53 protein-coding genes and 3 tRNA genes (1 of these 56 running past the window's edge) are annotated in these 57,671 nt (G+C 45.5%); 20 read left to right on the top strand and 36 right to left on the bottom strand.

What is annotated here, in order from left to right:
- The 11 genes from fliH to fliR form a co-directional block, all read left to right on the top strand.
- Positions 1–197, top strand: partial view of a flagellar assembly protein FliH gene (gene fliH / locus PSI17_RS03500; RefSeq protein ID WP_273550632.1) — the 3' end only. The gene continues 508 nt to the left of window position 1, outside the view; only the last 197 of its 705 coding nucleotides appear in the window; its start codon lies off the left edge, out of view; its stop codon occupies positions 195–197.
- The gene (gene fliI, locus PSI17_RS03495) at positions 197–1,561 is read left to right on the top strand and encodes a flagellar protein export ATPase FliI (RefSeq protein ID WP_273550631.1); all 1,365 of its coding nucleotides are present in this window, start codon (positions 197–199) and stop codon (positions 1,559–1,561) included. Before fliH ends, fliI begins: the two co-directional genes overlap by 1 nt.
- Before the next feature lie 192 nt (positions 1,562–1,753).
- Positions 1,754–2,200, top strand: a complete 447-nt coding sequence (fliJ, locus tag PSI17_RS03490) for a flagellar export protein FliJ (RefSeq protein WP_273550630.1) — start codon at positions 1,754–1,756, stop codon at positions 2,198–2,200.
- Positions 2,197–3,648 carry a flagellar hook-length control protein FliK gene (locus tag PSI17_RS03485; protein ID WP_273550629.1) on the top strand — a complete coding sequence of 484 codons (1,452 nt, stop codon included), beginning with the start codon at positions 2,197–2,199 and terminating at the stop codon, positions 3,646–3,648. The genes fliJ and PSI17_RS03485 overlap by 4 nt, the downstream gene beginning before the upstream one ends.
- A gap of 183 nt (positions 3,649–3,831) precedes the next feature.
- Positions 3,832–4,308, top strand: a complete 477-nt coding sequence (gene fliL, locus PSI17_RS03480; RefSeq protein WP_273550628.1) for a flagellar basal body-associated protein FliL — start codon at positions 3,832–3,834, stop codon at positions 4,306–4,308.
- 5 nt (positions 4,309–4,313) lie between these two features.
- Positions 4,314–5,321 carry a flagellar motor switch protein FliM gene (fliM, locus tag PSI17_RS03475; protein ID WP_273550627.1) on the top strand — a complete coding sequence of 336 codons (1,008 nt, stop codon included), beginning with the start codon at positions 4,314–4,316 and terminating at the stop codon, positions 5,319–5,321.
- The gene (gene fliN / locus PSI17_RS03470) at positions 5,314–5,721 is read left to right on the top strand and encodes a flagellar motor switch protein FliN (protein ID WP_273550626.1); all 408 of its coding nucleotides are present in this window, start codon (positions 5,314–5,316) and stop codon (positions 5,719–5,721) included. The genes fliM and fliN overlap by 8 nt, the downstream gene beginning before the upstream one ends.
- A gap of 2 nt (positions 5,722–5,723) precedes the next feature.
- A complete protein-coding gene (gene fliO / locus PSI17_RS03465; RefSeq protein WP_273550625.1) occupies positions 5,724–6,209 on the top strand; it encodes a flagellar biosynthetic protein FliO in 486 nt (161 codons plus the stop codon).
- A 46-nt stretch (positions 6,210–6,255) separates the two neighbouring features.
- Positions 6,256–6,993: a flagellar type III secretion system pore protein FliP gene (gene fliP, locus PSI17_RS03460; RefSeq protein ID WP_273550650.1), complete on the top strand. Its 738-nt coding sequence runs from the start codon at positions 6,256–6,258 to the stop codon at positions 6,991–6,993.
- A 64-nt stretch (positions 6,994–7,057) separates the two neighbouring features.
- Entirely contained in the window at positions 7,058–7,327 is a 270-nt protein-coding gene (gene fliQ / locus PSI17_RS03455; RefSeq protein ID WP_273550624.1) for a flagellar biosynthesis protein FliQ, read from the top strand.
- Positions 7,328–7,329: 2 nt separating this feature from the next.
- Positions 7,330–8,112, top strand: coding sequence for a flagellar biosynthetic protein FliR (fliR, locus tag PSI17_RS03450; protein ID WP_273550623.1), 783 nt, complete (start codon positions 7,330–7,332; stop codon positions 8,110–8,112).
- Here the strand turns inward: fliR and PSI17_RS03445 are convergent.
- On the bottom strand, positions 8,109–8,867 hold the full coding sequence (locus PSI17_RS03445; RefSeq protein WP_273550622.1) for an SDR family NAD(P)-dependent oxidoreductase: 759 nt from the start codon (positions 8,865–8,867) through the stop codon (positions 8,109–8,111). The genes fliR and PSI17_RS03445 overlap by 4 nt on opposite strands.
- A 341-nt stretch (positions 8,868–9,208) precedes the next feature.
- On the opposite strand from PSI17_RS03445, the gene PSI17_RS03440 reads away from it, so the two are divergent.
- Positions 9,209–10,006 (top strand): hypothetical protein, encoded by a 798-nt coding sequence (locus PSI17_RS03440; RefSeq protein ID WP_273550621.1) that lies wholly within the window; start codon positions 9,209–9,211, stop codon positions 10,004–10,006.
- Between the two features lie 414 nt (positions 10,007–10,420).
- On the opposite strand, the gene PSI17_RS03435 is transcribed toward PSI17_RS03440, so the two are convergent.
- The 12 genes from PSI17_RS03435 to flgB all read right to left on the bottom strand — a co-directional run bounded on the left by PSI17_RS03435 (position 10,421) and on the right by flgB (position 21,915).
- Complete coding sequence (locus PSI17_RS03435; RefSeq protein ID WP_273550620.1) at positions 10,421–11,293, bottom strand: hypothetical protein; 873 nt, start codon at positions 11,291–11,293, stop codon at positions 10,421–10,423.
- A 517-nt stretch (positions 11,294–11,810) separates the two neighbouring features.
- Positions 11,811–12,764, bottom strand: coding sequence for a flagellar hook-associated protein FlgL (gene flgL / locus PSI17_RS03430; RefSeq protein WP_273550619.1), 954 nt, complete (start codon positions 12,762–12,764; stop codon positions 11,811–11,813).
- Positions 12,765–12,798: 34 nt separating this feature from the next.
- Complete coding sequence (flgK, locus tag PSI17_RS03425) at positions 12,799–14,436, bottom strand: flagellar hook-associated protein FlgK (RefSeq protein WP_273550618.1); 1,638 nt, start codon at positions 14,434–14,436, stop codon at positions 12,799–12,801.
- Positions 14,437–14,525: 89 nt separating this feature from the next.
- Entirely contained in the window at positions 14,526–15,524 is a 999-nt protein-coding gene (gene flgJ, locus PSI17_RS03420; protein WP_273550649.1) for a flagellar assembly peptidoglycan hydrolase FlgJ, read from the bottom strand.
- Complete coding sequence (locus PSI17_RS03415; protein ID WP_273550617.1) at positions 15,521–16,639, bottom strand: flagellar basal body P-ring protein FlgI; 1,119 nt, start codon at positions 16,637–16,639, stop codon at positions 15,521–15,523. The genes flgJ and PSI17_RS03415 overlap by 4 nt, the downstream gene beginning before the upstream one ends.
- Before the next feature lie 15 nt (positions 16,640–16,654).
- Entirely contained in the window at positions 16,655–17,434 is a 780-nt protein-coding gene (locus PSI17_RS03410) for a flagellar basal body L-ring protein FlgH (protein WP_273550616.1), read from the bottom strand.
- Positions 17,435–17,527: 93 nt separating this feature from the next.
- On the bottom strand, positions 17,528–18,307 hold the full coding sequence (gene flgG, locus PSI17_RS03405) for a flagellar basal-body rod protein FlgG (protein ID WP_273550615.1): 780 nt from the start codon (positions 18,305–18,307) through the stop codon (positions 17,528–17,530).
- A gap of 17 nt (positions 18,308–18,324) precedes the next feature.
- Positions 18,325–19,080 (bottom strand): flagellar basal body rod protein FlgF, encoded by a 756-nt coding sequence (locus PSI17_RS03400; RefSeq protein WP_273550614.1) that lies wholly within the window; start codon positions 19,078–19,080, stop codon positions 18,325–18,327.
- Positions 19,081–19,101: 21 nt separating this feature from the next.
- A complete protein-coding gene (gene flgE, locus PSI17_RS03395; RefSeq protein WP_273550613.1) occupies positions 19,102–20,325 on the bottom strand; it encodes a flagellar hook protein FlgE in 1,224 nt (407 codons plus the stop codon).
- Between the two features lie 15 nt (positions 20,326–20,340).
- Positions 20,341–21,075 carry a flagellar hook assembly protein FlgD gene (locus PSI17_RS03390; protein ID WP_273550612.1) on the bottom strand — a complete coding sequence of 245 codons (735 nt, stop codon included), beginning with the start codon at positions 21,073–21,075 and terminating at the stop codon, positions 20,341–20,343.
- Between the two features lie 13 nt (positions 21,076–21,088).
- Positions 21,089–21,493, bottom strand: a complete 405-nt coding sequence (flgC, locus tag PSI17_RS03385; protein WP_273550611.1) for a flagellar basal body rod protein FlgC — start codon at positions 21,491–21,493, stop codon at positions 21,089–21,091.
- 5 nt (positions 21,494–21,498) lie between these two features.
- A complete protein-coding gene (gene flgB / locus PSI17_RS03380) occupies positions 21,499–21,915 on the bottom strand; it encodes a flagellar basal body rod protein FlgB (RefSeq protein WP_273550610.1) in 417 nt (138 codons plus the stop codon).
- A gap of 246 nt (positions 21,916–22,161) precedes the next feature.
- Between flgB and flgA the strand changes: the two genes are divergently transcribed.
- The 3 genes from flgA (at position 22,162) to PSI17_RS03365 (ending at position 23,727) form a co-directional block, all read left to right on the top strand.
- Positions 22,162–22,839, top strand: coding sequence for a flagellar basal body P-ring formation chaperone FlgA (gene flgA / locus PSI17_RS03375; protein WP_273550609.1), 678 nt, complete (start codon positions 22,162–22,164; stop codon positions 22,837–22,839).
- Positions 22,840–22,960: 121 nt separating this feature from the next.
- On the top strand, positions 22,961–23,260 hold the full coding sequence (gene flgM / locus PSI17_RS03370; protein WP_273550608.1) for a flagellar biosynthesis anti-sigma factor FlgM: 300 nt from the start codon (positions 22,961–22,963) through the stop codon (positions 23,258–23,260).
- Positions 23,261–23,286: 26 nt separating this feature from the next.
- Positions 23,287–23,727 (top strand): flagella synthesis protein FlgN, encoded by a 441-nt coding sequence (locus tag PSI17_RS03365; RefSeq protein ID WP_273550607.1) that lies wholly within the window; start codon positions 23,287–23,289, stop codon positions 23,725–23,727.
- A 293-nt stretch (positions 23,728–24,020) separates the two neighbouring features.
- Here the strand turns inward: PSI17_RS03365 and PSI17_RS03360 are convergent, their stop codons facing one another.
- The 7 genes from PSI17_RS03360 to PSI17_RS03330 form a co-directional block, all read right to left on the bottom strand.
- On the bottom strand, positions 24,021–25,040 hold the full coding sequence (locus tag PSI17_RS03360) for a fimbrial protein (protein WP_273550606.1): 1,020 nt from the start codon (positions 25,038–25,040) through the stop codon (positions 24,021–24,023).
- A 52-nt stretch (positions 25,041–25,092) separates the two neighbouring features.
- Complete coding sequence (locus PSI17_RS03355; RefSeq protein ID WP_273550605.1) at positions 25,093–27,627, bottom strand: fimbria/pilus outer membrane usher protein; 2,535 nt, start codon at positions 27,625–27,627, stop codon at positions 25,093–25,095.
- A 30-nt stretch (positions 27,628–27,657) separates the two neighbouring features.
- Complete coding sequence (locus tag PSI17_RS03350; RefSeq protein ID WP_273550604.1) at positions 27,658–28,362, bottom strand: fimbrial biogenesis chaperone; 705 nt, start codon at positions 28,360–28,362, stop codon at positions 27,658–27,660.
- A gap of 104 nt (positions 28,363–28,466) precedes the next feature.
- Positions 28,467–29,021 carry a fimbrial protein gene (locus tag PSI17_RS03345; RefSeq protein WP_273550603.1) on the bottom strand — a complete coding sequence of 185 codons (555 nt, stop codon included), beginning with the start codon at positions 29,019–29,021 and terminating at the stop codon, positions 28,467–28,469.
- Positions 29,022–30,121: 1,100 nt separating this feature from the next.
- The gene (gene flhA, locus PSI17_RS03340) at positions 30,122–32,239 is read right to left on the bottom strand and encodes a flagellar biosynthesis protein FlhA (protein ID WP_443255994.1); all 2,118 of its coding nucleotides are present in this window, start codon (positions 32,237–32,239) and stop codon (positions 30,122–30,124) included.
- Entirely contained in the window at positions 32,232–33,383 is a 1,152-nt protein-coding gene (flhB, locus tag PSI17_RS03335) for a flagellar biosynthesis protein FlhB (protein WP_273550602.1), read from the bottom strand. Before flhB ends, flhA begins: the two co-directional genes overlap by 8 nt.
- A gap of 196 nt (positions 33,384–33,579) precedes the next feature.
- Entirely contained in the window at positions 33,580–34,956 is a 1,377-nt protein-coding gene (locus PSI17_RS03330; RefSeq protein ID WP_273550601.1) for an alanine/glycine:cation symporter family protein, read from the bottom strand.
- 391 nt (positions 34,957–35,347) lie between these two features.
- On the opposite strand from PSI17_RS03330, the gene PSI17_RS03325 reads away from it, so the two are divergent.
- Positions 35,348–35,911 (top strand): recombinase family protein, encoded by a 564-nt coding sequence (locus PSI17_RS03325; RefSeq protein ID WP_273550600.1) that lies wholly within the window; start codon positions 35,348–35,350, stop codon positions 35,909–35,911.
- Here the strand turns inward: PSI17_RS03325 and PSI17_RS03320 are convergent.
- The 16 genes from PSI17_RS03320 to cspE form a co-directional block, all read right to left on the bottom strand.
- Positions 35,904–36,704, bottom strand: a complete 801-nt coding sequence (locus tag PSI17_RS03320; protein WP_273550599.1) for an alpha/beta fold hydrolase — start codon at positions 36,702–36,704, stop codon at positions 35,904–35,906. The genes PSI17_RS03325 and PSI17_RS03320 overlap by 8 nt on opposite strands.
- A gap of 210 nt (positions 36,705–36,914) precedes the next feature.
- Entirely contained in the window at positions 36,915–37,571 is a 657-nt protein-coding gene (cheZ, locus tag PSI17_RS03315) for a protein phosphatase CheZ (protein ID WP_273550598.1), read from the bottom strand.
- Positions 37,572–37,580: 9 nt separating this feature from the next.
- Entirely contained in the window at positions 37,581–37,970 is a 390-nt protein-coding gene (gene cheY, locus PSI17_RS03310; RefSeq protein ID WP_273550597.1) for a chemotaxis response regulator CheY, read from the bottom strand.
- Between the two features lie 106 nt (positions 37,971–38,076).
- Positions 38,077–39,129 carry a protein-glutamate methylesterase/protein-glutamine glutaminase gene (locus PSI17_RS03305; protein WP_273550596.1) on the bottom strand — a complete coding sequence of 351 codons (1,053 nt, stop codon included), beginning with the start codon at positions 39,127–39,129 and terminating at the stop codon, positions 38,077–38,079.
- On the bottom strand, positions 39,122–40,009 hold the full coding sequence (gene cheR, locus PSI17_RS03300) for a protein-glutamate O-methyltransferase CheR (protein ID WP_273550595.1): 888 nt from the start codon (positions 40,007–40,009) through the stop codon (positions 39,122–39,124). Before cheR ends, PSI17_RS03305 begins: the two co-directional genes overlap by 8 nt.
- Positions 40,010–40,015: 6 nt before the next feature.
- Entirely contained in the window at positions 40,016–41,647 is a 1,632-nt protein-coding gene (locus PSI17_RS03295; protein ID WP_273550594.1) for a methyl-accepting chemotaxis protein, read from the bottom strand.
- A gap of 56 nt (positions 41,648–41,703) precedes the next feature.
- Complete coding sequence (locus tag PSI17_RS03290; protein ID WP_273550593.1) at positions 41,704–43,407, bottom strand: methyl-accepting chemotaxis protein; 1,704 nt, start codon at positions 43,405–43,407, stop codon at positions 41,704–41,706.
- A gap of 162 nt (positions 43,408–43,569) precedes the next feature.
- The gene (gene cheW / locus PSI17_RS03285) at positions 43,570–44,067 is read right to left on the bottom strand and encodes a chemotaxis protein CheW (RefSeq protein ID WP_273550592.1); all 498 of its coding nucleotides are present in this window, start codon (positions 44,065–44,067) and stop codon (positions 43,570–43,572) included.
- Between the two features lie 73 nt (positions 44,068–44,140).
- Positions 44,141–46,303, bottom strand: coding sequence for a chemotaxis protein CheA (gene cheA, locus PSI17_RS03280; RefSeq protein WP_443255995.1), 2,163 nt, complete (start codon positions 46,301–46,303; stop codon positions 44,141–44,143).
- A gap of 66 nt (positions 46,304–46,369) precedes the next feature.
- Positions 46,370–47,395, bottom strand: coding sequence for a flagellar motor protein MotB (motB, locus tag PSI17_RS03275; protein WP_273550590.1), 1,026 nt, complete (start codon positions 47,393–47,395; stop codon positions 46,370–46,372).
- Between the two features lie 2 nt (positions 47,396–47,397).
- Positions 47,398–48,279, bottom strand: a complete 882-nt coding sequence (gene motA, locus PSI17_RS03270; protein ID WP_273550589.1) for a flagellar motor stator protein MotA — start codon at positions 48,277–48,279, stop codon at positions 47,398–47,400.
- 133 nt (positions 48,280–48,412) lie between these two features.
- A complete protein-coding gene (flhC, locus tag PSI17_RS03265; protein WP_273550588.1) occupies positions 48,413–48,994 on the bottom strand; it encodes a flagellar transcriptional regulator FlhC in 582 nt (193 codons plus the stop codon).
- A gap of 2 nt (positions 48,995–48,996) precedes the next feature.
- Positions 48,997–49,347 carry a flagellar transcriptional regulator FlhD gene (gene flhD / locus PSI17_RS03260; RefSeq protein WP_273550587.1) on the bottom strand — a complete coding sequence of 117 codons (351 nt, stop codon included), beginning with the start codon at positions 49,345–49,347 and terminating at the stop codon, positions 48,997–48,999.
- A gap of 1,559 nt (positions 49,348–50,906) precedes the next feature.
- On the bottom strand, positions 50,907–53,606 hold the full coding sequence (gene mgtA / locus PSI17_RS03255) for a magnesium-translocating P-type ATPase (protein WP_273550586.1): 2,700 nt from the start codon (positions 53,604–53,606) through the stop codon (positions 50,907–50,909).
- A 203-nt stretch (positions 53,607–53,809) separates the two neighbouring features.
- Entirely contained in the window at positions 53,810–54,508 is a 699-nt protein-coding gene (locus PSI17_RS03250; protein ID WP_273550585.1) for an MgtC family protein, read from the bottom strand.
- An 840-nt stretch (positions 54,509–55,348) separates the two neighbouring features.
- Positions 55,349–55,561: a transcription antiterminator/RNA stability regulator CspE gene (gene cspE / locus PSI17_RS03245; RefSeq protein ID WP_045971136.1), complete on the bottom strand. Its 213-nt coding sequence runs from the start codon at positions 55,559–55,561 to the stop codon at positions 55,349–55,351.
- A 529-nt stretch (positions 55,562–56,090) separates the two neighbouring features.
- On the opposite strand from cspE, the gene PSI17_RS03240 reads away from it, so the two are divergent.
- The 4 genes from PSI17_RS03240 to PSI17_RS03225 all read left to right on the top strand — a co-directional run bounded on the left by PSI17_RS03240 (position 56,091) and on the right by PSI17_RS03225 (position 57,636).
- Entirely contained in the window at positions 56,091–56,609 is a 519-nt protein-coding gene (locus PSI17_RS03240) for a YlaC family protein (protein ID WP_273550584.1), read from the top strand.
- Positions 56,610–56,732: 123 nt separating this feature from the next.
- Positions 56,733–56,808 (top strand) — tRNA-Asn (locus tag PSI17_RS03235).
- Positions 56,809–57,206: 398 nt separating this feature from the next.
- Positions 57,207–57,282, top strand: a tRNA-Asn gene (locus tag PSI17_RS03230).
- Positions 57,283–57,560: 278 nt separating this feature from the next.
- Positions 57,561–57,636, top strand: a tRNA-Asn gene (locus PSI17_RS03225).
- Positions 57,637–57,671 lie beyond the last annotated feature (35 nt).

Genomic DNA, 57,671 nt, shown 5'->3' with positions numbered 1-57,671 from the left:
GGGTTCATCCGCAAAACATTCCCTTGGTTGAGCAACAATTGGGGGACGTTTTGTCCCTGCACGACTGGCGTTTGGTTGCTGATAACAAACTCCATCCGGGCGGCTGTAAAATCACGGCGGATGAAGGCGATATGGACGCCAGTCTGGCTACCCGCTGGCATGAAATGTGCCGTCTGGCCGCGGCGGGAGAATGGTGATGACCGCAAGACTTGGCCGCTGGCTGGCAACCTTGGATTCTTTGGAAAAGCGGCTGGAAAAAACCCCAAAAGTACGCCGCTATGGGCGCCTGACCCGCGCCACCGGCTTGGTGCTGGAAGCGACGGGCTTGCACATGCCGCTCGGCGCGACTTGTCTGATCGAGCGTCAAAATGGCAACACCATTGAAGAAGTGGAAAGTGAAGTCGTCGGTTTTAACGGCGAAAAACTGTTATTGATGCCACTGGAAGAATTGGAAGGCATTGTGCCGGGTGCCCGCGTCTATGCCCGTTCTTATGGCGAAGAGACGGGCGGCGGGCGGCGCTTGCCTCTGGGACCTGAATTGCTCGGCCGGGTTCTGGATGGCGCAGGTCGCCCCCTTGATGGTTTACCTGCCCCTGACACGGGTTATCGCGCTCCCCTGACCACCACGCCGTTCAATCCCCTGCAAAGAACCCCCATCAGCAATGTACTGGATGTCGGTGTTCGTGCCATCAATGCCCTGCTGACCGTCGGCCGTGGACAGCGCATGGGATTATTTGCCGGCTCCGGGGTCGGTAAAAGTGTGCTGCTTGGCATGATGGCGCGTTATACCCAAGCTGATGTGATTGTGGTGGGATTGATTGGTGAGCGTGGCCGTGAAGTTAAGGACTTTATCGAAAATATTTTGGGAGTGGAAGGATTGTCACGCTCAGTGGTTGTCGCCGCGCCCGCCGATGTTTCGCCATTGCTGAGAATGCAGGGCGCTGCTTATGCGACCCGCATCGCCGAGGATTTTCGTGACCGGGGTAAACATGTCCTGCTGATCATGGATTCCCTGACCCGTTACAGTATGGCGCAGCGTGAAATTGCCTTGGCTATCGGTGAACCACCGGCAACCAAAGGCTATCCCCCTTCTGTCTTTGCCAAATTACCGGCACTGGTCGAAAGAGCCGGTAATGGTGTCAGTGATGGCGGCTCCATCACGGCATTTTATACGGTACTGACAGAAGGCGATGACCAGCAAGACCCGATTGCCGATGCGGCTCGCGCCATCCTGGATGGTCATATAGTGCTATCGCGTTCGCTGGCAGAATCCGGTCATTATCCTGCCATTGATATTGAGGCTTCCATCAGTCGTGCCATGACCGCACTGATCGACAAGAACCATTACCGGCGCGTCCAGCATTTCAAACAGTTGCTCTCCAGTTACCAACGCAACCGGGATTTGATCAACGTTGGCGCCTACGCTGCGGGCAGTGATCCCCTGCTGGATCGGGCGATTGAGCTTTATCCGCATCTGGCTCAATTCCTGCAACAGGGCATTGACGAACGCAGCGAGTACGATGCGGCTTGTAATCAGCTTCAACAATTATTGCCGGTATAACTATTTACCGAAATAACTATTTACCGGCATAGCTATTTTCTGCCGGAATAATGAATCACTTTGCCAAGGGGTATAACGTTTATCAATGACGTGCCGATATCATTTAGCCAATATCGTTTAGCCAATATCGTTTAACTATGGATGTCATTCAGTCACGCTGATGTCTGGTTGGTGATTAACACGAGGAAATACATGCAACAACACTCCCCTCTCATGACATTGCGCGAACTGGCCCAAGATGCCGCAGAACAGGCGGCCTCACAATTGGCACGCATTCGGCAAAGTCACCAGCAAATGGAGCAACAACTCACGGCGTTAATGAATTATCAGGATGAATATCGTACCCGTTTGAATGACACCCTCAGCAGCGGTATGTCCTGTTCGACCTGGCAAAATTATCAGCAGTTTATGAAAACGCTGGAAATGGCAATTGAACAGCACAGATTACAACTCAATCAATGGAAAAAACGTCTTGAGCAAGCCATGTTACAATGGCAGGAAAAACAGCAGCGCCTGAACGCTTTCGACACACTGCAACAGCGGGCGGAACATAATTTGAAGTTACGCCAAAATCGCATGGAACAAAAACAAATGGATGAGTATGCACAACGCGGCGCACAACGGAGGATGAAACCATGAATCTCACTCTTTTGCCTACAGATTTAAACATCACGGACAAAGGTCAGCCGGCTTTGAAGAATTCCGGGCTTGATAACCCTTCTTCTCAATTTGAGCAACTGCTTAATGCAGAAACAGCGTCTATGCACAAGCCCTCCACGAAGCCTACCATTGCAGCAGATAAATCGGCCTCGGATAACACAGCAGAAAAGCCACTGACGCCGTTGGCAACAGCGTCAGATAACCGTGTGGTCAAGGACAAATCACCGGCAGAAGAAGCGGCACAGCAAGAAAACCGCGCTGAATTTGCGGGATTGAAAGAAAACGACCTGTTGTCAGCCGAAGCATTAAGTGCGGCTATCCCCATCCAGCTTGCCGGGTTGTTGCCGCCTCAGGCAAATTCTGCGGCCGCGCCTGAAAACGCCAATGTGCAGATGGGGGATGAGTCGTTGGAAAATACATTGTTGGAAAATACAGTGTCAGAAAATACCGGGCTGGATAGTGAAAACAGTCCTGTCAGTACGCGGTTGGATAGCAATATCAAAGATGGCCGATTCATCGATCCCCATTTTGCGCAACACGTTAAAGCCGGTGAGCAACCTGAAAGTGTTCAGCTTTCTGCTAAACAAGAAGCCCGCCTGAATAATCAGGGCGAGGCTGCCACCAACCTTCAACCTGAGTTAGCCCCGCTCGCCGGAGAAACCAAACTGACGGCCGGCCATCTTGCGGCCCATAATAAAGCGGGATCTGGCAATACGATTGCCAAAAATGCCGTTTCAGGCAAGTCTGTTTCAGACTATATCGCTTCAAACCATACCGCTTCAGACAATAACAAAGCGTCAAATCTGCCCCAAACCGCCATTCAGGCCGCTCCTGCATGGGCAACATCCACGGCAGAGACAGCGCCAATCGACTCACCTGCGCTATTGGCAACGCCTGCCCTGCTTTCCGCCGGACAACACCCGACGGGGCAACTTCAACTGCACAGCACGGCGGCACCATTATTAAGTGCTCATCTTGGCAGTGAAGAGTGGCAGCAACAGCTCAATCAACAGGTGCTGTTTTTTAACCGTCATGGTCTGCAACAGGCAGAACTTCGCCTGCATCCCCAAGAACTGGGTGCGCTGCATATCCGCATGAGCGTTGAAGACAATCAGGCACAACTGCATTTTGTTTCCGCCCATCAGAATGTTCGCGCAGCACTGGAAGCGGCATTGCCGGGATTACGCCATGCGCTGGCTGAAAATGGCATTCAACTGGCGCAAAGCAGTGTCAATAGTGATGCCCAAGGCCACGCCCAACAAGAGCATTTTGCCAATAACCCGAACAGCCATTCCGGTTCCCATGCCGAAACTCAAGGACATGATTCCGCGGCTGCAACAGAAATGACGGTTTCTCATCCATCTGCTATCAGGGTAACCCCCCAACAACTCACCTTGGCGCGCGGAGGCGTTGATACTTTTGCCTGACGAATTTTGCCTAACGAAAAAAGATCGATAACAAACGTGTGAGTTAATGGTTTTTTTTCCGTTTGTTCCAGCCATTGCCGGAACAAAGACGCGGGATAATTGGGATCGATTTTGATGGATAAGGGCTCCGCCACGGAATGCGCGGAGACTTGTTCGCAACAGAAAACAGGAACTTGTTTGTCCATGTCTGATTATAGCTACGAGCATAAACGCAAAAATCCAATTTGGATGATACTGTTAATACTGATTGCTGTTCTTGGTGCTGCCATTGGAGGGTATAGCTGGTGGGTAATGAGCCAGTCAACCAATAATAGTTCAGAAAAAACCAAAGTTACTGATACCCCCGTATTCATGACTCTGGAGCCTTTTACGGTCAATTTGATTGACAACGAAGAACACTTTGATCGTGTTCTGTATGTTGGCATCACATTACGTTTAACTGACCCTAAAACCCGTCAGCGCTTCCATGATTATCTGCCAGAAGTTCGTAGCCGTATGTTGCTGTTATTGTCTCGCCAGAAAGCGACCGATCTGGCCAAAGATGATGGAAAAATGCGTTTGGTGGCAGATATCAAACAGACACTACACCCGACACTAATACCCGGTGAACCCGATCAGGAAATCACCGATGTGTTATTTACCACGTTTATTCTGCGATAATCACAATGAGTGACAATATTCTTTCACAAGCAGAGATTGATGCTCTGCTCAATGGTGACAGTGCCTCTGCTGATGACGTAGAACAAACCGCGTCCGGAGAAAATGAGGTTCGTCCTTATGATCCCAATACGCAACGCCGTGTTGTACGCGAACGTTTGCAGTCACTGGAAATCATCAATGAACGTTTTGCCCGCCAATTCAGGATGGGGCTGTTTAACATGCTGCGCCGCAGTCCGGATATTACGGTCGGTGCCATCAAGGTTCAGCCTTATCACGACTTTGCCCGCAATCTGGCCGTGCCGACCAACCTCAATCTGGTTCATTTGAAGCCATTGAGGGGAACCGCACTCTTCGCTTTCGAGCCGAGCTTAGTTTATATCGCTGTTGATAACCTGTTTGGCGGTGATGGTCGTTTTCCAACCAAAGTGGAAGGCCGTGAATTTACCTATACCGAGCAGCGGATCATTAACCGGATGCTGAAACTGGCACTGGATGCCTATCGTGACGCCTGGGATTCCATCTTTAAACTTGAAGTGGAATATGTGCGTTCCGAGACTCAGGTGAAATTCACCAATATCACCACGTCACCGAACGATATCGTGGTGACGACGCCGTTTCAGGTCGAGATCGGCGCATTGACCGGGGAATTCAATATTTGTATTCCCTTCGCCATGATCGAGCCTTTGCGCGAGCGCCTGACCAATCCGCCGGTGGAAAATGTGCGTCAGGAAGAGAGCCAGTGGCGTAACAGTCTGGTGAAACAAGTTCAGCATTCAGAATTAGAACTGGTGGCGAACTTTGTTGATATTCCCCTGCGGCTATCAAAGATCCTTAAATTGAGAAAAGGCGATATCTTGCCGATTGAAAAACCTGAACGCCTAATCGTTCACGTTGATGGTGTGCCGGTGCTCACCAGTCAATATGGAACACTGAACGGGCAGTATGCCCTGCGTGTTGAACACCTGATTAACCCTGTTTTAACTGCTCTGGATGAGGAAAAGCCCAATGAGTGATGCTAAACAACCTACAGATACCAGCTCGACTGAAGATATGTGGGCAGAAGCGCTGGAACAACAGGCCGCACAGCAAACCTCTGACGGCGGCGCGTCAATATTTGAAAATCTGGATGTGCAGGATGCGTTGGCCCAACTTTCCGATATTGATCTGATCATGGATATTCCCGTCAAGCTCTCCGTTGAGTTGGGCCGGACGAAAATGACCATCAAACAACTCCTGAGGCTGTCACAAGGCTCAGTGGTTCCGCTTGATGGGCTGGCGGGCGAACCGTTGGATATTCTGATTAATGGTTATTTGATTGCACAGGGAGAAGTGGTTGTCGTCTCCGATAAATACGGTATCCGTATCACCGATATCATCACGCCTTCTGAGCGTATGCGTCGCTTGAGTCGTTAACGATGATGGCGACCCAGCCCTCTGTTCATGCGTCTTTCCAACCGGGTGCGGCATCTGGTGCTGCACCGGTTAACACGACGGTCAGTCATGCTCATGTGAGTACGATCAACACTGAACCCCTGCCGGCCGGCCAAACGCTGATGCAGGTCAGCAGTGCCCTGGGCGGTATCTTGTTGCTGATTTTCTTGATGACATGGTTAGTCCGCCGTTTGGGTTTTACGCCCGCGAAAAGCAAAAATCATCGTTTGTTGAATGTTAAGGCAAGCTGCTCCCTTGGGCCGAAAGAGCGGGTTGTGGTGGTCGAAGTCGAAGATAACTGGCTGGTTTTGGGGGTTACATCCCAACAAATCACGATGCTGCACCAAATGCCTGCCCCGCCAGACAATCAGGATCAGGAAAGCCCGCTCAAATCGCTGCCATTTGGTCAGATGCTAAAAAATACGCTCCAGCGAAAGAGCAAGAATAACAAGGACGATGATGAAAAATAGCGTTTTTTTTATGACAGGCAATCGAATGGTCGGCAAGAAATGTGTCATGCGTTTGATGACACTGTTTATGGCACTCCTGCTGCCGCTGTTCCCCATGAGTGCGGCGGCCGAGTTTCCGGGTATCATCAGCCAGCCCTTGGCCAATGGCGGGCAAAGTTGGTCATTGCCGGTTCAGACCCTGATTTTCATCACGGCATTGGGCTTTATCCCCGCAGCCCTGCTGATGATGACCAGTTTTACCCGCATCATCATCGTACTGGGTTTGCTGCGCAATGCACTGGGAACCCCTTCCGCACCCCCCAACCAAGTGATGCTGGGATTAGCGCTGTTTATGACTTTTTTCATCATGGCGCCGGTATTTGATAAAGTCTATCAAAACGCTTACCTGCCTTACAGCGAGGATAAAATCACGCTGGAAGTCGCCTTGGATCAGGGTGCCCAGCCCTTGCGCCAATTTATGTTGCGTCAGACACGGGAAAATGATCTGGCACTGTTTGCCCGCCTTGCCAATCAAGAAGCCTTTGAAACGGCGGACTCAGTTCCCATGCGTGTGCTGGTTCCCGCATTTATTACCAGTGAATTGAAAACTGCGTTCCAGATTGGCTTTACCCTCTTCATCCCATTCCTGATTATCGATCTGGTGGTTGCCAGTGTCTTGATGGCATTGGGGATGATGATGGTGCCGCCGGCCACCATATCACTCCCGTTCAAACTGATGCTGTTTGTCTTGGTGGATGGTTGGCAATTATTGCTGGGTTCACTGGCACAAAGTTTTTATGTCTAGCCAGCAGCCTGATATTGAGTGTGACATCTTAAGAATAAAGATCAAAAAGCGGTCTGAGGAAATTATGACTCCAGAATCAGTAATGGCCCTCGGTGTTGAGGCAATGAAAGTGGCATTGGCATTGGCTGCACCACTCCTTTTATCTGCCTTGGTTTGTGGCTTGATCATCAGCTTATTGCAGGCGGCAACTCAGATAAATGAGATGACCTTATCGTTTATTCCAAAAATCCTGGCCGTTGTCGTGACCATCGTCGCCGCAGGGCCGTGGATGCTAAACTTGCTGCTGGACTACATGCGCACACTGTTTAGCAGCATTCCGGCGATTATCGGTTAATTATGATCCCGTTTGACAGCGAAACCCTTTCCCGCCTGGTCAGCGATTTTTTTTGGCCGTTAGCGCGCCTGTTAGCCTTGTTCAGTACGGCACCCATTTTCAGTGAAAAACAGATACCGATAAAAGTTAAAATTGGTTTGGCATTATTCATCACTGCCTTACTCGTCCCGACTCTGCCATCTCCTCAAATTCCGATCTTTTCTGTGGCCGGAATTTGGGTCTTGATACAACAAGTCTTGATTGGTATGGCCTTGGGACTGACCATGCAGATCGCCTTTGCCATAGTACGCCATGCCGGTGAAGTTCTCGGCTTACAAATGGGACTTTCATTCGCCACATTTTTTGATCCGACCGGTGGCCCGAATATGCCTATCTTAGCCCGGATTCTCAATATGATGATGATGTTGCTGTTCTTGGCTTTTGATGGGCATTTATGGCTCTTGTCGATTCTGGCCGATACGTTTTATTCCATTCCGATTCAAGTCACCCAATTGAACCCGAAAGGTTTTTTATTGTTATCCCAAAGTGCCAGCCTGATCTTTGTCAATGGCATGATGCTGGCAATGCCAATGATTACCCTGCTGCTGGTCTTGAACTTTTCTCTGGGGATTTTAAACCGCATGACACCGCAGCTCTCGGTATTTGTGATCGGTTTTCCGTTGACCCTGACAGTGGGAATTTTCACGCTGTCCCTGTTATTCCCACTGCTGGTGCCATTTACTGAGCGGTTATTTGGCGAAATGTTCGACCGTCTGGCGGTGATTGTCAGTGAAATATCGGGCTAATTAAAATTGGGTTGGCCATTGGATGCGCTAACACCGCCATCTATCGGTAAATTTACCCCATTGATAAAGCTGGCATCTTCACTGGCTAAAAAGGTAATGGCGGCTGCCACTTCAGAAGGTTGACCCGCTCTCTTTAACGGGATTCGGCTATCGAAATAGTGCAAAGTTTCATCGTCAAAACGGGCAACCATTGGCGTCATCACTAAACTTGGGCACACAGCATTGACACGAATGCCCTGAGCGCCGTAATCCAGTGCCATGGCTCGGGTCACGTTGACCACCGCGCCTTTTGCTGCGCAATAATGTGCGCCTCCCCAATCGCCGCCCAATCCGGATACCGACGCATTATTGACAATACATCCCTGACTTTTCAGTAAATGCGGCAAAGCGGAATAACTACAATTGAGCACACCATTAAGATTCGTCGCCAGCACTTCATCCCCCTCTTCCTGAGAGACACTTAATAAATCACCGACAACATACAGGCCTGCATTATTGACCAGAATATCTATCCGGCCAAAGTGCCTGACTGTTTCATCAACCATATTTTTAACCGATCCCCGGTTCGCCACATCGGTCTGGATCACGAGCGTTTTGTCCGATGACAATTCACTGCACACATGGTTAAGTTTATCTGTATCCCGCCCGGCCAAGACAACAATGGCACCTTCTTGTGAAAAACGCTTTGCGGTCGCCTCACCAATGCCGCTGCCTGCGCCAGTAATAATGACAACTTTATCCTCGAATCGATTCATTTTATTATCCTCATTAAGGTATGTGCAAAACTCGCCATAAATTCTGCCCCTGTGGGCAAGCAACCTCTTTTTTATGCCTGAACAATTATTAACGACTTGATGACAGGTCGGACAGAGTTTATTCCCAATGATTTCAAATTGCAGCAAAATTTAAGGTTCACCTATAATTCAATGAGTTAATTACAAGAAAAAATATTTCTTGTTTAATACTAAAAAATGGCGTATTAATTTATATTCATGACTATTACATGCAGTTATCAATAATAATATTTAGTTTTCCTTATGTTTTATCTTTTTTAACTTTATAAGTAAAATCAATCAAATAAATTAAGGATATTAATATGACAATTGAAGAAGTTTTGCATGATGCCATGCGGGCAGCGCAAGCGATCTTTAAAGGAAAATCATGGAATATTGGTTATTACGATCCTAATATACCATCAGGAGAAAAAAAGGATTTATATAATGAAATAAGCGTCCATGCAAGAAATCATATTTTTGAAATATTACACAGGGAATTATTTTCAGAAGAACCAAACAAGCAAAAAAACGACCAGGAAATATATCATTACCTGCATAAGAACAAGCGTAAATTTTTAGTTAGCAACTGTCTTTTATTATCTATTTATGCCTTATATCATCTGAAGAAAAAACATAAGAACACTCTCCGTCACTTATTTTATCATTCAATATTAAACTATACAGATGACCAGACTCCATTAACTTTACAAATTCTTAGCCTGCAATACCCTTACGACCATGCTTTTGTGATAGTTTACCCTCCCGGTAAAGATATCCCCGGCCTTGGCGAGACATCCTCCCCTGACACGTTTCCAAAAGATTCATGGATCTGTGATCCTTGGGCTGGCATTGTTTGTCCTGCTGACTTTTATAATTACCGATGGAAAATGAAAATGACTGAATGGAGTTTTAGAGGAAAAACGATTTATATTAATGACTATGATATTAATGATCATGATAATAACGCGCTTGATTTTAATCACTCTCCATTAGGGAGATATACTTATACTGCAATAGAAAGAGGAAACAGAACAACCATTTCCAGTATTGAAATTCCCCCGCAGGGAAAATCGATTATAGATGGAAAACCTCAAACCAGAAAATGCACAATATTTTAAAAAATCATGATAGGGAGATTTTACTTATTAGTGAAATCTTCCATCTATTCCACACCAAACTTTTACTTAAGCACTCGATTTCCTGATTCGGTTAATACCAATTCCCGGCTATCCAATTGTTTAAGCACCCATTTTTCTTGAGAAAAATATCAAGCAATGATGCCCCTAAAAAACCACCAAGATGAAAATGCCGTTCTTTCCAGTCAAGGCAGGAGCAGGCAAATTTCCGCCGTGAGGAAAAACCAACATCATGTGAATTGTTTGAATATTTCTTATCGCATTTTCTCTATAGTTATTATAGAGTAAAGTGTAGGAGGTTTTTTCAATTAGCAGCTGATATTGCGTTTTCTCATACTTGTCTTACCAAGAAAAGAAGGTAGATTATCAACCGCTAATTCCCTGTCAAAATCAATGTTATGTTGCATCAAGTGAATTACAATATTCAAAATATAATTCAACGATCTTATCTATCGCATCTTCTATTTTCGGATCTACGAGGAAAAAATATTCTTTTGGCTCTCCAGTGAAATTTGTATTCTGAAATTCAATCCCAATAAATTTTTCTTCCTCTGGATTATCCGAATTAGATGAAGCAACAGAGTTTTTATAAGATGCAATATCTCCTTCAAGTGCTTTTATAACCCGAATTTTTCTGTCAAGAGTCATTTGGTTAACAACTTTGTTGAGCCAACCATACGCAAAATACATACCTCTCCCTGCAGAAGCTGCACCTGATGCTCCTGAAATTAAAGGCTTTCCAAATTTATGGTAGGCAGTGTTTGCACCATCTACTATCTCTTTAGGTGTTATCGACCCCATACTTAAACCAGCAATTAAACCTGCAGATCCGCCTGTAGCCGTGGCAATGGTGGCCGAGGAAACCACACTAAGTGCGGTAGACATCATAGATGAAGTACTACTACTATAAGATTTATCACGATCTTCTAATCTGTCTTTAAAAAATTCCGCGACTCCAGCCCCATGCTGCACTCCGATTTTATTCCTTTCTACAATAAGTATTATTACTTGCCTCACTATTTCTTCTCTATTCTCTTCCTCTCCAAAGATTCCAATAATAATCTCCCTCAGTCTTTTGTACGAAAGAGACATATTTTTATTTCCTGGTTGTCGGCTCCTGCTATACAGCATAATACCAGAATTCATTAATGGGATATCGTTAAATTCTATAATAGATTCTGATTTTGATTTTAAGTCTATTACGTCAAAATCAAGCTCTATAATTTCAGGATCTTTACTAGCACCATCACTATCACTATCACTATTCATAGAATCACCATATTTAGTTTAAATATATTTAAGGGTTTCCCTATTAACAATATATCTATTTACATAAAATTAAATAACAATTAAAAATTGTAGATCACTGCCTTATAATTTGAGTGTATCACTATTATGAAAACCTATTTAACCTCCAATAAAAATACTCATTATCAATATAACGAATCAATTATTAGATATAAACGTGAGAAACGAACATTTATATATACCATTAACATCTACTCGTCGTACTTCAAGATACACTTGTTATCTCCCCGAGACGCTGGGAGGATAATAATATGATTTTTCATCTTGCGATCTGTAATTTGAAGTTTATAGATTATACATAAAGCTTAATATAAAAATATAAACTAACAAGGAAAAGATTAAACAACAAATAAACAAACCATAATAATGTATGATGTTACATTAATACAAATTAGCTGGTATCTGAATATTTTGGCAGCCTGACAAGATGCCAAGTTGCAGCCAAGCAAGCTGCAACTTGGAACAGGAAGAGATTTAATCAGCGATACATCTCAAATAGCGACATCCCTTTTAAGTCAGAGAAAGCCTTATAGGAAGCCTGTAGTGCCGCTTGTTCCTGATAATAACCGGAAATGGCAGATACCAAATCCGCATCCATCAATTCACCCATACGAACTTTATTGGCAATGCTGCGTTCACCGGCCAGCGCGTCCAGTTGATCCATTTCCTGAAGCTGTAAACCCAGCTCCGCTTCCGCCGAAGAGAAGTTGTTTATACTATTCCGTATACTTCGGTTAGCTTTGTTAATCAACGCCAGTGACTCATCTCTTTCTGCTTCGCTGGCCTCTGTAAAGGGTCTTCTCAGGCCTTCTATCGCCAGATCAATGGCGGCAAAAATATCGGGTTCTGCATCCGGGATCGGGTTAGATGTTGTTGATAAAAAAACTTTCTGCCCTGTATGGGCGATAACCATGGTGCGATTGTCATCCACCCTTTGGCTGATGGCTTCATGTCCACCTTTGTAGTGAACTTTCCCTTTGCCATTGTCATTAGCTTCGAAAGGCGGGGTATCCGTCTTATAACCCGCAAAAATATAACGGCCATTGCCATCGGTTTTATTGCCGAGGTTCAGCAATTGCTGTTTAAGCCCTTCCAGCTCCTGAGCATAAGAGGCCCGGTCGTGATCGCTCTGTTCATCTGCTGCGGCGACTAAGGTTGCAAAAACATTCCGTGTCACCGATCCAGCACTGGCGATAGTGTCCATTTGGGTTGACATCGTGTTCTTGGCAAAAATACGCGCCGTCACATATTGCTGGTTTTGCGACTCAGATTGGGCAACCATAATGTTCTGCGAAGCCGCCAACGGATCATCCGATGGGTTGATGACACGTTTCCCAGTGGATAACTGTTCACCATGCTGCATCCATTTAGCTTGGGCGCCAAAAATCCCATTCATTTTTTGGCTATATAAAAGATTGGTACTTACACGCACAATATCACCTCTTTTTTTCTTCAGCCACAACGCATTAACGGAGATCTAAAATGGCATTGAACAGTGTCGATGCCGTCTGGATAACACGGGCATTTGCCAAATAATATTGCTGCAAACGTTGCAGTTCGCCGTATTCTTCATCCATATTGACGCCAGAAACAGACTCGCGAGTTTTATGAAGTTCATCGACGATGACCTTCTGAGCCTCTACATTGTGTTTAGCGCTACTGGCTTTGCTGCCCACGGTACTGGCCAGCGAAGCATAGGCATCCGTAAAGGTATTTTTACCCTCAACCAGCTTTGCTTTTTGCAGGAGAGTGAATTTCTGCGCATTGGTGTTATTACTGGGGCCTGAACCTTTGGTACCAGACATTGCCAGTTGGGCGGAATCTGTAATCTTGACTTCCAGTGCGGCGATGACGCTACTGACCGTTTTCAGGGTGTAGCGATCATTTTCCTGTGGGTTGGTCGCCTTGATGTTAACTTTCAACCCATCAAATTCCAGCGCATCACCCTTTTTAACCGCAGAGATCATTTCCTTGTCAGCAACACGCTGGACTTTCCAATTTCCACCTTCGTATTCGATGGTGTAGTCACTGGCTTTGACTTTGGTGGTATCGGCATATTCCACAGTCACTTCAGCCGTACCTTTATTGTTGCTGTTGGCAATGGTGTCTGGCTTGGAAAAGCCGAAGAAATCAATCCCTGGTTCATCGTTCAGATCGAAACCCGCGCGCTGAACCTGATTGAATTGATCCGCCATCACTAATCCCAACTGGTTTAATTGATTGCGGGTTGGATCGATGACTTCATTACGCACACGCAATGTGCCGCCCAATTTCCCTTGCGAGATAAAACGCCCATCAATTTCTCTCGTACCCGTACCATTGTTATAACCCAGTGTGATACGGCTGCCGTCTGTACTGGATGGGATCGCTTCCAACCGATGGGATTTGCTGCCCGATACCAGTGACATGCCACCACCAAATGAGACGTTGTAGACGCCCCCATCCTGCTGGGTCATTTCTACTTCAATCAGTTGATTTAACTTACCCAGCACATCGTCACGCTTATCGAGTAAAGCAAGCGGTTCACCGGTTCCCGCGCCACGCATACGAGAAATTTCATCGTTCAGAAAGGCAATTTCTTCTGCATGTTTATTGATTTCTTTGACATGCTTCTCAATTTGGCTATTAATACCCCTGTCCAGATTACGGAGAACTTGATCAGCTTCTTTAAATCGGTTAACCAACCCTTCCGCTTTTCCCCGCACGGTGGTTCTTGCCGCACTGTCTTCGGCATTATTTTCAAGCGTGCTCAGGCTGCTGAAAAAGTCTGCCATAGCGCTGGAAAGGCTGGTTGCCTTATCCGCCAGCAGATTATCAACTTGAGAAATTTCATTATTGTATGTGACTAATTCCGCATATTTGGTTTGTGCCGCATGATGTTGCTGGGTGACAAACTCATTATATTGGCGATTAATGGAATTAACGTGCGCGCCATTGCCGATAAAGCCAACCGGAGACAGGCTGCCGTTATTCTGCGACATGACGGTTGTCTGTCGGTTATACCCTTCAGTTTTAGAGTTGGAAATATTATTACCCACGACACTCATTGCCACCTGTGCAGCATTAATACCGCTCATGGCAGTATTCATAAGACTATTGGACATATGGTGATCCTTTTACGTTTTCGTTATGCCTCCGTCTTGGGAGGTCATGTACTGCTACCGTTATCGGCAAAATCGCCAGATCCTTGAGCTTAAAACAAGTTATCGAAATCATCAGAATAGGCTTTTGCCATTTGATGGCCGGTATTCTTTAACTGCTGGATCAGTGAGACTAATTTTTTGGCATAGCCGGGATCAGTGGCATATCCCGCATCCTGCAAGGAATAAGCGCCCTGCTCTGCCGTCGTTGACCCAGCAACCTTGGCGTAACGGGGGTTTTCCGTCAGGAGCTTGACGTAATCGGTTATCGCTTCCACATAAGAACCATACACCCGGAAACTGTCCTGCATTTTCTTCGGTTCACCCTCAATGTATTCCGTGGTCATGATATGGGTGACCGGCCCTTTCCACTGTTTCCCCGCTTTGATACCAAACAGGTTATGGCTCGGTTGACCTTCCGCCGTCAGAATTTCCCGTTGTCCCCAACCGGATTCCAGCGCCGCCTGTGCAATGATCAATAAATGAGGAATACCGCTTTGCTGGCTTGCCAACTGTGCCGGCAGGGAAAGCATCGAAACAAAGCTGGCACTGTTCATCGGTAAGGGCTTCGGTTGAACGACCCGCCGGGAGAAGGACGAAGACGGATTTTCGGACATGTCGTTCTTAGACATCGCGTCAGGCATAACCCGACGCATAAACGGCTCCAGTGCCTGTTTCGGTAATGTTTGCAGGATTTCATTATCATCCAGCGGCATCGGCACGGCCTCGGCTAATTCACTCGGCACCTGATTAGCACTAGAGAACTGTTTGACGATCATGTCAGCAAAGCCCAGCCCTTTTTGCGAAAGGTCTTGGGCGATTTGTTGATCGTACATCGAAGTATAAAAGCGGGTCTGCTCACTGCTGAGCATGCCATCCTGCGGCAACGAGGAGCGCATGCTTTTCAGCATCATCTGGACGAAGACACCTTCCAGTTGTTGGGCTACTTGCCGTAGCCCTTGTTGTGGTTCCTGTGATAATTTGGCTTTCAGTGAATGCAGTGAATTAACATCATAAGCGGCATTGGACATCGTCAGAAAATCACTCATCAGATAATCTCCAGTTTCGCCCGCAGACAACCGGCGCTCTCCATCGCCTGCAAAATCGACATTAAATCTGTGGGAGTTGCACCCAACGCATTCAACGCACGCACCACTTGCGTCAGATTCGCGCTGGCATTGACTTGTTGCAATGCGCCGCCCTGCTCCTGAATGCCGACGCCGGTATTACGGGTGACGACCGTGCTGCCTCCCGCCAATGGCGTATCGGGCTGATTGACCACCACCTGACGTTCAACGGTCACCGACAAACTACCATGGGCAATCGCACAACTGTCCAACGTGACATTGCGGTTCATCACCACCGATCCGGTACGGGAATTGAAGATCACTTTGGCATCGCCGGCATCCACACGAATAGCCAAATTCTGCACTTGGGCCAGGAATTTCACCTGTTCGCTGTTCTCTGTCGGCAAACGAAGCTGAACCGTGCGGGAGTCCAGCGGAGTCGCCGTTCCCGTGCCTTTCAACCGGTTAACCGCATCACTGATTTGCTGGGCCAGCCCGAAATCATCATCATTCAGTTGCAGGTTTAACGTGCCTTTCTGGCCGAACCGGGTTGACAGTTCACGCTCAATCACCGCCCCATTGGAGATACGGCCGCCCGCAAGCTGATTGATTTTAATACTGTTACCACCGGCACTCGCCCCTGCGCCCCCCACGAGAATATTGCCCTGAGCCAGCGCATAAATTTGATTATCCACCCCTTTCAATGGGGTCATCAGCAGTGTCCCTCCTCGCAAACTCTTGGCATTACCCAACGAGGAAACAACAATGTCAATATTTTGCCCTGCACGCGCAAAAGGGGGCAGCTTGGCTGTGACCATCACGGCAGCGACGTTTTTAAGCTGCATATTCGTCCCAGAGGGGACGGTAATTCCCAACTGCGACAACATATTGCTCAGGCTTTGGGTGGTGAAAGGGGTTTGCATGGTTTGGTCACCCGTTCCATCCAGACCCACCACCAAACCGTAACCAATCAGCGCGTTATCCCTCACGCCTTCAATCGTCGTCAAATCACGAATACGTTCGGCAAAAACCGCCGTCGATGTGAACATACCAGACAGCACCAACAACAGCGTAAAAAGGCTGGCGACTAATTTTTTCATCCCGACCATCCTCTTTTAAAACGGTGAAATATTGATAAAGAAACGTTGCAACCAACCCATGTGCTGCGCTTCATTGATGTAGCCATCACCGACATATTCAATACGGGCATCAGCAACCTGATTGGAACTGACCGTATTGTTGCCCGTGATGGTGCGCGGGTTAACAACGCCGGAGAAACGGATAAACTCTGTCCCCTGATTAATGGCGATCTGTTTTTCCCCCACGACATGCAGGTTGCCATTGGCCAGCAGGTGATCGACGGTCACGGTAATCGTGCCCCTGAAAGTATTGTTGGCATTTGCCCCCCCTTTGCCGCCAAATTCGTTATTGCCTTCCATGCTTAAATCGGTTTTTCCTCCGCCCATCAATCCCTGTAAAAAACGCGGGGTCAAGGTCGCGGTGAAACCGGTTTTCCCGTTGCGGCTGGCGTTGGCTGAGGAGTTTTTGCTCGCGCTGACGTTCTCTTGCAAGATAATCGTCAGCGTATCACCGATATTGCGCGGACGGCGGTCTTCAAACAGGGGTTGATAACCGTAATAGACGGGTTGGACAGTCTGGAAAATAGAACCATTTGGCATTGGCGCAGGCGCTTCGGCGGGTTTTGCGGTTGTTTGCCCTTTCACCAGCGGTTTGTGCGGCATATAGGCACAACCCCCCAGTGCCAGTGCTGACAATGCCAGTACCGCCACAGATATATTGATACGCCACTTATTTCTCTGGTTTTTCCGTAAACCAGTGGAGCCATCAGCCTCATGGTTGTTAGCATGGCTTTCGGCAACGGGCATGGTATCCATCTTCTATGCTCTTAAATTTATCGTGAAAAATCGTGAAAATAGTGGAGGAAGTGATCCCCCCACGATTAATGTCATGGTCAGATAATGATTAGGTTATAACTGAGTCAGTTTTTGCAGCATCTGATCAGAGGTCGATACAGCTTTGCTGTTGATTTCATAGGCTCGCTGAACCTGAATCATATTCACCAACTCTTCTGCCACATTGACGTTAGAGGTTTCAACGTAACCTGAATAGAGCAATCCCGCGCCATTGATGCCCGGTGCGTTTTCCACCGGAACCCCGGAGCTGTTGGTTTCCAGATAGAGGTTTTCACCGACGCTTTCCAAACCGCTTTCGTTGATGAACGTGGTCAGTGTCAGTTGTCCAATTTGTTGAGGCGCTTGCCCCTGCACATTCGCGCTGACGATCCCATCACGGGCAATGCTGATGCTGAGGGCATTGTCTGGAATGATAATCGCAGGCACGACCTGAAAACCGCCGGCGGTCACCAACTGGCCATTTTGATCCTTCTGGAATGAACCATCACGGGTATAACCCGTCGTGCCGTCCGGCATCTGGATCTGGAAGAAGCCCTGCCCCTTGATTGCCACATCCATTTTCTTGGAGGTCTGCACCAAGTTACCCTGACTGTGCAGACGCTCGGTCGCCACGGGACGTACCCCTGTACCGAGCTGCAAGCCTGATGGCAGGCTGGTCTGCTCTGACGACATCGCGCCCGGCTGACGTTCCGTTTGATAGAGCAAATCTTCAAACACTGCGCGCTGGCGTTTAAAACCGTTGGTGTTGACGTTTGCCAAGTTGTTGGCAATGACATCCATATTGGTTTGCTGGGCATCCAACCCAGTCTTGGCAATCCATAAAGATCGGATCATGAAGTTATCTCCCTCGATTAGCCCATAGCGAGAATTTGGTTGGCCCGCTGGGCATTTTCATCGGAACTGTGTATGACTTTCATCTGCATCTCAAAGCGACGCGCGTTGGCGATCATGTTCACCATGCTTGCCACGGGATCCACATTACTGCCTTCCAGTACACCCGGCATGATTTTCACTTCGGTGCTGGCCGCCAGTTCATCGCCCTGCTGTTCCCGCGCCTGTGGCGTTAAATGGAACAAGCCATCATCACCCCGTACCACTTGGCTGGCTTCCGGTTTGACGATTTTCAACTTACCAATCTGACCCAACAAGGTGGGCGGATCGCTGGCAATCAGGGCAGAAATGGCACCATCGCCTGCAATGGTCAGTTCGGCCTGTGGCGGAATATCAATCGGCCCGTTCTCACCCATCAACATGCGCCCCTGCACCATCAGTTGCCCTTCGGGTGAAATCTGGATACTGCCGTTGCGGGTATAGGCTTCCGTCCCATCTTCAAGCTGGACAGCCAAGTAGCCGCCTTGCCCGACCGCCACATCCAACGGGCGGGCGGTATAATTCATTGGCCCCTGACGACTGTCCATGCCGGGGGTGGAAGCAACGGTGAGGGTACGTGTCGGCAGGGTTTCACCTTCAATCGGCACGGCACGCAGTGCGGCAAGTTGGGCTTTAAAGCCGGGTGTTGAGGCATTGGCCAGATTGTTGGTCGTGACCGCCTGATGCTCCAGCGTTTGGCGCGCGGCACCCATCGCGGTATAAATGACGTGATCCATGAAGCTATCCGCCTGAACCTATTAACGCATGCTGACCAGTGTTTGCAGAATTTGATCCTGCGTCTTAATGGTCTGCGCGTTGGATTGATAGTTACGCTGGGCGACGATCATATTGACCAGCTCTTGGCTCATGTCCACGTTAGACGCTTCCAGCGCACCGCTAATCAGCTTGCCGAAGTTGCCTGAACCGGCGATACCGACCACCGGACTGCCGGATGCCCCGGATTCTGCCCAAACGTTATCGCCCTGTGCAGACAAACCTTCCGGGTTGGCAAAGTTTGCCATCACGATCTGACCGAGAACTTGCTTCTGTTCGTTAGAGTAAATGCCGAAAATTTTACCGTCATTTTCGATACGGTAGTTGGTGAAATGACCTGCGGCATAACCATCTTGTGTTAGGCTGGCAATAGAATCCTGTGCAATGTTTTGCTGTTTGCTGCCATTAAAATCAAGAGTGATTGCTGCATCGCCCCCACCGATTGAACCGTTCAACGCTGCCATCTCGAAGGTGAACGCGTTATTCGTGACCGTATTAGGCAACATTTGGCCATTTCCATCAAATGCCACCTCCCCCAATGTGTGGGCTTCAGAACCGGTAGAAAGATCCTTGGCTTGAATTTCCCATTTATTGTCTGCCCTTTTCACGAAGAACACATTGAGATCGTGTTGATTACCCAGACTGTCAAAAACTTGCAGGGATGTACTGTAGTTAAAGCTGTCTTTATTGTTTGGATTAAATGCGTTTTTTGTCTGGTCGACCGCTGAATTCATTGAATTCAGGTTAGCCTTCAACTTAACTTCTTTCGTGGCTTTCGCCCCCAACATATCGGTTGGAATCGAAACCGGCCCCACCGTGCCGCCTTGCTGAACTTCGCCGTTTACCGCCGGATAACCTGTCAGCTTCATGCCCTGCATATTGATCAGGTTACGGTCTGCATCCATTTTGAACTGACCGTTACGGGAATAGAAAATATTGCCGTTGGTATCCTGCATGCGGAAAAAACCGCCTTGTGTGATAGCCATATCCAACTGGCGGTTAGTCGTGGTGGTTGAACCGTCTTTAAAGTTCTGCACCAGACCCGAAACCTTAACCCCCAAACCCACGTCTGAACCGCTGAAAACATCCGCAAAGGTCGCGGAACTGGATTTAAAACCAAATGTTGCTGAGTTTGAAATGTTATTACCGATAACGTCCAGATTACCCGCAGCGGCATTCAAGCCACTGACCGCTTGTGAAAAAGACATATGTCCTCCGTTTAATTAAAGAAACTGACGTACTTCGTCCATGTTTGCCGTACCCACCAGCCCTAAATCCAATTTAGTGCCCTTTTCCTGCCGCACAATGCCGTTAACCTCGGCATATCTCAGAGGATGTATCAGCAAGGTTTGCTCTTGTTGGCTTGCGGAAACAGTGAAGTGATAAGCGCCCTTTTCCTCTACATGATTACCGTCTGCATCTTTGCCATCCCAGACGAAGCTGTGTACACCCGCCTGCAAAAATTCGCCTGAATGGAGATCTGACTTATTGAATTCCATCTCCCGAACCACGGTGCCATTTTTATTTTTGATGGTGATGTTGACACTATCGGCAGGTCGATCCAGTTCATAGCCGAATGGGGTTGTGCTGATGTCGCCTTGTTCGTTGGCACTCACCAAAATCTCACTGCCATAATCATGGCCGGAAACCATGATCCCCCGGCCAATCAGTGCGACCTTTTGCATCGTCTGATTGTTGTCCATTTGCCCGACAATGGAACCCAACGTTTTATTGAGCTTCTCAATACCCTCAACCGTACTGATCTGCGCAATCTGTGAAGTCAATTCACTGTTTTGCATTGGATTGGTGGGATCTTGGTTTTTAAGTTGTGCAACCAAGATATTCAAGAAGCCATCTTTAATATCACCACTACTTTGCGGTGTTCCGTTGGTCAACCTAGCCAGTTCACTGGCGGCTGAATTATCCAATGGCTCATTAATTAAGGTGGTAATTCCCATAACGAAATTCCTGTTACTGACCCAGCGTCAGGGTTTTCAACATGATGGACTTAGTGGTGTTAAGCACTTCCACGTTCGCCTGATAGCTGCGGGAAGCGGAGATGGTATTGACCATTTCCCCGACCACATCCACATTTGGCATCCGTACATAACCTTTTTCATCGGCCAGCGGGTGACCGGGTTGATACTCAAGGCGGAAAGGTGAAGGGTCGTCCACCACTTCGCTCACGCGGACCCCGCCGATTTCCTGCCCGGCGGGGGCAGCGACGCGGAAAACCACTTGCTTGGCACGATAAGGCTCGCCATCCGGCCCCGCCACGCTATCGGCATTTGCCATATTGCTGGCACTGACGTTCAGTCGCTGAGACTGGGCGGAGAGCGCGGAGCCGGCAATATCAAAAATACTCAGTAGAGACATGCCCATTATCCTTGTGACTGTAGAACTGACATCATGCTTTTGATCTGCGCATTCGTCATCGTCAGTTCGGCCTGATATTTCAGGCTGTTATCGGCAAAATTGCTGCGTTCCATATCCATGTCAACCGTATTGCCATCCATGGACGTCTGGTATGGCACCCGATACAGCAGATCCATTTCCAGACGTTTTTGGGGCTGAACGGGAATATGTCGATCGGAAGTCAAAGCCAGCCCAATGCCATTCCCGGTGACACGACCATGTGCCATAACTTTTTTCAGTTGAGCAGCAAAATCGATATCACGCGCCTGAAAGCCTGGGGTATCCGCATTGGCAATGTTGGCAGACAGTATTTCCTGCCGCTGGTGACGGAGTACCAGCGCTTCTTGTCGAAATTGAAAGGCAGCATCTAATTTATCGAGCATATTCCTCCCCTCGGTTTTGTTGGTGAAATCTGATGGTGTTAAGCTTCAAGCAACTAACAGAATAAACGCAGAAGAAAAAGGTAATTCGAAGAATAGAAACAAATTGGATTGCTATTTATCCCATTAACGGATCATCAATCGCGTTACACTATTTATCTCCAACAGCTAATCTCCGACAGTTGTAATCGCCAACAGATGCTGAATATTTTTTGCAATCATGGTTCGCTAACAGGATTGGGTGGTGAAATGCCTGCATTAAAATTTATCGGGTTGTTTGCCTTTTTCCTTAATCTGTTTTTTGTTTTTGGCAGTGCTTCAGCTTGGGGCAGCAACTTACCACCATTAATCAATGACTATTTCAGGCAGATCCATCACACACCGAGTCACCAAGTCTCCGTGGAAATCAAAACGCCTGAACAACAATGGCCGACTTGTGAACTGCCTGAAATACACCCGTTAATCAGCAATAAAAATTGGGGTAACCTTTCCATTCCTGTGACTTGTGGCCAACAACGCCGTTTTATTCAGGTCTACGTCAATGTTATCGGCCCTTATTGGGTTGCTAAGCGGGCAATTAACCGCAATGTCCCCCTGACAGAAAAAGATCTTCAAATAAAAACGGGGTCCTTGGATAAGTTGCCAAACGACATAATCCGTAACAGAAAGGCCATACAAAATGGTATTGCGATCCGCAACATACCTGCCGGACAATTTATGACACGCAATATGATCCGCCGTCCGTGGGCCATTAAAGCCGGACAAAATGTGGTTGTTATCGTCGATGGGCACCATTTTCAGGTACGTTACGAAGGAAAAGCGATTAACAACGCCGCCAGTTTTGATAATATTCGTGTCCGCCTGAATTCCGGGCAGATTATTACGGGTGAAGCCCAGGAAAATGGCAGTGTAAAAATGATGTTATAAATGGCTAAAGTTTTATTTCTTCACGCCGATATAACCAACAGACTATGATTTACAGGCATGCCAGCGGTATATCGCCTGCTACCTAAGACAAATAGATAATGCCTGATTAAGGATTACGATTATGAGTATTGAACGCACTCAACCTCTACTGGCCATGGCTGCTTTGCAACAACGCAATGCTAATGAAGGTGCTCAGGGCACTCGCAGAACAGTGGCTGTCGCAGAAAAAAGCGCCGATACACAAGTTAAATTGAGCGAGGCGCAGAAAAAACTCGTCCAGCCAAGTAGCCAAGATATTAATATCCAGAAAGTACAACAATTGAAAGAAGCCATTGCAAAGGGAACCCTAACGATGGACAGCGGTAAAATTGCTGATGCCCTATTCAGGGAGGCCCTTGAAAACATGGAATATGATAAATAAACTATCAAAATAACAAAGAGCCATAAATGAAAGAACTTCAACTCTTGCTTGAACAGCAAAACGCGCACTTAAATTCACTTTCGCAAACTATGGCAGAAGAACAGCGCATATTGAGCGAAGGCTCTATTGAAGCCAATCATTTACATCGCGTGACGGAACAAAAGACATTTTTACTTTCAGCACTCAACCACGCTGAACGGAAACGCCAACAATTAAATGAAACGCTGAAAATAAGCGCGCCTTATGCTGGCTATGACATATTAGCCGTACTATGGAGTCGAATTAATCAATCTGCTGAACGTATCCGTGATTTAAATTCGCATAATGGATTCCTGTTGGATCAGCATATTGAATTGAACAGTAAAGCCATCGCTTTTCTAAAAAGTCACCACAGCCCTTCTTTTTATGGTGCGGACGGGCAAGCCCGTCATAATTCAACGCTATCAGGCCACAAGATCAGCGTTTGATGATTCGTTTGCTGCCCAAGCAGTAAGCTTTACAGACCTCTTGGTTTATTGGCGATGATAAGGGGTCTGTTTCTGTGTATTTGTCATTTCCTTTTTTATGAAAAGAGAATGATTCTCATTATAATGTTTTTCAAATCGTGATATCCCAAATTGAAATACCCCGCCACCAATATTCAAATCAAATTTAGGACAGCAATAAAAATGACTAAATATTTATCAAGTCATTCTCCTTTAATTGATGAATAAAATAAGCCTCAAATATTTTGCAAGATAATCCCTGATATTAACCTATATTATTCATAACTCATGGTGAATGTCGCTGTCGCATTGACGATCCCTTCCTTAACAGGACCATATCGATAATAACGTGCTTTTAAAGGAATATTGACCGGCCCTTCTGCTACCGTTTTGCTATATTCAATTTTTTGACCAAGAGGAATTGGGGTTGCTTTCCTGCCATCCAAAATTTGAATACCAACACCACTGGCCGCATTGGGATTCGGATTCAGTTTGATAATTCCCCTTTGGGGATCATGAGCGCCTTGAGAACCCGCCTGCAAACGCATGTTGACTTTAATACGTTCGTTACAATTTAAAGGGATATCAAATGCCTTTTCCGCCGCAGTAGAATCCACTTTAGGTAACTGCATACTGGTTATCGATTCTAATGCGACCGGAATTGGATTGTTATCAAAGGTACAAGATCGTGATTCAACCACGATATTGCCGGTACTGAACTGCCCGACTTCGATAAATTTGCCCAAACCCGTTCCACCCTGATTGCGTAAATTTACCGTCGCGGTTGCCACAAGCTGGGGAGGATACTGCCCCGGTTTAACTTGGCCGACACGGTAAAATATCAGGGCAATGCCAACACTCATTCTTCCGCCATGATCCCGCAATACAATCGTTTTAAGTACCCTACTATTATTCTCTCCCCGTACATATTTTCTATCGTGAGGATCTCCGGTCAACCCTCTGATTGCATAGCCAACGCCACTATTGCCCAAAAGGAAAATTTTCCTGCCATTGATCGTTGTTGACGGCACACCATATGCTTTGATCCCCAGGACCGCTTCCGTTTTGTCCAGCGATTTCCCTTGACAAGTAATGACCGGCCCTGCATCCAGCCTCAATCGATTATCCGATTTTTCCAGTTCTTGACCGACAGGCACATCGACCGGAAGTGATATCTTATAGGCTTTCAATGTTTGCAGGGGGGCGCTACAAGAGACATCAGCATACGCATGTCCCAGGCAGGGGGAAAAAAATAAGGGTACAAACAGTAACCATGATGGAATAGAGATATTCATGAGTAATCCGTTATATATTCGTCGCACTTTAAGGTACATGGATGATTTGCCTTTATGGATGACAATCGGTCTTTATTGAAATCACCATCGCGTTACTTTTGGGCAAAAGGAAACGCGTTTTACATTGTTCAGACTGACTACGCCCCCATTGAACAGATAACCAGCCCTGTTCTGGAACACCGCCGAAATACACTTCACCGCCATTGCCCACAATGCCCTGATTTGCGGTCGTAAAGGAATGAGGGGGATTTTCCTCATGTATATTTTCTTCATTTAACGTCGCTATTGCGCCAAAAGGAATGGGTTTGCCCTGATGAGTCAGGGTAAACAGTACCCTGCGGCCGATCCGTGTGTGAAAGTCAGCCACGACCATCGCTCCCTGTGTTGGAATAACCGTCTGGATATTGGCGCCAATCTCCACCCCCTCCGCAAAAGAATCCGGTGACAAAGCGATACGATTACGGTGATAAGGGCTGACATAAGGTAAGACGGCATGACCTTGCCCATCCGTTTCAACACTGTTATAACCCGTCACTTTAACGCCGGTAGCGCCAGATGTTCTGACGAGGACAATGGTTTCGCCCAGCGGTTGTGACCAAGTCAAACCATAACGATGGGCAACTACGCCCCCTTTGAAACCATAACTCATCTGCTGAGTGTCATCACTGTGGTGATATCCGCCAGACAACACCCCATAACGGCCTTTATAGTTAAGATGAATATTACTGCTGGTCCCCTGATCGTTATGACTGTGGCTCTGTTGCAGGGAGTAATTCAGTTTGCCTAAAGCCGTCCCACTCAGCCCGACGGATTGGTTAATATCACCACGACGATTATGATTGATGCTATAAGTTGCCCAGCTCCCCGGCAGCCAACGGTCGAGCGGAACCTGTATATTGAAGGCCAGTTGGTTATCGGCCATTGAGTTATCTGAACTCATGTTTTGGGTGTAATTTTGGGTATAGTTCAGCGTGTAATGGATATCGGAATAATTCACGCTATACCCGACATTCAAACTGCGGGTAGTGCCTTTGCTTCCCCAATCATTCTGTAAATAGCCGGAAAAATAGAGGCTGCCATAATCCGATAATCCTTGGCTCAATGTGAACTGAAATTTATGTTTATTCTGATATGACGGCTCATCATTCACTGCTCTGGCATTGACGTTCTGAAAATCGTAAAAATGCGGTGAAGGATAATAATAACCGGTCAGAGACAAATTCGTCCCCGTCTGTTCAAAGTCCTTGGCATACTGCGCCCGATAGACCCAGCCCCGTTGTTGGCCTTGATTGGCAATATCCGCCTGTGACTGTGTGATATCAAACGCCAGCGCACCCCAGTGACCAAGGCTGTATCCTACGCCAACGGCATACGCCTGATAATTTGCAGACAACAACATACCGCCATACAGCGTTGCGGCATAGGGCAAGCCGTAATAAACCTCATTCTGCATAAAGATGGGCTGTCCGGCATCTGCGCGCGAGTTGCGGTATTCTCCCGCAGTAAAGCGGTATTTGAAGTTCCCCTCCCTCAACATCACCGGAATGGATGAAAATGGCTGAACAAAATGACGTTCACGGCCATCGGCCTCGCGAATGACGACATCCAGATTTCCGCCGGAAGAGGTAGGATAAAGGTCATCAATGACAAAAGCCCCAGGCGGAACATGCGCCTGATAAATGAGGTAACCGTTTTGGCGAATCGTCACCTGTGCGTTACTTTCGGCGATCCCCCGCACCACCGGGGCAAATCCCCGCTGACTATCCGGCAGCATGTTATCATCCGATATCAGGGTGACACCGCGAAAAGCAAATCCGCTAAACAGATCGCCTTGTGTATTCGTCTCACCAATCACCAGTTGGCTCTTTAAGGCATGGATATCACGCTGCAAAGAGGTACTCAGATTTTCCCAACGGGATTTATCGCCGCGATCCCGGCCAAAATTGCGATAATAGGTGGAATAATTCCGTAAGCGCCAGCTTCCCCAATTCAATCCACTACGCAGATTCAGATAGACATTATTCGTCCCAGAATCACTTTTATTCCGAGTATCAACCCCATTAAGGTCATAACTCGCCCATAATGCGGTTCCCCCCTGCTGCCAAAGTGACGAATCAATCGCATCACGGGCTGCCGTTGTCATCGCCGCCTGCGGGATCGTGATCAGTAGCGTTTGCTGACTCAGTTGTAATGATGCACTGGCATAAGGGATCACATCAGATAAATCCGCGAGCTGTTGTTGTGGATTCAAGTCAGGAAAGGCAGATACATTGACTCCCCAATCAATTAATTGCTGAACGGATAAAATGGGTTTAAGTTTTTTTTCAGCGCCGATCACAAACCGGATATCTTGTGTATCCTTGTCCTGACCATTGACACGGATAGTCACCCGATATATTCCTGGCGCACTGCCCCCTTTTTCTGAAAAATAACTTAAATCAGGCGGCGGCGCGGACGGATCATGGATTTCCAGTGCATTTAAGTCAAAGAGTTCACCGGCATGGCCAACGGTCGCGATCACCAACGACACCACCATCATTACCGACAATGCTAACCGCTTACAGGCTGCAAAAAGAATAAAAATCACGACACCCAACACCTTCTGGCTGATAAGTTATTATCTGGGTAATAACGTTTGGTATTGAGGCTCAGTGATACCGCCATAATCATTGATGGCTCGCCAAGTAATGGTATGACCAGAATCTACAGGTAACGGCCATTGCCGGCGGCTGAATGGTGCCACCATGCCCGCTTCCGGGATGACATTATTCCCGTGTTTGATGTCATAAAAAGAGACATAAAAAGGCGTTGGATTTTGCACGACCAATTGCCCGGCTTGCCGGGAAAAAATAAGTTGCTGATAGGCCGTTGCTGCGAGTTGTGCTGTCAATCCTTCCGGACGATAAAAGAGTTTTATCCGGTTTTTCAGCGATACCAACAAACGATTGGTTGCTTCTTTTTTCAGGGCAGGGATAGCCTTAACGTTAAGCCAAAAGACCGATTCCCGATCCCGTGGCAATGTGTCATCTGTCAGAATAATTCGCAGGCGGTTTTCTTGCTCCCGATCCAGGCGAAACAAAGGCGGTGTGACTAAAAATGGCGTTTTGTCACCCGAAGGTTCAGCCGTTGGCGTGTACATATCGGCCCAAGACTGAATAAGATAGACCTCTTCTTTACTGTCATTGATGACGGAAACGGCGACTTCACGTTGCGAGGCTTCATAGATCACACGGGTGCTACTGAGTGCTATTCCGGCATGGGCAGGGGTAGTCAGGAAAACAGGCAGAAAAAATAACCATCCAATCAAAAAGTATTTTGACATAGTGATAGCTAATCCTTACATAAATTCAAAATAAAGGATATTCCCACCCAACGAGGGTGGGAATATGGCAAGCGCGATAAAAAAGAAAATAAAAATGTAAGGCGTTAATTGTATTCTACGGTAAAGCCGGTATAAGCCTGCACTGGACCAGATGTAATATTTTCTGGCGTTTTTGTCGCCACATATTTAGCAGTAAATGTCAATGACTTAGTTGTATCTCCAGAAGTTAAGGTATCAACTTCTACAGGTGCATTTCCTATTTGAATTAGTGAGTTATCTTTTTTCTTGTAAATACCAATACCCACGCCCAATGAAGGTGCACTCGCTGCGATATTCTTCAGAACCTTTGCATTATCGTTATCTGATATACCCGTGAATTTGATCTTTACTGAAGAACTATTTTTTGATTGGACACTGCATTTACTCAACAAAATATCAAAATCAGTGTCACCTTTAGCATCACCTACGTTTTTAAAATCACCCACACCAACATCAGGCATATTGACATTACCATTACCACTCGCAACCGCAGTCGAACATGTTCCTTTCGTCACTTTACCGCTAAATTTAATATTACCAGTATTATTCATGGCAAATGCGGAAACAACCATAGCACCCCAGATTGCCACAATGGTCATTAATTTTATTAATAACTTCATTTTTTGATTCCATTTATATGATGCGTGTAAAATCCATCGAAATAAAAATACTTTTCGATAAAAAACCAGAAATACTAACAATAAATCCAATACATTCTATTTTTAATAGTTAATAACTATAATCCCCTGCCGTCAGGTATATTTATTTATATACACATTTCATCCAAATATCCGTTTAATAATTTTTTATTTTTCCTTCAACACTGATAGTCGTATAGGCATAAAAACTAACAACACCGCCTTTGATTAAAAAGCGGTCATTTCGTTATAAATATGTTATTTAGGTACTATGGAGAGAGAATATTCCGATCTGAAAAACATAAAAGCGGCCTCCATACCCCATATTATTATAGTAAATTTTACTTATATCAATAGATTATATGATCCAGAATCATAAAATCCATATTATCAAGGGCGCAAAGATACACTAACTCATTTTGTCATTAAAATTGTTATTAACTATTTATTAGAGCAAATTGATAGGTTAAAACTATCAAATGCCTTATTTCGATCGCCCTATACTGTCAATTACACAAGGTCTTGATTTTCAGCTCAAATAATAAGCGCATTGATGGATCTAAAATTCATTCAGAATCACTCAAAAATGAATTTTTACTTTTCCGTCACAATACTCTTCTAATTGTTTTAATATACTGATAATTATATTATTAATTATTGGCATAAATAGTTATCCATTTATTTAAGCCTTATTCCTATTAAATACTCCATAATGATTATTATTTATTGACAAACTGAATTTATAACCAAAATAAAAAATCGGCCATTCTATATTCACGCAAAGAATAGTTAACGTTTATCTCATTGATTTTATTTATGGGTGTAACCCAACCCGAGCGGTTCCTTGCCTCTTCGCAGCGCGAGGAGGCATAAGTCAGAATGCGCTTTAAATGCGTTCCAGAGGAAATGAAAAACGACCTGAAATGGTAAAAGATTGAAGATTGATTCGGTGTACTTAAATCAAAAATAAGGTGATCACCTGAATGATCACCTTATTTTCATTATCTTGTCATGACACTGTTTTTATCTTGAAACTGTTTTGTCTTGAAACTATTTTTATCTTGACACCGTGCTTGCCACGATCACCTCGCCCCACCAATGGTGGCTGTCATTCTGATTTGACGGTTATCGGTGATTTCAAGGTTGGACAGGACAACCAATCGCGGTAATACACGACGCAGGAAACGAGACAACAGTGGGCGAAGCGCATGGTTGACCAATAATACCGGCGGAGCGCCCAACATTTCCTGACGCTCCAGTGCCTCTGCCGCCTGACGCTCCAAACTTTCTGCCAGACCCGGTTCTAATCCGCCCCCATTTTGCAATGCCTGTAGCAGCAATCTTTCTAATCCGGTATCCAAACCAATGACTTTGATTTCATCCACAGCGGGGAACCATTGTTGGGCAATCGCCCTGCCAAGTGCAATTCGGATCATCGCCGTCAGTTCATAAGGGTCTTTCTGCACCGGCGCATGTTCTGCCAGTGTTTCAATGATGGTTCGCATATCGCGGATCGGCACTTGTTCCGCCAGCAAGTTTTGCAGAACTTTATGCAGCGTTGTCAGGCTGACAACATCAGGAATAAAATCTTCCGTCAGCTTCGGCATTTCCTGACTGACGCGCTCAAACAATTGCTGTGCTTCCTGTCTTCCGAACAGTTCACTGGAATGCTGGGACAGCAAGTGGTTTAAGTGAGTGGCAACAACGGTGCTGGCCGCCACGACGGTATAACCTTGCACTTGTGCCTGTTCCCTTAAGCTGTCATCAATCCAGACCGCAGCCAGGCCAAAGGCGGGATCGGTTGTCAAGTCACCTTGCAATTCACCGATGGCCCCCCCCGGATTAATCGCCAACCAACGCCCCGGATGGGCTTCACCACGACCAATTTCTACGCCTTTCATCATGATACGGTAGCTGGCGGGAGCTAATTCCAAATTGTCACGAATATGCACGACCGGAGGCAGATATCCCACTTCTTGCGCAAATTTTTTACGAATGCCGCTGATACGGCCGAGTAATTCACCGTCCTGACGGAAATCCACCATGGGGATCAAACGATAACCCACTTCCATGCCCAGTGGATCTTCCAACTGTACATCAGACCATGAGGCTTCTGCGGTTTGCTGCTGTTCTTCCACCGCTTTCATCTCTTCATGCTGTACCAACAGCGGATCTTTCTCCTTACGCAAGAGGAAATAGCCCGCACCCGCCAAGGCAGCCGTAAATAACAGGAAGACGAAATTAGGCATTCCCGGCACTAAACCAAGCATGCCAAGGACACCCGCGCTCAACATCATGACTTTGGGATTGTTGAAAAGCTGGTTAACCATTTGCTGGCCCACATCTTCATCCGTCGCTACTCGGGTGACGATAACCCCCGCCGCCGTGGAGATGATTAATGCCGGCAACTGGGCAACCAATCCGTCACCGATGGTCAGCAGGGTATAGGCTTCTGCGGCATCCCCCAAGGATAAACCGTGTTGGGCAACACCCACGATGAGTCCACCGACGACATTGATCACCAATATCATCAATCCGGCAATCGCATCACCGCGCACGAATTTACTTGCACCATCCATTGAACCGTAGAAATCCGCTTCCTGTGTCACCTCGGTACGACGTTTTTTGGCTTCATCTTCGCCGATCAATCCCGCATTCAAATCAGCGTCAATCGCCATCTGTTTACCGGGCATACCATCCAATACAAAGCGCGCACCGACTTCGGCAATACGTCCCGCACCTTTGGTAATGACCATAAAGTTAATCAGGATCAAGATCACGAACACCACGATACCGATCGCGAAATTACCGCCAACCAGAAAGTGACCAAAGGCTTCCACCACTTGACCTGCCGCTGCCGACCCCGTGTGTCCTTCCATCAGGATGATTCGGGTGGAAGCGACGTTAAGTGATAAACGCAGTAAGGTTGAGAACAACAAAATGGTCGGGAATGCGGCAAAATCCAGCGTCCGGCGGGTGAACATGGCCACCAGCAACACCATGATGGACAGCGCGATGTTGAAAGTGAACAGGAGATCGAGCAGAAATGGGGGTAACGGCAGTACCATCATCGACAAGATCATCAGGATCAGAACCGGCCCCGCCAGTATTTGCCACTGGGTGCCTTTCATATTTGCCGATAAGCGGTTCCCCGATAAACGATTTCCCAATAAATGAAACAATGAGGCCAGATTAGCCATGACGATTATTTTCTCCAGCAAAATCCAGTGCGGGCGGCACTGGCAGATTTTCAGGTTGTTTCGGTTTCAGGCCACCTTCCTGTTTCCAACGTTTCAATTGGTAAACCCAGGCAAGCACTTCTGCGACAGCAGCATAAAGCGCCGCAGGAATAAAGCCGCCGACCTCAGCATGGCGAAACAACGCCCTTGCCAAAGGCGGGGCTTCCAGTAATGGAATACGATTTTCCGCCCCCATCTCTTTGATGCGCAAGGCAATGAGTCCCGCGCCTTTCGCCAACACTTTGGGGGCACTCATTTTTTTGCTGTCATACTGCAAGGCAACGGCGTAATGCGTCGGGTTGGTGACGATCACATCCGCCTTTGGCACATCCGCCATCATGCGTTTACGCGCAGCCGCCCGCTGTTGTTGACGAATTCGTGCCTTTACATGCGGGTCCCCTTCTTGCTCCTTAAATTCATCCTTGATCTCCTGACGGGTCATTCTCAATTTTTTCAGGTGGCTACGGATTTGGTAGAGCACGTCAAACGCCACCATGGGGATCAACATAAATAAGACAATATAACTGGCAAAAATCAGCATCATCATGGAATCACCCAACGCTATCAGCGGGTGCTGGGCAGTCAGGTTGAGCATGGCAGGCCAATTATGCCAGATAAACAGGGTCGTACCGCCGCCCACCAGTAACGCCTTCAAAATCGCTTTGAACAGTTCCGCCAGCGCATTCATGGAGAAGATTTTCTTCAAACCAGAGACAGGATTCAGTTTAGCCAAGTCAAATTTGATCGATTTTGAGCTGAATATCAGCCCGCCCATCAACGCGGGCGCACTGAGGGCAATCAAGACCAATCCGATAAAAACCGGCAACAATGCCCAAACTGCCTGTTTCAGCAATCGGCCGGCTTGTTGCACCATCTGTTTGTCGTTACTGACCATGTTATGGTCGAAGTTGAATCCTTCAAACACCATCAGGGAAAGTTCATGCGTGATTGACTGCCCGCTCATCCAGAGCAGGCTGACCCCTCCCGCCAACATCAGGATTGAGGTGAGTTCCTTGGAACGCGCAATTTGCCCCTCTTTACGGGCTTTTTCCCGTTTATGGGGCGTAGGTTCTTCGGTTTTTTCGAGATCGCTATCTTCGGCCACAGCTTTCCTTGGTGAGCGTTCGTGATGACATGCAGAAAATTTGCCTTTAGGAAAAAGCAAATAAAATTGTGTTAAGCATGACAAAAGCCCAGAAATTTAATGGCGGGAACACTGCGAAATTTGCAGGGGTATTTGAGGCATTATAATGACGATCATGAATTGAGATGGCTGTTATCAGCCATCTCTGTGGGTGGGTTTAATCCGTTTTAACAGGCACCTTGATATCAATACTATCGGCATTAACATCACGGATATGATCTTTCGTTAGCCGATAAACAACCGGACTAAGGAACGCAATCGCTATCAGGTTGGGGATCGCCATCATGGCATTGAGGGTATCCGCCAGCAACCAGACAAAGGTCAATGACTGGGTGGCACCAATCGGCAATGCGATAATCCAAGCGATACGGAAAGGTACAATGGCTTTTGGCCCCAGCAAGTATTGAATACATTTCTCACCGTAAAAACTCCAGCCCAAAATGGTGGTGAAGGCGAAAACAGCCAAGGCAACGGCAACGATATAGTTGCCTCCCGGGATCACGGATGAAAAAGAAGCCGCAGTCAATGTTGCACCTGTCTGACCGGTCAGCCAGCCGCCTGTAATAACAATGGTCAAGCCCGTCACGGAGCAAACAACAAGCGTATCAATAAAGGTGCCCAGCATGGCAATTAAACCCTGACGAATGGGGTTTTGGGTTCTTGCCGCCGCGTGGGCGATAGGGGCGCTTCCCATTCCCGCTTCGTTCGAGAATACACCACGGGCAATACCAAAACGGATCGCCGCCCAAACTGCGGCACCGGCAAATCCCCCCTGTGCGGCAACGGGTGTGAACGCGGATTTGATGATTAAAACAAAGGCGTCGGGAATAGCGGTAATATTGAGTGCCAGAACGATAATGCCAGCCCCAAAGTAACCGATCGTCATAACCGGCACTAATTTACCGGCAACATCAGAAATACGCTTGATGCCGCCAATCAGTACGGCGCCAACCAAAATGACCAAGATCCCGGCGGTGATGGTTTTTTCGATCCCAAAGTTACTTTGCAATACGTCCGCGACAGAGTTGGCTTGCACGGTATTGCCAATACCAAAACCAGCGATACTACCGAAAAAGGCGAAAAGTGTTCCCAGCCAAATCCATTTTTTCCCCAAACCATTTTTGATGTAATACATCGGGCCGCCAATGTAATTACCGTTTTTATCGGTTTCACGGAAACGTACCGCCAGCACCGCTTCTGAATATTTCGTCGCCATACCCACCAGCGCGGTCATCCACATCCAGAACATGGCTCCCGGCCCGCCCATGACAATGGCGGTCGCCACACCGGCGATGTTTCCAGTCCCGATTGTCGCTGACAGTGCTGTCATTAGTGCGTTAAACGGTGAGATTTGGCCTTCCCCCCGTTGTTCATTTTTTTGGAAAAGTAATCTGAATCCCATGCCTAATTTACGGATCGGTAAAAAAGACAAACGGATCTGCATAAAGATACCGATACCCAAAAGCCCAATCAGCATGGGAACTCCCCATACGACCCCATTTAGTGCAGCTAACCATTGTGTAACCAGTTCCATAGACACCCTCAGCATTTAACGCAACAAATTGGCAACAAAATTATTTCAATTAAATAAAGAGCATTTTGGGAAAATAAGCGAGGATTAATTGAGTATCTTTAGCGAGAAAAAATTGATACTGTGAGTTGAGTCACTCGTTTGGGTTATTTTTTATCAATTTTATTGATAATAATTATTCTCACATCAATTTTCCTGATCTTCCCCCCATCAAAAACAAATTTTTATCTCGTCATTAAGCAAATTAAAGGTTTTTTATAGCAAATAAATCGGTATTATGCCTAATCTACCCTATAGGCTTCAGGTTGCCGCCCGCAAGACAAAAGCAGCTTGACGTATGACGAGTACAATATGACGAGTACAAATAGTGCCAAAAGTCACTAAAGGAGCCTCAGTGGCAAGAGTGGGTTACATCAGGGTGTCAACAAATGACCAAAATAGCGATTTACAAAGAAACGCGTTAGTCAATATTGACTGTGAACTGATTTTTGAAGATAAGATCAGCGGGAAAACCGCTAATCGTCCGGGGCTAAAACGCGCCTTAAAACACCTTAAGCCCGGCGATACCCTGGTGGTCTGGAAATTGGATCGGCTGGGACGCAGTGTGAAACATCTGGTCATGCTGATTTCGGCACTGCATGAACGTGGCATCCATTTTCAAAGCCTGACCGACAGTATTGATACCAGCACAGCAATGGGGCGGTTTTTCTTTCATGTGATGAGTGCATTGGCAGAAATGGAACGCGAACTGATTGTGGAAAGAACCAATGCAGGCCTGGCCGCCGCACGGGAACAGGGACGAATTGGCGGCCGGCCAGTCGTGTTTATTGAGGAAGCCCGGCAACAAGCCGCCAGATTACTGAATAAAGGACATAGCCGGAAACAGTTGTCGATTATTTACGACGTGTCGCTGTCAACGATTTATAAGTATTTACCTGTGGGGAAAGAGATTAGTTGATAAAATCTTTTATCAAATTAACCCATTCTGTTGGCTTTTCAAGGTGTACCGCATGGCCACTGTTAATCTCTCGGTATGTACTGTTCTTAATATTTTTATCAACTTCACGTACCAGATAAGGCGGGATTAATGTGTCACGGTTTAATCCGATAACCAGCGTCTCTTGCCCTATTTGGGTAAGGTCATTTTTGATGTCTAGGGTTAGCCCCAAAGCGATACGTTCTTCGATCCCTTTTTCTGCCGGCTGAGCGCAGATCCGCTGTAGGGTTTCCTGTCCCAGCGATGAGAGAAATTCCGCGCTTAAGGCATGGGACAGACCGAAAGCCATTGCTGATGCTTTATCATTCCGTTCCAAATGCAACCAAGTCTTGAAGATCAATTGATGGCGAGGATCACGATTTGTCGCCCACGGTGCGGTCAATATTAATTTATTGATAAGATTCGGGTAGTTGGCTGCTACCACCGCCGCAACCACGGCACCCAAGGAAACGCCCACTAAATCAACCGGCGTGTGACTGCTCTCTGCTATCACAGCAGCAACTTGCTCCGCCAGATGTTCAATCGTCACTGTTTCCGGTGGTAATTCAGAATTGCCACACCCGGCATAATCGGGAATGATAACCGCGCGATCACGACTAAATGCTGTTTTAATTTCTGCAAAGCTACTGTTACCGCTGCTATTTGTGCCATGCAGGAAAACGATGGGGTTTTTATGACACTGAACTTCTGGAAATTCTTTACGGTAAGAAACAAATGAATCTTTCAACTCAATGACGTTAACGATCGGCTTCACAATGCTTACCTCTATATGATCTGAATGAATGCGTTTTTATACACCAAATCAAATGGATAACTCTGTGATCTCACCTGCTTTCCGATATATTAATTCCGTAGCAGGCATTTGGGCCAGCTATCCGGCTTACCCAAATGCACTCAAAATATAAAAATACGGTTCGTTAAATTCTGTTCGTTAAATCTATTTGTTAAGGTAATACACTCGTTATCAAAAGCCTAAACTATCCAACAAATCATCAACCTGTTCTTGGTTGGCAATAATACCAGCCCCATTCTGGTTAACTTGAGGGCCGTTAAGAAGACTGTCGTTCTCTTTTTTTGCCTTAGCCATCTGGTCAGAAGGTATATTCTCCATCAATACCATGACCAACTGTTTTTCCAGTTCCTGAATGACTTCCATCATCCGTTTGATTACCTGCCCGGTGAGATCCTGAAAGTCTTGCGCCATCATAATCTCAAGCAATTGCGCATTGGTAAATGAGGTGTGATCAGGCACCAGATTCAGGTAGTTTCTCGTATCCGTGACCAGTGAGCGGGCATTCGTCAGATCCAAATTTTCCGGGTTTGCAAACCACTCATCCCAACGTTGGGTCAAGTCTTTTGCCGATGCTTCCAATTCGTTCTGGCGGGGCTGTGCAACTTCAACGCAGTTCAGCACCCTTTCAGCCGCCTGTGCCGTCATTTGGACAACGTAATTCAATCGCTCTCTTGCATCCGGGATCGCCTCAGCCGCTTGAGCAATGGTTTGATCCAATCCCAGTTCACGTAAACTATCGCGCAGCATTCTCGTTAACTGCCCAATACGACTGATTATCTCACTGGTCGAGATTGCCTCATCTCTTGGCATGACTGGATTTACACTCATTTTGTCTCCTTAGAGCCCCAATTTTTCAAATATTTTATTGAGTTTCTCTTCCAAAATGGCCGCAGTAAACGGTTTCACAACATAACCGCTGGCTCCGGCCTGTGCTGCTGCAATAATGTTCTCTTTTTTCGCCTCTGCCGTTACCATCAGGACAGGTAAGGCAGCCAGTTTTTCTTCACTGCGAATTGTTTTCAGCAATTCGAGGCCATCGATATTTGGCATGTTCCAGTCAGAAATAACGAAATCAAATTCGGCAGTGCGAAGCTTGGTCAACGCTTCTGCCCCATCCTGTGCTTCGTCTACGTTGTTAAAACCCAGCTCTTTCAGTAGATTACGTACAATTCGGCGCATCGTTGAAAAGTCATCGACGACCAGAAATTTCAGATCCTTACTTGCCATAAAAACTCCTTGGAATTTCACTTATCCCGCAGCGCAGCGCTGCAAAAGTTAACATCAAACACAATGATCAAATATCACGACCAAATACAACAACCAAATACAACAACTAAATACGAATCGATTGCCCCGCGCTAATTTTGGCCAGCATCGTTTTACTGATTTTTTGCAGATCCATGACTTCATCCACCGCACCCAACTGGATCGCAGCTCGTGGCATACCAAATACCACACAACTTTTTTCGCTCTGGGCCAACGTGTAAGCACCTGCCTGTTTCATTTCCAGCAAACCCGCAGCACCATCATTGCCCATGCCGGTTAGGATAACGCCTACCGCATTACGTCCGGCATATTTAGCAACGGAACGAAATAGCACATCAACCGAGGGACGATGGCGATTAACCGGCAGGGCATGGGTTATCATGATTTGATAATTGGCACCACTGCGGCAAAGCTCCATATGGCGATCGCCGGGTGCGATGTAGGCATGTCCCGGCAGGACACGCTCCCCATCTTCAGCTTCTTTTACTGTGATCTGACTGAGTTTATTGAGTCTTTCGGCAAAAGAACGGGTGAAACCCGGGGGCATATGTTGCGTGATCAATAAAGCCGGACTGGTGACCGGCAGGGGTTGCAGCAGGTTTTTGATTGCCTCTGTTCCCCCTGTCGAAGCGCCTACTGCGATGAGTTTTTCACTGGATAGTAATGGCTTGAAATGCAGGGGGGTTGTACTGACAGGTTCAGGTGCCTCCGTGCTGATTTTGGCCTGCGCAGCAGCACGGATTTTTTCGGCAATCAGTTCACTATAAGCCAACATACCTTCACGGATACCCAGTTGTGGTTTGGTCACAAAGTCCACCGCGCCCAGTTCCAGTGCTTTCAAGGTAATTTCCGAACCTTTTGCTGTCAGAGAAGAAACCATCACAACAGGCATGGGACGCAACCGCATTAATTTTTCCAAAAAATTAATGCCATCCATGCGCGGCATCTCCACATCCAATGTTAATACCTGCGGGTTGTGCTTTTTGATTAAATCGCGGGCAACAAAGGGATCTGGCGCACAATCCACGACTTCCATATCAGGGTGACTATTGATAATTTCCCGCATGATTTGACGCATCAACGCCGAATCATCCACACAAAGAACAGTTATTTTATTCATGACCCCTCCTTGCCCGGCTTAGACCGTAAACGGTCTGCCCTTGCAAGTAGAACTCTCGGCTGATTTGAGTGACGTTTTCGGAATGCCCTGCAAAGAGCAAACCATCCGGTTTTAAGAAACTGACAAAACGGCGCAAGATCCTTTCCTGTGTCTTTTTGTCAAAATAAATCATGACATTACGACAGAATATCGCATCAAATTTGCCCTCCAGTGCCCAATCCGAATCCAGTAAGTTCAAGTGCTGAAAACTCACCAGTTCAGCCAGTAAAGGGCGAACCCGAGCATATCCTTCAAAGATCCCCACCCCTTTGAAAAAATATTTTTTCTTTTGATTTTCATGAAAATACTGTAATTCTTCCAGCCGATAAACACCGAGCCTGGCTTTTTCCAGCACACTGGTATCAATATCGCTGCCAATGATTTTTATCCGATTTGACCGATGCCCCAGTACATCACACAAGGTCATGGCAATAGAATATGGCTCTTCTCCCGTTGAAGCGGCAGCGCTCCAGACGCGGTATGTCCCGCCATTTTTTCGGCTGGCATGTGCCGCCAGAATGGGAAAATGGTGGGCTTCCCTGAAAAATGCCGTGAGATTAGTGGTCAACGCATTAATAAAAAGTTCCCACTCTTTACTGTGACTGTCTTGTTCCAGAATTGACAGATATTGACCAAAATCGTTCAGCCCCAATACCCGAAGCCGTCTGACTAAACGGTTGTATACCATCTCACGCTTATTTTTTGCCAGTACTATGCCAGCCCGTTGATAGATAAACTGGCAGATGCGCTCAAATTGCGCATCTGACAAAGCATGCCGCTGAAGCATAAAGTTCAGCAGGGCGTTAGCATCAGTATCTGAAGCTATTGGATTGGATTTCATCTGACCTCAGCGTACTTGGCTCACAACATACTCATCAGTCATGTTTGATGCAGCAGGTGATTGATGATCGTACCCATCTTCCAAATTTTCAGGCAGTTCAAATTGAGCAACGGTTTTCACCAACATGTCCGCTTTGTCTTCAAGGGCAGAAGCCGCCGCCGCAGACTGTTCCACCAATGCCGCATTTTGCTGTGTGACTTGATCCATTTGGCTGACGGCTTGGGCAACCTGATGAATGCCACGGCTCTGCTCATCAGAAGCGGCAGCAATTTCAGCCATTAAATCAGTCACCTGATTGACCGATTTCACCAATTCATCCATTGTCTGCCCGGCATTGTTCACCAGTTCTGAACCTTGGTTAACCCGTTGGACAGATTCATCGATTAAGGTTTTAATTTCTTTCGCGGCTTCAGCACTGCGTTGTGCCAGATCACGGACTTCACCGGCGACCACAGAGAACCCGCGCCCCTGCTCACCGGCACGTGCCGCTTCAACGGCTGCGTTCAGTGCCAGAATATTGGTCTGGAAGGCGATACCATCAATAACACTGATAATGGCGCTGATTTTCTTCGAACTTTTGGCGATTTCGTCCATCGTTGCCACAACACTGGTGGTCAGTTCGCCGCCTTTTGAAGCCGTCTGGGAAGCGGATACCGCCAGTTCACTGGCTTGGCGCGCATTTTCGGCATTCTGTTTAACGGTAACGGTTAATTCTTCCATACTGGCAGCCGTTTCTTCCAGTGATGCCGCCTGTTGTTCGGTACGTGAAGATAAATCGGTGTTGCCTTGGGTAATTTCTTGAATACCAGAATACATCTGGTTGGTATTTCCACGCACCGCCGCAATGGATTTGATTAATGATGCCTGCATGTCGCGCAGCTTGCGGAAAATATCACCGATTTCATCATCGGTGGTAACAGCAACTTCTTTATCCAAGCGCCCTTCCGCGACATCCCGGAAGCAAGCCCCCATATTCGAAAACGGCCTGAGCAAGTTACGTCTCAGCCACCAATGGGCCGCGCCTGAAACAACAAATACCATTAAGACAGCGCCAAAAAACATGGCAATGGCGACTTTGTAGTAAAATTCCCCTTCCGAAACGGATGAACTAATGTTAGCGCCGAGGTACTGCATATAGTTGTTATAGGCGATTTCCATTTTACGCTGGTAACTTTCTGTCGGCTGATCAAGGAAAGCCTGAAAATTTCCTTCGTAGAGATACGTTTTTAGCTCTTTTAATGCGTTGATATGTTCCTGATAAGCGTGTTCAACCTCAGCAAATAACGCTATGCCATGATCCGTATTTTCCATCCGGGGTAATGCACTTAATTTGGCGAAGTTCCGTTCTGCTTCATTCAAGGCGCTTTTCAGTAACGCCTCCATTTCTTCTATCTCCGCTTGTGGCTGCCCGACTTTATGAGCAATTGCGATTTTGTTCAGCGTATTACGCGTTTGCAACAATGCCGACCAACTCAAGCCAAGGGTATCTCTCCGTTGAGTGCCCAGATCTATCCTTTCGATATATGACTGGTCTGTATGAATTATTCCCAGAGACAAACCACTCGAAATAATTTGCATAACACAAAACATCATCAGTAACAGATACAAACTGGTTGATATGCGAAGCTTGCCTAACATGTAATCACCCTCGTTTAACGGCTGCATGATGCAGCCGTGGTTATCGCTATTATTTTTTAGAATGTTTCCCAATTAGATGGGTCTTCCACGTTGCTGTCTTTTTTCAGCACGGGAGAATGTGTTCTATTAGCTGGAGGAGTCGACGATTTTATCGTCGATAAAACTTCATGTTTTCTTTTTTCAGGCTGCTTCCTTTCTGCCTGCTCCGGTAACTGGAACAACGCAACTGCTCTGGTCAATACCTTGGCCTGCTCTTCCAATGCCGCAGCCGCGGCAGCGGACTGCTCAACCAATGACGCATTTTGCTGGGTGACTCTATCCATTTCTGAAATCGCGACACCCACTTGCGTGATCCCTCTGCTTTGTTCATCAGAAGCCGATGCAATTTCCCCCATGATGTCAGTCACGCGGGTAACAGAATCGACAATTTTATTCATGGTTTCGCCGGCGCTTTCTACCTGTACGGAGCCAGTATCGGTGCGGTTTACCGAGTCTTCGATCAATCCCTTGATCTCTTTGGCTGCCTCTGCACTGCGTTGTGCCAGATTGCGCACTTCGCCGGCGACCACCGCAAAACCGCGGCCATGCTCACCCGCACGGGCAGCTTCCACGGCAGCATTCAGGGCAAGAATGTTGGTCTGGAAAGCAATAGCGTCAATCACGCCGGTGATATCAGAAATTTTGCGGGAACTGTCTGCAATGTCATGCATCGTCTGAACGACATTCGCCACGACTTTGCCTCCCTGACGGGCGATCTCAGAGGCGTTGTCAGCCAAATTGCTGGCTTGGCGGGCATTGTCAGCATTCTGTTTGACTGTTGCCGTCAACTGTTCCATGCTGGCAGCCGTTTCTTCCAACGAAGCCACTTGCTGTTCGGTACGGGAAGAAAGGTCGTTGTTACCCGCCGCAATTTCGCTGGTGCCGGTATAGATGGTTTCGGTGCTTTGATGGACACTCCTGACCGTATTGATCAACTCTTCCTGCATGTGTCTCAAGCCAACGGCCAACATGCCCATCTCATTATTGCCCGAGACGGTGATCGTATGGGTCAGGTCCCCTTTTGAGAAGGCCTTGATGTTATCCAACAATTTGTGCAACGGATCGATCAACGACTTACGCAAGCCTATCCAACTGATGATCATGGCCACTACCAGCAGGGCCATCACAAAGATCAATGCAGTAATGATATTGCTGTAAGCATTGTCAGCTTCCTGTGATACCTGATCATAAAACTTGGCGCTCTGGGAGAGATAGAGGTTAAATTCCGTATTAAACGCGTTCTGATAACCTGTCGTTTTATGGAGGAAAAATGCTTGAAAGTTATCTTGCGTCAGAAAGTTATCCAACTCTTTAAGCGCATTCAGAAAGTCATGATGAGTCTGTTTCAAACGTTGCAGATGTTCTGGATCATAAAAAGACATTTTTTCAGTCTGTTCATATTGCTCGAAGAACCGTTCAGCACGGGCAATATTCGCCCTGGCTTCTGCCAGCGCTTCATCAACTTTATAACTGCCTTCAACACCGCGATCTTTCATGACATGCATGATACCAACGCGGTTCAGGTTATTGCGGGCTTGCAGCAGGTTAACCCAGCTTTCATCCAGATGGATTTGCTGCTGTCGCATTTTATCTATTAAGTCAAAGGCCTCTATATCATTCTTCAACCCCTTGAAGAACAGTCCCCCGGAGATAAGTTGCAAAGCACCAAATAATATGATGACTGAGATTAATCCCGTCACTATTTTCATTCGGTTAAACATAACTTCCCTTTTTAATAAATTGCTATGCCAGTGTTATCGGCACGCTTAAAGGGAACTTTACGTGTAATTTCAAAAATTGATTTTTTACTGTTTTTTTTTGATCTAAAGCAAACGGGCTGCTGTTTTTTATTGCAACAGCCCAAAAACGCCGATTTTAAGACATTAACCCTTGGCGACGGAATCGACCAATGCCATTTCTTCACTGTTGAGCAGTTTCTCAATATCCACCAGAATCAGCATCCGATCATCAATAGAACCCAGCCCCGTAAGATATTCGGTGGATAAAGTGACCGCGAATTCTGGCGCTGGACAGATCTGATCTTCTTTCAGGGACAGCACATCCGAGACACCATCAACGACAATCCCAACCACACGGTTAAGCAGGTTCAGGACAATCACAACGGTGTTGTCGTTATACGTGACATTTTCCTGTGAAAATTTGATCCTCAGATCGATAATAGGGACAATCACGCCACGCAGGTTAGTGATCCCCTTGATAAAGGCAGGTGTGTTCGCAATACGGGTAACCTGATCATAGCCGCGAATTTCCTGTACTTTTAATATCTCAATTCCATACTCTTCGTTACCCAAGGTGAAAACCAGATATTCCCTTCCGGTCGTTTCCCCTGATAATTTATTTAATTCTTCTATGGCTGACATGACGTTACCTTTTTTAGTGTGAAATATTTTTACTCTTCACCTTTCAAGCGGCTTTTTCTGTAGTGGGTAGCTGTTATTGGTTATTTTCCAATTCCACTTTACGTTCAGCCAGTTGTTCATGGTTAAGTGTCTGCAAAGCAGGAATATCAACGATGAGTGCAACGCTACCATCCCCCATAATGGTGGCCGCCGAAATACCCGGTACTTTGCGGTAATTGCTCTCAATATTTTTAACAACAACCTGATGCTGCCCCACCAGTTTATCCACCAGCAAGGCATAACGACGTCCGGCACTCTGTACAATAACGGCGATGCCTTTCGTTGGATCAGTGATCCCATTGGGGATATCCAAGATGCGATACAGTTCAAGCAGGGGTAAATATTCTCCACGTACTTGCAACAGTTTTTCATCCCCCGCCAGCGGATAAATATCTTCTTCTTGTGGTTGCAATGAGCTGACTACGGCACTCAGTGGCAGGATGAAAACTTCCTCATTCACCCTGACTGACATGCCATCCAGTATTGCCAATGTTAATGGCAGCAAAATGCGAATAACGGTTCCCTTCCCTTCCTGGAAGTTAATTTGGATTTGCCCGCCCATATCCTGAATGTTGCGCTTGACTACATCCATGCCAACACCACGGCCAGAGACATCAGTAACCACTTCGGCGGTAGAGAAGCCGGGAGCAAAAATCAGCATAGCCACTTCTTCGTTGCTCATATTTTCGCTGACACCCAAACCCTGAGATTGTGCTTTTGCCAAGATCTTCTCACGGTTTAAGCCAGCCCCATCATCAATGACTTCTATGCAGATATTGCCCCCCTGATGTTCGGCCGCCAGCGTCAGATTACCGGTTTCGGGTTTACCGGCCGCAAGACGCTTTTCCGGGCTTTCGATACCGTGGTCGAGACTGTTACGTACCAGATGGGTCAGCGGATCGATAATTCGTTCAATCAAACTCTTATCCAGCTCTGTCGAACTACCAATCAGGGTTAATTCCACTTTCTTATTGAGCTTGCCGGCCAGATCCCGTACCAAACGTGGATAACGACTGAAAACGTATTCCATCGGCATCATGCGAATTGACATGACGGACTCTTGCAAATCACGGGAATTGCGCTGCAATTGCGCCATACAACTCAACAATTCACTGTGTTTTGTCGGTTCCAGTCCATTACAGTGCTGGGCCAGCATAGATTGGGTAATAACCAATTCGCCCACTAAATTGATAAGCTGATCTACCTTTTCAACGGCAACACGGATACTGGATGATTCCGCACGTTGGCGCGGAGATCCCGCGGCTGGACGTGGTGCCGGACGCCCCACTTCACGGACATCGGCTTTTTTCGGGACATCAGGCGGCGGTGGATTATTTGTCGTTAGCGGATTTGCTGCGCTGATAACCTCTGCCGCCGTCTCTTTGGCGGTATCGCTGTCTGCCGTACCATTTTCTGCCACAGGTTTTATCGTATCGCTTGTTGTTACGGCATCTTGTTCCGTTTCAGTCTCCGCATCTGCCGACTGAGATTCATGGGGGGGTAAAAAAGTGATTTGCTCCGGTTCAATCACAAAACACAATACCGCCGTAATATCGTCTTCTGTCGCCGAGGTGATCAAGGAGGCTTCAAGGCTGTTTGTTGTCTGCTCTACATCATAAATCTCGCCAAGATGCCCCAATTCGTCCTTCATTAAACTCACTTCGCGCTCTTTCAATCCAGATAAATGGACACGGATCTGTCCATGATTGGATTTATTTGCCAGAGCCGGTTTCTCTTCTGGCTGATGTGCTTCACTGTGAGCGGATGCTACCGCCTGCTTTTCCTCAATTTCCTTTGCAACGTCTTCCGTGCCAAGTTCGGCCTGAATAGCCGGTGTTGCTGCAAAAAATGCTTCTTGCTGCTGTTCTTGCTGTAGCTCTAATGCAAGCTGACGCAGTGTCTCGCAGATATAATTGAATGTATCTTCATCCGGCTCCTGAGAACTTTTATAGGCATCCAATTGTTGCTGCATAATATCTTTCGCTTCTAAAAACAGGTTGATAATGTCAATGGTCAGGCGTATTTCGTCACGTCTGGCACTATCGAGCAGATTCTCTAAAACATGCGTGGTCTGTTGCAGCTTGGTAAAACCAAAAGTCGCAGCGCCCCCTTTAATCGAGTGGGCGCTGCGAAATATTGCGTTTAGCTGTTCATGATCAGGCTCATCGGCATTGAGCAGCAATAGATGCTGCTCCATGTCCGCCAATAGTTCATCTGCTTCATCAAAGAAAGTCTGATAAAACGCGGTAATATCCATCGTTACTTACTCTGTCATCTTATTATCACTTGACGGTTCAACTAATAGCTGTTCCGACTGTATGATTTCATGTTTTATGATCACATGGGATTGTTGGGTAGATTGCTGGGTGGATTGCTGAACAGTCGTTTTCTCATTCGAATCCATTCTGATGACTTCTTGCATATCCATACTATTGTTAGCGGTCATGGCGTTGCCGCCACTGTTTTCCTGTTCAATCCTTTTTTCGGCATCTTTATTCAATACAATGATGCTGATACGACGGTTAACCGGCGCATTAGGATCGATACCTTTCTGCATACTCACCGTGGCAGCCATACCCACAACCCGCAGGACTTTGATTTCATCCAGACCCCCTAGCAGCAATTCACGCCTTGACGCATTGGCACGATCTGAAGAAAGCTCCCAGTTACTGTAACCTCGCTGACCGTTGGCGTATTGCAGATTATCGGTATGACCAGAAAGGCTAATTTTATTGGGGATATCGTTTAAAATCGGCGCAATTGCCCGCAGAATATCGCTCATGTGGTTTTCGACCTTTGAACTGCCAATCATGAACATCGGGCGATTTTCCCGATCAATAATCTGAATACGCAAACCTTCATCCATCATGTCAATCAATAGATGAGGACGCAGCTCTTTAAGGCGGGGATCGGTGATAATCAATTGGTCAAGTTGCTGGCGCAACCGATTCAGGCGACGGGTTTCTTCTTGAGTTTCAATCACATTAGATTGACGGAAAACTTCCCCATCCTGTTGGAGAACATCCTCCCCTCCCCCAGGGATCGGATTGGTACTATCGCTGCTTTTCTGTCCCTTATTGATCGCCACCTCTAAAGGGGTACGAAAATATTCGGCGATACTGGTTAATTCCTGCGGACTGGCTATCGATATCAGCCACATCACCAGAAAGAATGCCATCATGGCAGTCATAAAATCCGCGTAAGCAATCTTCCATGATCCGCCAGAGTGGTGCGAATCATGTTTTTTCCGCTTTTTTATTCTGATGACAGAAACATTATTCGCTCTCATAATTATTCTTCAGCTTCTTCTTGTACAGGAGATTTAACCCGACGAACATGTTCTTCCAGTTCTGTAAATGAAGGGCGATCGGTGAGGAATAATGTTTTACGACCGAATTCAACGGCAATTTGTGGTGCATAACCATGCAAACTGGAAAGCAATGTCACCTTGATACATTGCATCATTTTAACCTGCTCGCTGCTGCGTTGGCGAAGGAGTGTGGCCAGTGGAGAAATAAAACCATAAGACAATAAGATCCCGAGGAATGTCCCGACCATCGCATGGGCAATCAACGCGCCCAATTCGCCTGCCGGACGATCCGCAGATGCCAGTGCATGAACGACGCCCATGACCGCCGCAACAATCCCGAATGCCGGCAGCGAATCCCCTACCATCGCTAAACTCGTTGCCGGCACTTCATTTTCTTGTTCGTAAGTCTCAATTTCTTCATCCATCAAGGCTTCAACTTCATGAGGATTCATGTTACCGCCGATGATCAGACGCATATAATCCGTGATGAAATCCATCAAATGCTGATCTTTCAACAGGCGAGGATATTGGGTGAAAATATCGCTTTGGTGTGGATTTTCAATATCCCGCTCCAGAGCCAATAGCCCACTTTGGCGAGATTTGGACAGCAAACGGAACTGCAACGCCATCAGATCCATATACATTGCCTTATTGTATTTTGATCTGCGCACTATTTTGGGTAAAGCACGCAACGTTGCCTTTATCGCCTTGCCATTATTGCCCACAATGAAAGCACCCACGCCGGCACCTGCAATAATCAAAAATTCCGCTGGCTGATAAAGTGCGCCCAAGTGACCACCGACAAGTAAGTAGCCACCAATTACCGCACCAAAAACCACGATATATCCTAAAAGTACTAACACGCGATATCCTTTAGCTAAGTTGGTGAGCAGATGGGATTTGAACAGGGCGAATTGATAAATGAAGAAGGGTGTGATGGCAGGTTACAGAGTTTTTATCAAACCTGTAACCTGAATTTTACTTTCCCATTTAAATTCACATAGCTTGCTGAGCAAATCCATCCAGCAGTTGTGAATTAGTATCGGCAGGTTGAGGGGAAAGTTTACGTTTTTTTACTGCCCTTGAAGGGGGCTGGCAAAGGCTACAAACAAAGCTATTTACTGGCTGGTGAGCATGGGTGATAAAAGTTCCACCACAGCAACGACATTCGGTTGGCTGTAGCATCCCACTGTCAACAAAACGAACCAATGTCCAAGCTCTGGTTAATGCTAAAACCGGCCCTTCTTCACGATTCGGAGGACATTGCTCAAGATATAGGCGATAAGCTTTGACTACCGCCACTACGCCGTCACAATGTCCACTTTTCAACAGAAAACGGTAAGCATTGTAGAACATTGACGAATGAATATTCTGTTCCCAAGTCATAAACCAATCCGTCGAAAAGGGGAGCATCCCTTTAGGCGGAGGGCTTCCCCGCAGCTCTTTATACAACCGGATCAATCGGCCTCTGCTTAGTTGTGTTTCACTTTCAAGCATCTGCAATCGTGCGCCTAAAGTGATGAGTTCCATTGCCAACTGAATATCTTTCGCTTCCTGAACAATACTTTTTTCAACCATCTTTACGCTCTTTTCTTGATTGAAGTGTCATCCTGAGTGGATAACTGCCGAAAAAGATGAGTAGACAGTAAGATACCTGTATGGATTTGTTGCAGATCGTCCACCCGCGATTCCTTAGTTAACTGCTGTACGGTTTCGTGGTCTTCAAACCGAAAATGGCAAATCAGTTGGTTTGTTTCAGCTAATTTTACTAACTGAGGCAATGTCAGCTTGGCCAACGTATCAGCCATCGATTCACAAATACCTAAACGGAACATCGCAGATGCTTTCTCATGGTTAATTAGCCGTTGTGCTAAAAGCAAATACGATAAATTTATGTCATAAATATGTTTGAGCAATTCAGCCGTACTCATTTCTATATATCCCGTCCGATTACATGAAAAAATCAAATTAAGTGATCAAAGAATCACTCACGACAAAATTACCAGTAGCATGAGATTCAATAATCTCCGACATAACTGAAATATACATCTTTAGCCAGAGCAGTAACTGTCCTTTGTATTACTCTTGGGATCGCCCAATTTCTAAAATATTTCGGTAATGGGTTGTGAAAGTATTATTGCGTCATCTGGGTAATGCACTTGCCACAATTGATTAAGAATATTCTTAATGCTAATTAACTTTACTCCTGAATCATCAACTTATACAACGGAGAATAGATGTCATTTTAAATACTATGTGATCTAGATCACAAAACTAGTGCTTTTTATTATGGTTCTAGCTCATTAACTATTCAAGCAATAAAAAACAGAAAATAGTCTACAATTAATAAGTTAAATTATTTAAATAAAAATATTAGGGAGCGTTTTTTGTTTTATACGATCTATTAACCTTACAAATCCAAAATAACGACAAAAAATCTTTCCTTTAGCTAAATTATCAATATTCTAATAAAATTTGCTTCTTGATAATGTAGGTAGGCACCCATCTTCCACTATAACTTGATTTAGATCATAGTCATGCCAAATTTATTAATTATATGTGAATACTAGTTATTAAAAAGCTATCAGTCTGATCATTTTTAGTTTATGATCGCACTATTTTCAAGCAGAAGAAAAAGAACCCTCGCCCCCACTTTGCGCACAAACATCACACAGATCACAAAAATAAGATAAAATACAGTATGATATTGAAATAAAAAAGCATCTGTATCTTTGCTCACCGACAAACATAACTAGCAACGCTTTGCTAATCAAACAAAATTTGACCTTCTCTGCGATCTGTCACGGAGATTTTCCACCACTGAAATCAATAAATTTACCTAAACAAAAAAACCGCAGATATAGCCTGCTTGTGACATAATTTTAACGAAATTTCTCTTGCTGTTTATTTCCCCTCATTGGCTAGCTTACGCACACAATAAATAAGATAAATTAATCAATTTATTTTATTTCTACAACCAAAATGATAAGAATGGCAAATGTTTTGGCGGCTTTTCAAAACAGGCAAACCCATGACTAAAACCCCAAGAAAATCGCTTATTGGCTAGAAATTAATTTGCTTAAATAACAGAAAATATAACTATAAAATAATTCCCAAATGCAAATTTGGCAACAGCATATTATTACATAAAACCCAATTAAAAGAAGAATAAGGAATTGGAATAAAAAATAAAGCCAGATGCAAAAGCAGACATTAAAAAAGCAAATAATCCTGTTTAACTTTGGGTGGAAATATAAATAGATAGATTAATTTGGCGTTTCAAATAAAAAGAATAACAGGTAAATATAACGCTATTGCTACCTTAAATTCATTTATATTGTGATAGGCAGTTCATGTTTAGAGAATAACATCAAGACCTATTCTAAATATCTGAAGAAAATTCGTTATGATCAGCGAGCCAATGGCATCCACCCTGTATGGATTATTCCCTTAACCCATACAGAATAAGATATTAATTAATGAGAATTATTTACAACCATCCACCAAATCGGTGAATGTAAAACCGCTTCATCATTTGGGCAATGATACAGTAGCTTATTAATGTTCCGACTAGCCATGGAAAATATTCCCACGGTAGTGGTTGTAACCCAATTAGGGTACCAAATGCGGAGAAGGGAATGTAAATGCCGAGTGCCATTATTATTAGTGTCGTTAATAAAACAGGGAGTGCTGCCGTACTCTGTACAAAAGGAATTTTTTGCGTGCGCAACATATGTACAACTAAAGTCTGTGACAGTAACCCCTCCACAAACCACCCTGATTGGAATAATGCTTGATGTTCTATGCTATTAGCTGCAAATACATACCACATCACAGCATAAATCGTGATATCGAAGATAGACGAAGTTGGGCCAATCCAGAGCATAAAACGCCCTATATTCTTTGCATCCCATTTACGGGGCTTTTTCAGAAACGCCTTATCCATTTTGTCCCAAGGCAAAGACAGTTGTGAAATATCGTACATTAGGTTTTGTACAAGCAAATGAATGGCTAACATCGGTAAAAATGGAATAAATGCACTGGCAACCAAGACAGAAAATACATTTCCAAAATTGGAACTGGCTGTCATATTTAAATACTTGATGATATTCCCAAACGTTTCCCTTCCCTTAATTACTCCCTCCTCTAATACCATCAAATTCTTCTCAAGCAGAATGATATCTGCTGACTCTTTTGCGATATCCGTACCGGTATCAACTGAAATTCCAACATCGGCATCCCGTAATGCCGGCGCGTCATTTATTCCATCACCAAGAAAGCCGACAGTATGTCCATTATTTTGCAATGATTTTAAAATGCGTGATTTTTGCAAGGGGGTTAACTTACAAAAGACTGACCTTAGCTCCACTTCTTTTGCAAGGTCTTCATCACTCATTAGTTCAATATCAGGGCCAATAAGAAGATTTCCAGAATCTAAATCCACATCTCGACAAACTTTAGCCGTTACAACAGGATTATCTCCGGTAAGTACCTTAACCGAAACACCATTTTCCCTTAATGCCGCAATTGCCATTGCCGCGCTTTCTTTTGGTGGATCTAAAAACGTTAATAATCCTTGTAGTGTCATCTCCTTTTCATCTGCAACAGAAAGTGGATGCTTCACTTCATCGGGACTTAACTCCCGCGTCGCTAAGATTAACACCCTGAAACCTTGTTCGTTATAACGGCTAACTAATCCCATTACATTGTTACGGTTTTCTTCAGTGAGAGGAATAATTTTCTCCTTTATCCTTATATAGGAGCAAACTGATAGCATCTCTTCTGCGGCTCCCTTACAAATCAATTGATAATTTTTAGACAAATCCTGGACAGAAATTGATAACCGACGTCTAACAAAATCAAACGGTAACTCATCAATTTTTCTGTAGCTGCGGAGAAAATCGAGGTCTGAATTAACGCCCCCATACCTGACAATGGCTTGATCCATTAAGTTTTTAGTGCCACTTTGGTGAAAGCTGTTTAACCAAGCCCAGTGAAGTACAGAAGTATCTTCCCGGCCTTCTGTATCTAAATAGTGCTGGAGAATAATTTTATCCTGAGTCAGTGTTCCTGTCTTATCCGTACATAATATGTCCATTGCACCAAAGTTCTGGATTGCATTGAGTCGCTTGACAATGACTTTTTTCTTTGACATAGCAATAGCCCCTTTTGCCAAATTGGAACTGACAATCATGGGCAACATTTCAGGCGTTAAACCAACAGCAACAGCCAGGGCAAACAATGCCGCATCAAGCCAATCTCCTTTTGTTAACCCATTAATTAACAATACAATCGGCACCATAACCAGCATAAAACGGATCAATAACCAGCTAACACTATTCACGCCGCGATCAAATGCAGTTTGCGCACGCGTTCCTACGATGGATTTTGCCAGTGAACCAAAGTAAGTTTGCTTTCCTGTCGCCACAACTATCGCGGTTGCAGTACCACTGGCCACGTTGGTTCCCATTAAACAGACATTGGCAAGCTCAAGTAACTCGGTTTCAGATACATTATCAGGACGGGCGGTCTTGGCACTCACATGAGCCATTGCGTCATATTTTTCGACCGGGATCGCTTCCCCCGTCAAAATGGCCTGGCTGATAAATAAATCTCTGGACTCAATTAAGTACAGATCTGCCGGGATCATGTCTCCGGCAGATAAATAGAGAATATCTCCCGGAACCAGATACTTGATTGGAATTTCTTTTTTTCGTGGTTTGGTCATATCAGAAGGGCGTCTAAAAACGGTTGCTGTTGTATTAACCATTGACTTTAAGGCATCCGATGCCTTATTTGTCCGATATTCCTGCCAAAACCGAAGCAATCCGCTTAATGTAATCATTATCAAAATAATAATGACACCCGTAAGCTCTGTTTTTTCCCCGTTGAATGATGGCAACACATAGTCAGTACAAAAACTGATTGCGGCAAGTAGTAGCAATACATAGATAAATGGATTGTGGAAAGCGGTAATAAGCTGCATCAGGGCATGAGGGGTCTTTTCATGTGCCACTTCATTGATCCCATACTGCCCTAAGCGCCCTACGGCGTTATCATCAGTTAAACCCAATGTACTGCCGTTAAGATCAGTGAGGATATGCTCCAGACTTTGATTAGCCCGTTGTGCAACGACAAACTCTTTTTCCTTGAAAAACTTGGCTGATTTATGAATGTATTTCTCGGTCATAACGCTTTCTCTATATTCAATTTACAATAGCCATCATCCCTTTCTGCAAGGGATAATTTTCATATGAAACGTTAGGCGTTACCTACCTGAGAAACAAAATTACCTCATAGGCAACGCCTCATTCAGTGCGGGGGATGGGGGGACATCGTCCATATTGGCTCCTTATCGGTATAAGATTATGAAATTAACAATAACGGAATATTCTAAGCGGGCAGTTCAGCTGCAATTTCCCAATTAACCGAACTCACACTTCTTTCCAAACTCACCCGACAAACAATCGATTCTATTTCTTTTTGATCTGCAGGCGTTGCCAATACTTCTGCACAAACCTCAAGCCTGCCAGCTTGAATGGCATCTGCACTGCTCAATGACTGCAACCTGACCCCTAATCCATTGAGGGCTTGTAAGATCAAAGTCCTTACCAGAATTTCATCATCGATGTCGCAAATAATATGGATCTTATAGCGCTGCTCTAGATCTAAGGCTTGCTGGTGAGGCTGGGTATTAATACGTTGTGCGATTTCCCTCAATAAAATGTTTGCACAAAGAATAATCGCGGTAGCAATACCTGCCGCCCAATATTGCCCTACGCCACATAACACCCCTATTCCCGCTGAACACCACAATGTTGCTGCCGTATTTAAACCACGGATGTTCATTCCCTGACGCATGATTACACCTGCACCAAGAAAACCAACTCCAGAAATAATTTGTGCCGCTATGCGATCAGGATTCCCATCAGAATGACTGATTGCAGTGAGCATGAAAAGTGCTGCACCTGTTGATACCAGAGCGTTGGTTCTCAATCCCGCCATACGTTGGCGCCACTGACGTTCAGCGCCAATCAAGGCACCTAAACACAGCGCAGAGAGTAAGTGCATTGCAATAGATGTTAACAACATGGCATTCTCCATAACATCAAATGGATAGAGATACTCTAAATCCCTCAAGTTATTGATTGTGAACCTGATTGATTAGTGCATATTTGAAATTTATTGGGTATAGAAAATCATGTACATAGAGGCTGACTCAGCTAACTTGATTGACTGAGTTCTTATTGGTTGAGTTTTAAAATTCGTTATAAAACTCACACGCAAAAAATAGCCTGAAGAGATCATCTCTTCATCGTACATGGAATATTCTGATGACGAATATTGAATTCGATTATTCGTATTTTCCCGGAGGGAATAAGGAGTGAGTATATGACCACATCATGTATACCCCGACATATCTTCAATTGATACCTTACTAAGAATCCAGCTCAGTAGATCCCTAATATAGGATAATTTCTCTTCGGGTGGGTACAGCTCATGAAGTTAATAAGGTAGTACCGCCCACCATTTCAGGTAAGCAGCAAATCGAGGGAGACGAACAGCTTACCGGATTATATTTTTATTTAACCTAAAACTTTGACTGTCCAATGAATCGTTCTCCAATAGAATTTGCGGGGGAGTATAAACAGTTAAAATTAACAAGTAAAGGCCTTAATCAGGAAGATTGTTCTACAAAACAAAAACGGCTTTCTGTTTTACATACAATTGACAATTGATTTTAATTCATGGCTAATGTCCCATTATTTTCACTAAGTTATTTTTTATTAACTAAATAAATGAACTTAAAAAATGTTGGGAGCGATATGATACAGGAGCCAAAATTCGTGGGATAACTGCATGATATAAAAATACAAAAAGCCCGCTACGGCATTTTACGTTAGCGAGCTTAAATAAGGCATAAAGGTAGAATTAGATAGCAGTTACGTTTGCTGCTGCTGGGCCTTTAGCACCATCTTCAATGGTAAATTCTACGTTCTGGCCTTCTGCCAAAGTTTTGAAACCGTTACCTTGAATGGCAGAGAAGTGAACGAATACGTCTTTGCTACCATCAGCTGGAGTGATGAAACCAAAGCCTTTAGATTCGTTAAACCACTTCACTTGACCTTTCATTTTGTCAGACATTTGACTTTCCTATATATCAAAAAAAACTCGCCATCTCGGGCATGTGTGTTGGCCAGTATCAGCTATTACTTATGGAGGCACTAAGAAGGAAACGGTCAACAAAGGCTACCAAGGATAGCACTTACACATAACTCATTAACTCAAGATGTCGTACATAAAGTAGGTCTGTTAATCAGGCCAAACGCATTAACGCATGACCGCACACGAATAGCAACCTTTTTATGTATTATCGTTTTAAAAAAAACTCAGACGCTCAATATTAGAACAAAATAACATAATAAAAAGAAGATTTTATAATTTTATTTGATTTATTCAACTTTTGTCTTGGCAAAAAAATATCAGTATCGCTCGCCAACAATAACAATTTGCCAAATAAATTAAACCAATTGCTATACAAATGTAGGCTCAGGGCATGCTAACCTTGAAAATGCCATAACTTTCAATTCGATCACGATTTTTACAACACTTTTACGACATTTTTTACAGCACTATTTCTATAAATGAGTTTACAAATAAGTGAGTTAGTATTATGAAAATCATAAAACAGATATTGATTCAGGATCTTGAACGAATCAATCTTAAAGAGCATCGTGATGGTAAAGTACATTTCAACAGCATTTTTATTCGCCATCATCCCTACCTGTGTCTGGCGATGATCGTTGCTTATGCTTTTCTTTCTATGCTCATGTGGTACGCGCCCTATTTTGGTGCCTGGTCTCTTTTTGCATTTACTCTGGCTTTTATTGCCATGGCCGCCGTTCTGCTATTTGATATCAAGCCGGTCTACCATTTCGAAGATATTGACGTACTTGATTTACGGGTATGTTATAACGGTGAGTGGTTCGTCAACGAGCAAGTCTCTAAAAAAGCGATCAATAAGATACTCACGCATCCTCGAGTACCTAATGAAATCAAAGATGACATCAAACGTATCATCCGGAAGAAACAGGGAATTTGTTTTTACGATGTGTTTATGATCGCCTGTTCAGAACAATCACCCTATGCCCAGTCTATTAGCATGGTTAATAAAAGCGCGGAAATTCAATAAAATAGGACAATGATAAATCAAGAAGCTCACATACTGAGCAAGCAGTAAGAAAAAAAGAATTTTTGCGTTGACACTATTCCGGTTCATCGCTAATATTCGCCCCGTTCTCAGGAACAACCCAATTCCTCCATAGTTCAGTCGGTAGAACGGCGGACTGTTAATCCGTATGTCGCTGGTTCGAGTCCAGCTGGAGGAGCCAAATTCAAGTATTTCGCTAGATAAATCAGCGCGATATTAAGGTTGAGAAAGATAACTTAGCCTAACTCGTTTTAAGCGGCTTCCCGATTGGGAAGCCGTTTTTTTATTCTCATTTTTATCTCCTTCCTTAAAACTTTGTAAACCCTGCACTTGTTTACTTCATGCTCATAAAAAAGAAATAATGATAAACCAAATGGATTTTTACCAATATAAACAGCGACTATTAAAGATTATAAAGACCATAAACATTCAGATAGCCAGATATTTTTTAAGCAATAAATAGCAAAAAAACACCATTTTGATGTCGGCTTGATCAATTATGCTTATTTCTATTTTTTCTCCTTTACAATACCAAATCATTCACTGTATCATTCGCCCCGTTCTCAGGAACAACTCAATTCCTCCATAGTTCAGTCGGTAGAACGGCGGACTGTTAATCCGTATGTCGCTGGTTCGAGTCCAGCTGGAGGAGCCAAATTCTGGAAATCCCGATTAGCTTTGCTGGTCGGGATTTTTTCTGTCTGCAATATTTTATGTACATGCCCTCATATCTCACATTGCAGTAGTGCCAGTGACCTCACAGCTCCAAATCTTATACCCAACAAATTGCCAGCTACTTTCCGGCCTAAAAACATAAACAAGATCAAAAACGACCCAATAAGTACATATTGCGAGCAATCAAACACTTATTGTTATTTTCTGCTTTGACAAACATAAAAAGTGCCGTTAAGATTCACCCCGTCTTAAAGGAGTTCCTCCATAGTTCAGTTGGTAGAACGGCGGACTGTTAATCCGTATGTCACTGGTTCGAGTCCAGTTGGAGGAGCCAGATATTCTGAAGAGCCTGATTAGTAAAACTAATCA

Source organism: Xenorhabdus sp. IM139775, from assembly GCF_028598745.1.
Classification (GTDB): domain Bacteria; phylum Pseudomonadota; class Gammaproteobacteria; order Enterobacterales; family Enterobacteriaceae; genus Xenorhabdus.
The sequence above is the reverse complement of the archived record's forward strand: the minus strand, read 5'-3'. Positions and strand labels throughout refer to the sequence as shown.

Coding starts and splice junctions, on each gene's coding strand:
- PSI17_RS03330 (WP_273550601.1), bottom strand. CDS start 34,956: ATGGAACTGGTTACACAATGGTTAGCTGCACTAAATGGGGTCGTATGG.
- fliN (WP_273550626.1), top strand. CDS start 5,314: ATGAGTGATGCTAAACAACCTACAGATACCAGCTCGACTGAAGATATG.
- flgC (WP_273550611.1), bottom strand. CDS start 21,493: ATGTCTCTACTGAGTATTTTTGATATTGCCGGCTCCGCGCTCTCCGCC.
- PSI17_RS03485 (WP_273550629.1), top strand. CDS start 2,197: ATGAATCTCACTCTTTTGCCTACAGATTTAAACATCACGGACAAAGGT.
- cheZ (WP_273550598.1), bottom strand. CDS start 37,571: ATGAGTGTAAATCCAGTCATGCCAAGAGATGAGGCAATCTCGACCAGT.
- flgB (WP_273550610.1), bottom strand. CDS start 21,915: ATGCTCGATAAATTAGATGCTGCCTTTCAATTTCGACAAGAAGCGCTG.
- fliP (WP_273550650.1), top strand. CDS start 6,256: ATGCGTTTGATGACACTGTTTATGGCACTCCTGCTGCCGCTGTTCCCC.
- PSI17_RS03390 (WP_273550612.1), bottom strand. CDS start 21,075: ATGGGAATTACCACCTTAATTAATGAGCCATTGGATAATTCAGCCGCC.
- fliI (WP_273550631.1), top strand. CDS start 197: ATGACCGCAAGACTTGGCCGCTGGCTGGCAACCTTGGATTCTTTGGAA.
- PSI17_RS03345 (WP_273550603.1), bottom strand. CDS start 29,021: ATGAAGTTATTAATAAAATTAATGACCATTGTGGCAATCTGGGGTGCT.
- flgE (WP_273550613.1), bottom strand. CDS start 20,325: ATGTCTTTTTCACAAGCGGTCAGTGGCTTGAATGCCGCTGCGGGTAAT.
- cheR (WP_273550595.1), bottom strand. CDS start 40,009: ATGAAATCCAATCCAATAGCTTCAGATACTGATGCTAACGCCCTGCTG.
- PSI17_RS03400 (WP_273550614.1), bottom strand. CDS start 19,080: ATGGATCACGTCATTTATACCGCGATGGGTGCCGCGCGCCAAACGCTG.
- PSI17_RS03250 (WP_273550585.1), bottom strand. CDS start 54,508: ATGTTGTTAACATCTATTGCAATGCACTTACTCTCTGCGCTGTGTTTA.
- PSI17_RS03295 (WP_273550594.1), bottom strand. CDS start 41,647: ATGTTAGGCAAGCTTCGCATATCAACCAGTTTGTATCTGTTACTGATG.
- PSI17_RS03360 (WP_273550606.1), bottom strand. CDS start 25,040: ATGAATATCTCTATTCCATCATGGTTACTGTTTGTACCCTTATTTTTT.
- cheW (WP_273550592.1), bottom strand. CDS start 44,067: ATGTCAGCCATAGAAGAATTAAATAAATTATCAGGGGAAACGACCGGA.
- PSI17_RS03290 (WP_273550593.1), bottom strand. CDS start 43,407: ATGTTTAACCGAATGAAAATAGTGACGGGATTAATCTCAGTCATCATA.
- flgA (WP_273550609.1), top strand. CDS start 22,162: ATGCCTGCATTAAAATTTATCGGGTTGTTTGCCTTTTTCCTTAATCTG.
- PSI17_RS03350 (WP_273550604.1), bottom strand. CDS start 28,362: ATGTCAAAATACTTTTTGATTGGATGGTTATTTTTTCTGCCTGTTTTC.
- PSI17_RS03440 (WP_273550621.1), top strand. CDS start 9,209: ATGACAATTGAAGAAGTTTTGCATGATGCCATGCGGGCAGCGCAAGCG.
- cspE (WP_045971136.1), bottom strand. CDS start 55,561: ATGTCTGACAAAATGAAAGGTCAAGTGAAGTGGTTTAACGAATCTAAA.
- flgK (WP_273550618.1), bottom strand. CDS start 14,436: ATGTCCAATAGTCTTATGAATACTGCCATGAGCGGTATTAATGCTGCA.
- flhD (WP_273550587.1), bottom strand. CDS start 49,347: ATGAGTACGGCTGAATTGCTCAAACATATTTATGACATAAATTTATCG.
- PSI17_RS03305 (WP_273550596.1), bottom strand. CDS start 39,129: ATGAATAAAATAACTGTTCTTTGTGTGGATGATTCGGCGTTGATGCGT.
- mgtA (WP_273550586.1), bottom strand. CDS start 53,606: ATGACCGAGAAATACATTCATAAATCAGCCAAGTTTTTCAAGGAAAAA.
- fliO (WP_273550625.1), top strand. CDS start 5,724: ATGATGGCGACCCAGCCCTCTGTTCATGCGTCTTTCCAACCGGGTGCG.
- PSI17_RS03410 (WP_273550616.1), bottom strand. CDS start 17,434: ATGGATACCATGCCCGTTGCCGAAAGCCATGCTAACAACCATGAGGCT.
- PSI17_RS03435 (WP_273550620.1), bottom strand. CDS start 11,293: ATGAATAGTGATAGTGATAGTGATGGTGCTAGTAAAGATCCTGAAATT.
- fliQ (WP_273550624.1), top strand. CDS start 7,058: ATGACTCCAGAATCAGTAATGGCCCTCGGTGTTGAGGCAATGAAAGTG.
- fliR (WP_273550623.1), top strand. CDS start 7,330: ATGATCCCGTTTGACAGCGAAACCCTTTCCCGCCTGGTCAGCGATTTT.
- PSI17_RS03445 (WP_273550622.1), bottom strand. CDS start 8,867: ATGAATCGATTCGAGGATAAAGTTGTCATTATTACTGGCGCAGGCAGC.
- cheA (WP_443255995.1), bottom strand. CDS start 46,303: ATGGAGCAGCATCTATTGCTGCTCAATGCCGATGAGCCTGATCATGAA.
- flgG (WP_273550615.1), bottom strand. CDS start 18,307: ATGATCCGATCTTTATGGATTGCCAAGACTGGGTTGGATGCCCAGCAA.
- PSI17_RS03415 (WP_273550617.1), bottom strand. CDS start 16,639: ATGAAAAAATTAGTCGCCAGCCTTTTTACGCTGTTGTTGGTGCTGTCT.
- motB (WP_273550590.1), bottom strand. CDS start 47,395: ATGAGAGCGAATAATGTTTCTGTCATCAGAATAAAAAAGCGGAAAAAA.
- flhC (WP_273550588.1), bottom strand. CDS start 48,994: ATGGTTGAAAAAAGTATTGTTCAGGAAGCGAAAGATATTCAGTTGGCA.
- PSI17_RS03365 (WP_273550607.1), top strand. CDS start 23,287: ATGAAAGAACTTCAACTCTTGCTTGAACAGCAAAACGCGCACTTAAAT.
- cheY (WP_273550597.1), bottom strand. CDS start 37,970: ATGGCAAGTAAGGATCTGAAATTTCTGGTCGTCGATGACTTTTCAACG.
- fliM (WP_273550627.1), top strand. CDS start 4,314: ATGAGTGACAATATTCTTTCACAAGCAGAGATTGATGCTCTGCTCAAT.
- flgM (WP_273550608.1), top strand. CDS start 22,961: ATGAGTATTGAACGCACTCAACCTCTACTGGCCATGGCTGCTTTGCAA.
- flhA (WP_443255994.1), bottom strand. CDS start 32,239: ATGGCTAATCTGGCCTCATTGTTTCATTTATTGGGAAATCGTTTATCG.
- PSI17_RS03240 (WP_273550584.1), top strand. CDS start 56,091: ATGAAAATCATAAAACAGATATTGATTCAGGATCTTGAACGAATCAAT.
- fliJ (WP_273550630.1), top strand. CDS start 1,754: ATGCAACAACACTCCCCTCTCATGACATTGCGCGAACTGGCCCAAGAT.
- fliL (WP_273550628.1), top strand. CDS start 3,832: ATGTCTGATTATAGCTACGAGCATAAACGCAAAAATCCAATTTGGATG.